Source organism: Cupriavidus sp. 22TCCZM04-2 (assembly GCF_057798895.1).
Genome location: NZ_JBYOJS010000027.1, coordinates 1 through 53877 on the forward strand (window position 1 = coordinate 1; position 53877 = coordinate 53877).

The 53877-nt window shown below is 66.4% G+C and carries 58 protein-coding genes (1 of these 58 only partly in view); 31 read left to right on the forward strand and 27 right to left on the reverse strand.

What is annotated here, in order from left to right:
• The 4 genes from AC3FKG_RS27140 to AC3FKG_RS27155 form a co-directional block, all read left to right on the forward strand.
• Positions 1–188: hypothetical protein (locus tag AC3FKG_RS27140; RefSeq protein ID WP_488744624.1), on the forward strand; the 188-nt coding region annotated here is incomplete at its 5' end.
• A gap of 49 nt (positions 189–237) precedes the next feature.
• Positions 238–498, forward strand: a complete 261-nt coding sequence (locus AC3FKG_RS27145) for a hypothetical protein (protein ID WP_483714141.1) — start codon at positions 238–240, stop codon at positions 496–498.
• A gap of 44 nt (positions 499–542) precedes the next feature.
• On the forward strand, positions 543–803 hold the full coding sequence (locus AC3FKG_RS27150; protein WP_483714139.1) for a hypothetical protein: 261 nt from the start codon (positions 543–545) through the stop codon (positions 801–803).
• 44 nt (positions 804–847) lie between these two features.
• Entirely contained in the window at positions 848–1108 is a 261-nt protein-coding gene (locus AC3FKG_RS27155; protein ID WP_488744625.1) for a hypothetical protein, read from the forward strand.
• Positions 1109–1351: 243 nt separating this feature from the next.
• On the opposite strand, the gene AC3FKG_RS27160 is transcribed toward AC3FKG_RS27155, so the two are convergent.
• Complete coding sequence (locus AC3FKG_RS27160) at positions 1352–1810, reverse strand: hypothetical protein (protein WP_483714138.1); 459 nt, start codon at positions 1808–1810, stop codon at positions 1352–1354.
• A 206-nt stretch (positions 1811–2016) separates the two neighbouring features.
• Between AC3FKG_RS27160 and AC3FKG_RS27165 the strand changes: the two genes are divergently transcribed.
• Together AC3FKG_RS27165 and AC3FKG_RS27170 are read left to right on the forward strand one after the other, a co-directional pair.
• Complete coding sequence (locus tag AC3FKG_RS27165) at positions 2017–2268, forward strand: hypothetical protein (protein ID WP_488744626.1); 252 nt, start codon at positions 2017–2019, stop codon at positions 2266–2268.
• A 503-nt stretch (positions 2269–2771) separates the two neighbouring features.
• The gene (locus AC3FKG_RS27170; protein WP_488744627.1) at positions 2772–3803 is read left to right on the forward strand and encodes a transporter; all 1032 of its coding nucleotides are present in this window, start codon (positions 2772–2774) and stop codon (positions 3801–3803) included.
• Here the strand turns inward: AC3FKG_RS27170 and AC3FKG_RS27175 are convergent.
• Genes AC3FKG_RS27175 through AC3FKG_RS27190 form a run of 4 tightly spaced genes read right to left on the reverse strand, consistent with a single transcriptional unit; the run spans position 3779 to position 7200 of the window.
• Entirely contained in the window at positions 3779–4033 is a 255-nt protein-coding gene (locus AC3FKG_RS27175; protein ID WP_483714135.1) for a hypothetical protein, read from the reverse strand. The genes AC3FKG_RS27170 and AC3FKG_RS27175 overlap by 25 nt on opposite strands.
• Positions 4030–5001 carry a Bug family tripartite tricarboxylate transporter substrate binding protein gene (locus tag AC3FKG_RS27180; protein WP_488744628.1) on the reverse strand — a complete coding sequence of 324 codons (972 nt, stop codon included), beginning with the start codon at positions 4999–5001 and terminating at the stop codon, positions 4030–4032. Before AC3FKG_RS27180 ends, AC3FKG_RS27175 begins: the two co-directional genes overlap by 4 nt.
• 58 nt (positions 5002–5059) lie before the next feature.
• Entirely contained in the window at positions 5060–6208 is a 1149-nt protein-coding gene (locus tag AC3FKG_RS27185) for a CaiB/BaiF CoA transferase family protein (protein WP_488744629.1), read from the reverse strand.
• A gap of 20 nt (positions 6209–6228) precedes the next feature.
• The gene (locus AC3FKG_RS27190) at positions 6229–7200 is read right to left on the reverse strand and encodes a hydroxymethylglutaryl-CoA lyase (RefSeq protein WP_488744630.1); all 972 of its coding nucleotides are present in this window, start codon (positions 7198–7200) and stop codon (positions 6229–6231) included.
• 134 nt (positions 7201–7334) lie between these two features.
• Here AC3FKG_RS27190 and AC3FKG_RS27195 point away from each other — a divergent pair, with 134 nt between their 5' ends.
• The 6 genes from AC3FKG_RS27195 (at position 7335) to AC3FKG_RS27220 (ending at position 14363) form a co-directional block, all read left to right on the forward strand.
• On the forward strand, positions 7335–8267 hold the full coding sequence (locus AC3FKG_RS27195) for a LysR family transcriptional regulator (RefSeq protein WP_483714494.1): 933 nt from the start codon (positions 7335–7337) through the stop codon (positions 8265–8267).
• 357 nt (positions 8268–8624) lie between these two features.
• Positions 8625–9815 carry a cellulose synthase complex periplasmic endoglucanase BcsZ gene (gene bcsZ, locus AC3FKG_RS27200; RefSeq protein ID WP_488744631.1) on the forward strand — a complete coding sequence of 397 codons (1191 nt, stop codon included), beginning with the start codon at positions 8625–8627 and terminating at the stop codon, positions 9813–9815.
• Positions 9816–10145: 330 nt separating this feature from the next.
• On the forward strand, positions 10146–12290 hold the full coding sequence (locus AC3FKG_RS27205) for a glycosyltransferase (protein WP_483714128.1): 2145 nt from the start codon (positions 10146–10148) through the stop codon (positions 12288–12290).
• A 14-nt stretch (positions 12291–12304) separates the two neighbouring features.
• Positions 12305–13021 (forward strand): cellulose biosynthesis protein BcsS, encoded by a 717-nt coding sequence (bcsS, locus tag AC3FKG_RS27210; RefSeq protein WP_488675010.1) that lies wholly within the window; start codon positions 12305–12307, stop codon positions 13019–13021.
• A 781-nt stretch (positions 13022–13802) separates the two neighbouring features.
• The gene (locus AC3FKG_RS27215; RefSeq protein WP_483714125.1) at positions 13803–14063 is read left to right on the forward strand and encodes a hypothetical protein; all 261 of its coding nucleotides are present in this window, start codon (positions 13803–13805) and stop codon (positions 14061–14063) included.
• Between the two features lie 39 nt (positions 14064–14102).
• A complete protein-coding gene (locus AC3FKG_RS27220) occupies positions 14103–14363 on the forward strand; it encodes a hypothetical protein (protein WP_483714124.1) in 261 nt (86 codons plus the stop codon).
• Between the two features lie 68 nt (positions 14364–14431).
• Here AC3FKG_RS27220 and AC3FKG_RS27225 read toward each other — a convergent pair whose 3' ends face one another.
• Positions 14432–14896: a Bug family tripartite tricarboxylate transporter substrate binding protein gene (locus tag AC3FKG_RS27225; RefSeq protein WP_483714123.1), complete on the reverse strand. Its 465-nt coding sequence runs from the start codon at positions 14894–14896 to the stop codon at positions 14432–14434.
• A gap of 308 nt (positions 14897–15204) precedes the next feature.
• On the opposite strand from AC3FKG_RS27225, the gene AC3FKG_RS27230 reads away from it, so the two are divergent.
• From AC3FKG_RS27230 to AC3FKG_RS27245, 4 genes are all read left to right on the forward strand, one after another.
• The gene (locus AC3FKG_RS27230) at positions 15205–16083 is read left to right on the forward strand and encodes a c-type cytochrome (RefSeq protein WP_488744632.1); all 879 of its coding nucleotides are present in this window, start codon (positions 15205–15207) and stop codon (positions 16081–16083) included.
• 104 nt (positions 16084–16187) lie between these two features.
• On the forward strand, positions 16188–16520 hold the full coding sequence (locus tag AC3FKG_RS27235; protein WP_483714120.1) for a DUF2322 family protein: 333 nt from the start codon (positions 16188–16190) through the stop codon (positions 16518–16520).
• A gap of 73 nt (positions 16521–16593) precedes the next feature.
• Positions 16594–17139 (forward strand): hypothetical protein, encoded by a 546-nt coding sequence (locus AC3FKG_RS27240; RefSeq protein WP_488744633.1) that lies wholly within the window; start codon positions 16594–16596, stop codon positions 17137–17139.
• 101 nt (positions 17140–17240) lie between these two features.
• Positions 17241–18221, forward strand: coding sequence for a bifunctional helix-turn-helix transcriptional regulator/GNAT family N-acetyltransferase (locus AC3FKG_RS27245; protein ID WP_488744634.1), 981 nt, complete (start codon positions 17241–17243; stop codon positions 18219–18221).
• A gap of 73 nt (positions 18222–18294) precedes the next feature.
• Here the strand turns inward: AC3FKG_RS27245 and AC3FKG_RS27250 are convergent, their stop codons facing one another.
• The gene (locus tag AC3FKG_RS27250) at positions 18295–19026 is read right to left on the reverse strand and encodes a BON domain-containing protein (protein ID WP_483714117.1); all 732 of its coding nucleotides are present in this window, start codon (positions 19024–19026) and stop codon (positions 18295–18297) included.
• A 173-nt stretch (positions 19027–19199) separates the two neighbouring features.
• The gene (locus tag AC3FKG_RS27255) at positions 19200–20864 is read right to left on the reverse strand and encodes an AMP-binding protein (protein ID WP_488744635.1); all 1665 of its coding nucleotides are present in this window, start codon (positions 20862–20864) and stop codon (positions 19200–19202) included.
• Positions 20865–21591: 727 nt separating this feature from the next.
• Between AC3FKG_RS27255 and AC3FKG_RS27260 the strand changes: the two genes are divergently transcribed.
• The 5 genes from AC3FKG_RS27260 to AC3FKG_RS27280 all read left to right on the forward strand — a co-directional run bounded on the left by AC3FKG_RS27260 (position 21592) and on the right by AC3FKG_RS27280 (position 25199).
• Positions 21592–21759, forward strand: coding sequence for a hypothetical protein (locus tag AC3FKG_RS27260; protein ID WP_483714115.1), 168 nt, complete (start codon positions 21592–21594; stop codon positions 21757–21759).
• A 180-nt stretch (positions 21760–21939) separates the two neighbouring features.
• Entirely contained in the window at positions 21940–22821 is an 882-nt protein-coding gene (locus AC3FKG_RS27265; protein WP_488744636.1) for a pirin family protein, read from the forward strand.
• 100 nt (positions 22822–22921) lie between these two features.
• A complete protein-coding gene (locus tag AC3FKG_RS27270; RefSeq protein WP_488744637.1) occupies positions 22922–23599 on the forward strand; it encodes a hydrolase in 678 nt (225 codons plus the stop codon).
• A 194-nt stretch (positions 23600–23793) separates the two neighbouring features.
• On the forward strand, positions 23794–24825 hold the full coding sequence (locus AC3FKG_RS27275) for a DNA topoisomerase IB (RefSeq protein WP_483714493.1): 1032 nt from the start codon (positions 23794–23796) through the stop codon (positions 24823–24825).
• Positions 24826–24995: 170 nt separating this feature from the next.
• Positions 24996–25199 carry a hypothetical protein gene (locus AC3FKG_RS27280; protein WP_483714111.1) on the forward strand — a complete coding sequence of 68 codons (204 nt, stop codon included), beginning with the start codon at positions 24996–24998 and terminating at the stop codon, positions 25197–25199.
• Between the two features lie 50 nt (positions 25200–25249).
• On the opposite strand, the gene AC3FKG_RS27285 is transcribed toward AC3FKG_RS27280, so the two are convergent.
• From AC3FKG_RS27285 to AC3FKG_RS27295, 3 genes are all read right to left on the reverse strand, one after another.
• Complete coding sequence (locus tag AC3FKG_RS27285; RefSeq protein WP_488744638.1) at positions 25250–25762, reverse strand: hypothetical protein; 513 nt, start codon at positions 25760–25762, stop codon at positions 25250–25252.
• Positions 25763–25940: 178 nt separating this feature from the next.
• A complete protein-coding gene (locus AC3FKG_RS27290) occupies positions 25941–26570 on the reverse strand; it encodes a ParB-like protein (protein WP_488744639.1) in 630 nt (209 codons plus the stop codon).
• 51 nt (positions 26571–26621) lie between these two features.
• A complete protein-coding gene (locus AC3FKG_RS27295; protein ID WP_488744640.1) occupies positions 26622–27629 on the reverse strand; it encodes a BON domain-containing protein in 1008 nt (335 codons plus the stop codon).
• A 277-nt stretch (positions 27630–27906) separates the two neighbouring features.
• On the opposite strand from AC3FKG_RS27295, the gene AC3FKG_RS27300 reads away from it, so the two are divergent.
• The 4 genes from AC3FKG_RS27300 (at position 27907) to AC3FKG_RS27315 (ending at position 30292) form a co-directional block, all read left to right on the forward strand.
• On the forward strand, positions 27907–28764 hold the full coding sequence (locus AC3FKG_RS27300) for an SDR family oxidoreductase (RefSeq protein WP_488744641.1): 858 nt from the start codon (positions 27907–27909) through the stop codon (positions 28762–28764).
• A gap of 64 nt (positions 28765–28828) precedes the next feature.
• On the forward strand, positions 28829–29242 hold the full coding sequence (locus AC3FKG_RS27305) for a hypothetical protein (protein WP_488744642.1): 414 nt from the start codon (positions 28829–28831) through the stop codon (positions 29240–29242).
• Positions 29235–29861, forward strand: coding sequence for a ParB-like protein (locus AC3FKG_RS27310; protein WP_488744643.1), 627 nt, complete (start codon positions 29235–29237; stop codon positions 29859–29861). The genes AC3FKG_RS27305 and AC3FKG_RS27310 overlap by 8 nt, the downstream gene beginning before the upstream one ends.
• 188 nt (positions 29862–30049) lie before the next feature.
• The gene (locus AC3FKG_RS27315) at positions 30050–30292 is read left to right on the forward strand and encodes a DUF2188 domain-containing protein (protein ID WP_488744644.1); all 243 of its coding nucleotides are present in this window, start codon (positions 30050–30052) and stop codon (positions 30290–30292) included.
• A gap of 24 nt (positions 30293–30316) precedes the next feature.
• On the opposite strand, the gene AC3FKG_RS27320 is transcribed toward AC3FKG_RS27315, so the two are convergent.
• From AC3FKG_RS27320 to AC3FKG_RS27365, 10 genes are all read right to left on the reverse strand, one after another.
• Positions 30317–31351 carry a flavodoxin family protein gene (locus AC3FKG_RS27320; RefSeq protein ID WP_488744659.1) on the reverse strand — a complete coding sequence of 345 codons (1035 nt, stop codon included), beginning with the start codon at positions 31349–31351 and terminating at the stop codon, positions 30317–30319.
• A gap of 110 nt (positions 31352–31461) precedes the next feature.
• Positions 31462–32181 carry a BON domain-containing protein gene (locus AC3FKG_RS27325; protein ID WP_488744645.1) on the reverse strand — a complete coding sequence of 240 codons (720 nt, stop codon included), beginning with the start codon at positions 32179–32181 and terminating at the stop codon, positions 31462–31464.
• A 195-nt stretch (positions 32182–32376) separates the two neighbouring features.
• Positions 32377–33324, reverse strand: coding sequence for a glycosyltransferase family 4 protein (locus tag AC3FKG_RS27330; protein WP_488744646.1), 948 nt, complete (start codon positions 33322–33324; stop codon positions 32377–32379).
• Positions 33317–34441, reverse strand: coding sequence for a glycosyltransferase family 9 protein (locus AC3FKG_RS27335; RefSeq protein ID WP_488744647.1), 1125 nt, complete (start codon positions 34439–34441; stop codon positions 33317–33319). Before AC3FKG_RS27335 ends, AC3FKG_RS27330 begins: the two co-directional genes overlap by 8 nt.
• Before the next feature lie 23 nt (positions 34442–34464).
• A complete protein-coding gene (locus AC3FKG_RS27340; protein ID WP_488744648.1) occupies positions 34465–35451 on the reverse strand; it encodes a glycosyltransferase family 2 protein in 987 nt (328 codons plus the stop codon).
• Positions 35438–37228: a carbamoyltransferase family protein gene (locus AC3FKG_RS27345; RefSeq protein WP_483714098.1), complete on the reverse strand. Its 1791-nt coding sequence runs from the start codon at positions 37226–37228 to the stop codon at positions 35438–35440. Before AC3FKG_RS27345 ends, AC3FKG_RS27340 begins: the two co-directional genes overlap by 14 nt.
• Positions 37209–38378 carry a lipopolysaccharide heptosyltransferase II gene (waaF, locus tag AC3FKG_RS27350; RefSeq protein ID WP_488744649.1) on the reverse strand — a complete coding sequence of 390 codons (1170 nt, stop codon included), beginning with the start codon at positions 38376–38378 and terminating at the stop codon, positions 37209–37211. Before waaF ends, AC3FKG_RS27345 begins: the two co-directional genes overlap by 20 nt.
• Positions 38375–38983: a D-glycero-alpha-D-manno-heptose-1,7-bisphosphate 7-phosphatase gene (locus tag AC3FKG_RS27355; protein ID WP_483714096.1), complete on the reverse strand. Its 609-nt coding sequence runs from the start codon at positions 38981–38983 to the stop codon at positions 38375–38377. The genes waaF and AC3FKG_RS27355 overlap by 4 nt, the downstream gene beginning before the upstream one ends.
• Positions 38974–39723: an SDR family oxidoreductase gene (locus tag AC3FKG_RS27360; protein WP_483714095.1), complete on the reverse strand. Its 750-nt coding sequence runs from the start codon at positions 39721–39723 to the stop codon at positions 38974–38976. Before AC3FKG_RS27360 ends, AC3FKG_RS27355 begins: the two co-directional genes overlap by 10 nt.
• Before the next feature lie 100 nt (positions 39724–39823).
• Entirely contained in the window at positions 39824–40291 is a 468-nt protein-coding gene (locus tag AC3FKG_RS27365; protein ID WP_483714094.1) for a hypothetical protein, read from the reverse strand.
• Positions 40292–40594: 303 nt separating this feature from the next.
• Here AC3FKG_RS27365 and AC3FKG_RS27370 point away from each other — a divergent pair, with 303 nt between their 5' ends.
• The 4 genes from AC3FKG_RS27370 to AC3FKG_RS27385 are packed head-to-tail and all read left to right on the forward strand — an operon-like array spanning position 40595 to position 44506.
• Positions 40595–41854, forward strand: a complete 1260-nt coding sequence (locus AC3FKG_RS27370) for a glycosyltransferase family 4 protein (RefSeq protein WP_488744650.1) — start codon at positions 40595–40597, stop codon at positions 41852–41854.
• A 12-nt stretch (positions 41855–41866) separates the two neighbouring features.
• The gene (locus AC3FKG_RS27375; RefSeq protein ID WP_483714092.1) at positions 41867–42907 is read left to right on the forward strand and encodes a UDP-glucuronic acid decarboxylase family protein; all 1041 of its coding nucleotides are present in this window, start codon (positions 41867–41869) and stop codon (positions 42905–42907) included.
• Between the two features lie 31 nt (positions 42908–42938).
• The gene (locus tag AC3FKG_RS27380; protein WP_483714091.1) at positions 42939–43646 is read left to right on the forward strand and encodes a PIG-L deacetylase family protein; all 708 of its coding nucleotides are present in this window, start codon (positions 42939–42941) and stop codon (positions 43644–43646) included.
• The gene (locus tag AC3FKG_RS27385) at positions 43643–44506 is read left to right on the forward strand and encodes a glycosyltransferase family 2 protein (protein WP_483714090.1); all 864 of its coding nucleotides are present in this window, start codon (positions 43643–43645) and stop codon (positions 44504–44506) included. Before AC3FKG_RS27380 ends, AC3FKG_RS27385 begins: the two co-directional genes overlap by 4 nt.
• Before the next feature lie 25 nt (positions 44507–44531).
• Here AC3FKG_RS27385 and AC3FKG_RS27390 read toward each other — a convergent pair whose 3' ends face one another.
• The 3 genes from AC3FKG_RS27390 to AC3FKG_RS27400 form a co-directional block, all read right to left on the reverse strand.
• A complete protein-coding gene (locus AC3FKG_RS27390) occupies positions 44532–47237 on the reverse strand; it encodes an ATP-binding cassette domain-containing protein (protein ID WP_488744651.1) in 2706 nt (901 codons plus the stop codon).
• A gap of 31 nt (positions 47238–47268) precedes the next feature.
• Positions 47269–47751 carry a CBS domain-containing protein gene (locus AC3FKG_RS27395; RefSeq protein ID WP_483714088.1) on the reverse strand — a complete coding sequence of 161 codons (483 nt, stop codon included), beginning with the start codon at positions 47749–47751 and terminating at the stop codon, positions 47269–47271.
• Positions 47752–47923: 172 nt separating this feature from the next.
• Positions 47924–48568, reverse strand: coding sequence for a UdgX family uracil-DNA binding protein (locus tag AC3FKG_RS27400; RefSeq protein ID WP_483714087.1), 645 nt, complete (start codon positions 48566–48568; stop codon positions 47924–47926).
• A 224-nt stretch (positions 48569–48792) separates the two neighbouring features.
• On the opposite strand from AC3FKG_RS27400, the gene AC3FKG_RS27405 reads away from it, so the two are divergent.
• Both AC3FKG_RS27405 and AC3FKG_RS27410 read left to right on the forward strand, forming a co-directional pair.
• The gene (locus AC3FKG_RS27405; RefSeq protein ID WP_483714086.1) at positions 48793–49185 is read left to right on the forward strand and encodes an NUDIX hydrolase; all 393 of its coding nucleotides are present in this window, start codon (positions 48793–48795) and stop codon (positions 49183–49185) included.
• Between the two features lie 540 nt (positions 49186–49725).
• Entirely contained in the window at positions 49726–50811 is a 1086-nt protein-coding gene (locus tag AC3FKG_RS27410) for a calcium:cation antiporter (protein WP_488744652.1), read from the forward strand.
• Positions 50812–50819: 8 nt separating this feature from the next.
• On the opposite strand, the gene AC3FKG_RS27415 is transcribed toward AC3FKG_RS27410, so the two are convergent.
• From AC3FKG_RS27415 to benD, 3 genes are all read right to left on the reverse strand, one after another.
• Complete coding sequence (locus AC3FKG_RS27415; RefSeq protein WP_488744653.1) at positions 50820–51944, reverse strand: muconate/chloromuconate family cycloisomerase; 1125 nt, start codon at positions 51942–51944, stop codon at positions 50820–50822.
• Positions 51945–51981: 37 nt separating this feature from the next.
• Positions 51982–53364, reverse strand: coding sequence for an MFS transporter (locus tag AC3FKG_RS27420; RefSeq protein WP_483714083.1), 1383 nt, complete (start codon positions 53362–53364; stop codon positions 51982–51984).
• Between the two features lie 82 nt (positions 53365–53446).
• Positions 53447–53877, reverse strand: the 3' portion of a protein-coding gene (gene benD / locus AC3FKG_RS27425) for a benzoate diol dehydrogenase BenD (RefSeq protein WP_483714081.1). The gene runs 346 nt beyond the window's last position; 431 of the gene's 777 nt are visible here — the last part of the coding sequence; its start codon lies off the right edge, out of view; the stop codon is at positions 53447–53449.

The window sequence follows — 53877 nt, forward strand, 5'->3', positions numbered from 1 at the left end:
GCAGCCTGTTCCTGAACAATGGCGTCAACGCGATCCTCGGCGGCGCCGGCGTGTCCTTCGCCAGCCCCAACATCATCGTGGCCCCGGTCACGCAGGTCGATGCCTCGACCCGCACCAACGTCGACCTCACCAGCATCAGCAACCTGCTCAACAACGTGGGCGGCATCGTGCAGGCCGCGCAGCACTAAATCCAGTCCCTCTCATCTCGTCGATTCCAGCCTACCCCAGGAGACCATCATGTCCTTGACCATCCAGAACCTCTCGCTCGAACAAGACCTTGACCACGCCAAGATGGGCGCCGTGCGCGGCGGCAGCATCTTCGTGAATTCCGGCGTCAATGCCATCACCGGTGGCAGCGGCGTGTCGTTCGCCAGCCCCAATACGATCTTCGCACCTGTCACGCAGGTCGATGCATCGAGCCGCACCAGCGTCGATATGAAGAGCGTGACGAACACCATCAACAACCTGGGCGGCATGGTCGCGGCCCTGCAGCACTAATCCACACCCAGTCAGCGCAATCTCAGCCTACCCAGGAGACCATCATGTCCTTGACCATCCAGAACCTCTCGCTCGAACAAGACCTCGACCACGCCAAGATGGGCGCCGTGCGCGGCGGCAGCATCTTCGTGAACTCCGGCGTGAACGCCATCACTGGTGGCAGCGGCGTGTCGTTCGCCAGCCCGAACACGATCTTCGCGCCGGTTACGCAGGTCGATGCATCGACTCGCACCAACGTCGACATGAAGAGCGTGACGAATACCATCAACAACCTGGGCGGCATGGTCGCGGCCCTGCAGCACTAATCCACACCCAATCAGCGCAATTTCAGCCTACCCAGGAGACCATCATGTCCTTGACCATCCAGAACCTCGCCCTCGAACAAGACCTTGACCACGCCAAGATGGGCGCCGTGCGCGGCGGCAGCATCTTCGTGAACTCCGGCGTCAATGCCATCACCGGTGGCAGCGGCGTGTCGTTCGCCAGCCCGAACACGATCTTCGCGCCGGTTACGCAGGTCGATGCATCGAGCCGCACCAACGTCGACATGAAGAGCGTGACGAACACCATCAACAACCTGGGCGGCATGGTCGCGGCCCTGCAGCACTGAGCGGCGACGGGCGGCAGAGCGAGCGGGGCCGCCCCGCCCGTTCTGCCGCCACTACCCGCGCTCCCGCGTGGCTTCCGGACGCCCTCCCCCTTTTCCGGCCAGTAGCAGACGTGCCCGAATCAGCGACAGAGGCGTGCCGCATGATCGCCGTGGCCGACGTCCGAGGGTGCCTCAGACCTACTGGTGGCTCTGGACAATGCGCTCGCCGGCCGATGGCTCCCATCCGGGAGATGGCTTCTGACGTTACGGCTCCCAGCCGTATTTCTGCATAGCAATCTCCCTCAGGCGCACAAAGCGATTGGAGTCCGGTAGCCGACTTCTGGCATTCGCCGCGGTGGCGCGGCGCAGCCAAAACTCGACGCTCGCGTGGATGATCGGGGCGTAAGGATCCCCGTCATACTCGTCCAGCATCTCCGTGAGGTAAAGCATCGCCAGGGCTTGCGGCGTAAATTTCCCTCCACCTCCAACAATGAGGCACATCAACCGCTGGCGAATCTCGTCGGTCATTAGGAGACCGTAGTACTTCCACAGGAGATCGGCTGCCTGCGCGCAACGTCGCGAGGTGACATACGCGCGAAGACAGTTACCCAGGCTGCCCATGACATTGCCAGCCCGTACTGTGAGCGACTGCTGGACAATTGGGTAACGCTTCCAGGTGTGCTCTCCTGAATCGGGAGGGCTATGTGTAACTACGTCCTTCATCGCAACGCTCCCTCAGCGCGATATGATGTTTTCAATAAAGCTTAACGAGAGGCGGGAGGCTTGATCCACTACAAGAAACCGATAGCTGCACGCATCGATTCTGGAGAGGCAATGCATGTTCGACAGGGCGCCTCAGCGCACGAGGACTCAAAATACCGGTTTGAAATCATTCCTATCCAGCGGCCGACTGGGCAGGAATAAACAGCATGGACTCCAGAGTTGCGCAGCCGCAAAGCCGCTCCGATCGCGGCATCAAACTGATCCTTGGTCACCTCGGGAACAAGGTTTCGTTCCAGGAATGCCTGCCCGATGCCATGCAGGCGCTGGTGCACCACCAATTCCGCAGCGATCAGCAGAGGCACCGCCACGAGAAAGCGAAGGTGAACCTCCATGTCCATCAGGAATGGCACTCCCCCGTCCTTGCCCAGGAGGCTTCCATCCACGGCACAAAGCAATAGAAGCGGAAGCCAGGCAAAGAGGGAGATGACGAGGAAGCGTTGGCGCACGTGGAGCAATGCATCGTCCGATAAGTGTGCTTGACGCAAAAGCTGATAAAGAGGCCCACCCAGAACCCCGGGCGCTGCTCATGTCGGTTCCCCAATCATTTCGACTCAGCCTCGGAGCGCTGCGAAGCACCCGCTATCCCGTCATGGGCGTGCGCCGAGCAGGTACATAGCTGTATCCCTGCCGACCCGAGCATGCCGTATGAATATATTGATATCAATGCTCCGACGGTGCCTCTTGATAAGGAGCAACTCCCCAAGCAATTGCGTTATGACATGCTGAGACTTGAAGGTACCCGAAGGGCGGAGTGTTGCAGCGGGAGCATCACTACGCACAACCGATGACCATCTTGGGCGCAACAACGTTGGAGTCAATCTGGTTGCGGCAGCGCAATAAAGCCGCTCTCAGGAGCGCGGTTGAATGGGGCTTTCTGAAGGGGAAATGAGGTCTCCAGAACATGATCGAGCACATTCGGGAAGCACGCCTTTCAGCCTCAGCCATAATCATGTGTAGGATCAATGGGAAAGAAGGCATGGTCATGCCAGCACTTTGGCGTACCTTTACCTCGTGGTTCTGGCTCGCTCCCTGGGCTCTGACGGTCGCCCACGCGCAGGAGTTGGAACCTCGCGCTTATTCCGCCTTGCCTGTTGGCGCCAACTTTCTCGCAGCCAACTATTCGTTGCTGACTGGCGATGTGCTGACCGACCCGTCCCTGCCTATCTCGGATGTGCGAGCCCGAATATCCATCTATGGGGCCGGCTACGTGCACGCGTTTGACCTCTTTGGGCGAACGGCATCGATTGGCGTTTTCATGCCGTTTGCGAACGCCGATGTCAGTGGAAACGTGTTCGACGCACCGAACTCGGTCCATCGAGCGGGAATTGGCGACGCCCGCATGCGACTGGCCGTGAATTTCTTGGGCGGCTCCGCGCTGAAGCCGGCCGATTTCCTGAAAAGGACACCCGCTACCACGCTCGGTGGAAGCGTGACAGTCATTGCACCAACCGGGAAATTCAATGCGAACCGCCTAATCAACATCGGTGCCAATCGTTGGGCCGTCAAGCCGGAGATCGGATTGTCGCAGCCCTTGCGCAACTGGTTTGCAGAGGTTTCCGCGGGCGCGTGGCTCTTCAGCGACAACCCAGATTTCCTCGGCAGCAACCGCCGTTCACAATCGCCCCTCTGGGTATTCCAGTTGCACGGCGGCTATCAGTTTCGGCCCGCGTTCTGGATTGCGAGCGATGTTGGCTTCTACACCGGCGGCAACACCTCGGTGAATGGCATCGCCAACGCCGACCGACAGCAGAACGCACGTTATGGCATCACGCTGTCGGTGCCAATGGCTGCGGGCTGGTCGGCCAAGCTTGGCGCGTCAAAGGGATTCATGACCCGGGCGGGGGGCGACTACAAGGCGCTCACGCTGACGCTCCAATACCAGTGGTTAGATCCAATACCCGCGTGTGCTCAGCCAGGCTCTGGCGGCAGGTGATACAAGTGGTTGGGCACGGACTTGTACCGTTCCGCCTCGATGCGCTCGGCCAGTCGTTTGCGCGCCGCCGCACGCTCCCAGTCATAGGCTGCATGCGCGTACAGGTGGCGCTTTGCCGCGCGTAGCGCTCCCGGTGAGGCGTTGGTTACGATGCCGTTTGCAAGCGCAACAATGGATGGCGTGAGTTCGCCGAGTTGGTAGACGGGCATGTTTTCGATGGGACGGATCATTCGACCTTCACATTGGCCTTCTTCACGAGGCCAGCGTAACGGTTTGCTTCGGCACGGAAGTACTGGGCCGCGGCCTCGGGCGACCCGGGCTTGACGACGGTTGCCTGCTTCTTCAGAGCGTCCACCACCTCGGGGCTGGAAAACGCTGTGGCAAACGCATCGTGTACGCGTTTCACGTCAGCGGGCTTCATGCCGGCGGGACCGATGACCGCGAACCAGCCTTCGACGCGGTAGCCGGGCAGCCCCTGCTCCGCGATGGTGGACACGTCTGGCGCCACCGGCGAGCGCGCTTCCCCACACAGGCCAATGGCACGCAAGGTGCCAGCCTTCAGGTAGGGCAACGCCGCATTGAGCGCGACAACCCCCATGTCCACCTGGCCGCCCAGGAGATCGGTCACCATCGGGCCGGTGCCCTTGTAGGGGATGTGATTAGCCTTGACGCCCGCTTCGCTGAGGAACATCTCGCCGGCAAGATGGATGATGGTGCCGTTACCGGACGATGCATAGTTGTAGGCATCCGGCTTTGCCTTGAGCAGCGCGACCAGTTCCTTGACGTTCTTCGCAGGGACCTTCGGATTGACCACCAGCACGAGCTGCGTGGCGCCAAGCACGCTGATGGGAGTCACGTCCTTGATCGGGTCAAAGGGCATCGACTTGTACACGCTGGGATTGATCACGTGATTGTTCGAGACCAGTCCCAGCGTCGTCCCGTCAGGCTGTGCCTTGACCACAGCGGCGGCGCCGGTAATGCCACCCGCGCCAGGCAGGTTCTCGATCACCACGGGTTGGCCCATGGCCTTGCCCAGAGCCGGGCCTGCGGTGCGAGCGATGGCATCGACGCCGGAGCCCGCGCTGATCGGCAGGATCAGCCGCACCGGCTTGCCGCTTTGGGCCAGCGCAGGTAGCGCGCTACAGAGGAGGAAGGCAGTGGCCGCAGCCACGGCCCTCCAGCGGGGGCGTGCATTCATGGTTGTCTCCGTCATGCATTGTTATAGGAACTACTGTGAGGGGACCAGACCGACGCGTTCAGGCTGGCCATGCGAGGCGTCCGAGCACTTCCTCGTTGTGCTCGCCGGGCTTGGGCAACGGATGCCTGACGCCAGGGCGCCTGCCGCCCATCAGCAGCGGCAGCAAGACCGTGGGAGCGATCGAGCCATCGTCGACCTGCATTGGCACCAGGCCGCCGCTTTCCATCAGGTGCGGATCGTCGAGCAACTGGTCCGGGCGCACGATCGGCGCATAGGGAATGCCGGCGGCTTCGAGCTGGGGCATCAACGCTCCTGCGCGATGGTGTTGAAGGATTGTTCCCAGTTCTTCCAGCAATTGCGGCCGTACGGCCACGCGCGAGGCGTTGTCGCGGTATTCGGGTCGCTCGGTCAACTGCGGGTGGCCCAGCACTTGGCAAAGCGTGACGAATTGCTTGTCGCTGACCGCGCCAATAAAGAGCTGCTCGCCGTCAGCAAGCGTGAACACGTCGTAGACGCTCCAGGCCGATATGCGCGACGGCATCGGCGGCGGCGCCTCGCCCGTCATCGCGAACTGCTGCATGTGCTGTGACGCCAGGAACACGCAGTTCTCGAACAACGCGCTCTGGATTTCCTGTCCACGGCCCGTACGGTCGCGCTCTCGCAGGGCCGCCAGGACGCCGATGGCCCCGAACATGCCGCCCATGATGTCGTTGACCGAGGAGCCCGCACGCAGCGGCCGGCCCTTCGGCCCGGTCATGTATGACAAGCCGCCCATCATCTGCACCACTTCGTCCAGCGCCAGGCGCTTTTCGTACGGGCCTGGCAGGAAGCCCTTGTGCGAGACATAGATCAGGTGCGGGTACTTCGCGGACAGCGTCGCGTAGTCGAGGCCGAGCTTTTCCATCAGCCCGGGACGGAAGTTCTCCAGCAGCACGTCGCACTGGCCGGCGAGTTCGGCGGCTGCGACGGCCCCCTCCCGGGTCGTGATGTCCAGCACCACGCTCTTCTTGTTGCGGTTGAACGCGCGGAAGAAGCCAATGCCCAGGCCGGGAAGATTGCGGGTCTTGTCGCCGCCCGGCGGCTCGACCTTTATGACCTCGGCGCCGAGGTCGGCCAGGATCATGCCGCAAGTGGGTCCCATCACCATATGGGTGAATTCGACGACGCGAATGCCGGCCAGTGGCAGCGATGTGTTCTCTTGTTGCATGGTTTGGTCCATGGTGTCGATCAGGCCGCCGCGAGGCGGGTGCTGGCAGCGAACGTTCGGGGCAATCCGGCGCGCCATAGGGTGCCGTGCAGTATTTCCCCGGCCAGCCAGCCTTGGACCTGCTGGCGCAGCGCGAGCAGCGCGCCGATATCGATGCCGGTCTCGATGCCCATGCTGGCCAGCATGTAGGCCAGGTCTTCGGTCGTGACGTTGCCGCTGGCGCCGGGAGCGTGCGGGCAGCCGCCAATGCCGGCCAGGCAGGCGTCAAAGCGCGTGACGCCCGTTTCCATCGCCGCCAGCACGTTGGCCAGACCCAGGCCGCGCGTGTCATGGAAGTGGCCGCACCAGAAGCGCTCGCCGGCCAGCACGATGGCGCGCTCGAACAGTTCGCGCACCATGCGAGGATCGGCATAACCCACCGTGTCGGCAAGGCTCACGCGATCGGCACCAGCATCGAGTAACGCCTGCATCAACCGCAGCACTTCATCAGGTTCCACGCGACCTTGAAGCGTGCAGCCGAAGGCCGTGCCCACTCCGCCTTCGATCAACGTCCTGGCGCCGGCGGCATCGCGCGCCGCACGGATGCGCGCCACCTCGGCCACCACGTCGTCGGGCGTCTTGCGCAAATTGGCCAGGCTATGCGCGTGGCTGGCGGACAGCGGCACGATCATCAGGTCGGCGCCGCTGGCAATGGCCCTCTGCGCCCCGCGCAAGTTGGGCACCAGCACCGAGACAAAGAGCCCCGGCAGCGTCCGGGCATACGCCACCAGCTCGGTGGTATCGGCCAGTTGCGGCAGCAGCTTTGCCGGCACGAACGAGCCAACCTCGATTTCGCGCTGGCCAGCGGCGTGCGCGGCACGTATCCACGCCTTCTTCTGTTCAGTGGGGATGATGGTCCGGATGCTCTGCAGCCCGTCGCGCAGCCCGACTTCACGGATTACGGCACGCGCGGGACAGATGGCCGGATGGGGAACGTCAGGGAAAGCGGTCATAGCTTGTGATAGCGGCATGGCGCCAGAAGGGTCAGGCAATACCGGAAACTCTATTTCGTTCCGAAAACGATATGAAGCGATCTTTTACCACCCTTGTCGTTCCATATCGGAATGTCTCATCTTACAATCCGAGCATGAGAGATCTCGACCTGACTACCCTTCGGCTGTTTGTCGCCGTGTGCGAAACCCAGAACATCGCACGCGCCGGCGAACAACAGCACATCGTGGCGTCGGCCATCAGCAAACGGCTGGCGCAACTGGAAGAGACCGTGGGCGCAAGCCTTCTGGACCGCCGCCGTCGCGGCGTGGTGCCCACCGCCGCCGGCGAAATTGTGCTGACTCACGCACGCGCCATGCTAGCTGCGGCGGATCGCGTCGCACGCGACATGGCCGACTTCGGCTCCGGCATTCGAGGCCAGGTGCGATTGCTCGCTACCGTGTCGTCGATGGCCGAGTCGTTGCCGGACGACATCGCGGCGTTTCTGCAGATCGCCGGTCATGAGGATGTCGGGGTGACGATCGAGGAAAGCCTGAGTATTGACGTCGTCAGGTCGCTGCGCGAAGGCTCGGCGCTAATTGCCGTTTGCTGGGATGCAGCCGACCTGGAGGGGTTTCAGACGCGCCCATATCGATCTGACCATCTGGCGGCAATCGTGCATGGTTCACATCCCCTGGCACAGTTCGACGACTGCGAGTTCGCGCAGACGCTGGACTTCAAGCATATCGGCATGCCGGCGCAGACTGCCGTGCAGACCATGCTGAACCGGCACGCCGCCATTCTCGGTCGCCGCATCGACTACCGGGCAGTTGTATCGACGTTCGACGCTGCGTTGCGCTGCGTGCGCGCGGACCTTGGGCTAGCCATCCTCCCCCGGGAGATCGCGGCGCCGGTTGCGCAGGCGCTGGGCATTCGCGCCATCCCCCTACGCGACGACTGGGCGCGACGCCGCTTCACGATCTGCTCGCGCGACTTCGATGCGCTGTCGCCGGTCGGCAAGTTACTGGTCGATTTTCTGCAAGTCCGTGCCGCGCCCCGCACAAGCGAGAAACAGCCTGCGCTTTCCTAAAGCACCTTTGGTATGGATGGCGCCATCGCTCCGACTCTAGTACAACCCCGACCAGCCGTCCGGTCCGACGGCCGATTTTTCTCAAGAAGGATTGAGAGCCGCCGAACTCCAATGCCTGCCCCTGGCCTGGAAAGGTGAGCCAACGTCGGGGTTCGGCCAGGAGACCCTCGTCGATGGTTCATCGAGACATTCACATGTCAGCTCCAGTCTGAAAGCCGACGCCTGCTGAGCCGCCCGGCAGTTGGCTTGTCATACAATCAAAACATGGCATGCTTGCCTGCTCCACTTGGCTGAGCCACGGAAGACATAAAGCACAGACCCAATACTGATGCACTACCAGTTCGCGCTCCCTTCGCAATGACAAATCAGACACGTCGTCGCTTCCTGGCTCGCGCCGGCGCGTTAGGCACCCTCGCCATAGTTGGTTCCAAGCCTTCAGCAAGCTCGGGAGGTTCGCCAACTTCGACACCGCGCGCACGGCCTTGGCCACTTTATCTGCAGTTCCTGGAGCGCTTCGTGCAAGCGGATGGCCGTGTCATCGATTTTTCTACGCCCGCCCACCAAAGCACGTCGGAGGGACAGTCGTACGGCATGGTGTTTGCCTTGATCGCCGGCGACCGCAATACGTTTGACCGACTGTGGCAATGGAGCGTGACCAACCTTGGAGATGGCAGGTTGGACGACAAGCTTCCCGCGTGGCAGTGGGGACACCGCGACGACGGCACGTGGGGAGTAATGGATCGCAATCCGGCGGCGGATGCCGACTTGTGGTTCGCTTTTGCGCTTGTTGAAGCGGCGCGTGTGTGGAATGTTCCTGCCTATGCCTGCGCAGCGCGCGCTTTGCTGCGCCAGGTGGCAGCGCAGGAAATCGTCTCCCTGCCCGGCTTCGGACCCATGCTGCTCCCTGGCCCACAAGGATTTATCACGAACGGCCCAGGTCTATGCCGTCAATGGCGGGTCAATCCGAGCTATCTGCCCGTGCCGCTTCTGCGGCGACTGGCCATATTCGACCCTGAAGGCCCGTGGGGGGCGTTGGCGGGACAGGCGGCTAAGCTGGTCCGCGCGTTGTGCCGCGCAGGCGTCGTACCGGATTGGGCCGCCTACCGCGCCGGGGACTGTGGACACGGATTCCTGCGCGATCCAGTAAAGGGAGACATCAGCAGCTACGACGCTGTGCGAGTTTATTTGTGGGCTGGCATGACACCAGATCAGGACCACACGCGTCGCACGCTGCTCCAGGCATTGCTGCCCAATGCTGCGCGCATGGAAGGCCGTCCCGCTCCGCCCGAGAGAATGCACACGGAGACCGGGAAGGTTGAAGGCGCCGGACCCGCGGGCTTCTCCGCAGCGTTGCTGCCATTCCTTAAGGCCGTGGAGTCGGCAGCTCTGACGACTCAATGGGTTCGTGCGCAGCAAATCGTGGGAGCGCCGTCAGGGGCTAGCGGCCCGTCCTACTACGACACGGTATTGGGCCTGTTCGGTCTGGGCTTTGTCGAGCGGCGTTACCGGTTCTCTGTCTCGGGGCAACTCGACTTGCTCCAGCACTGAGAGGCGCTCGACTTCCGTCACCTCGGCACTACGACTCCTTAAAGTCGCTTACGCCACATTTCCAGTTGCACGGCATCAGGCGATTCAGCTGAAGGAAGTCTAGGGTGAGGCACTCATTCGCAGGAAACCGACACTCGGGTATCCTGACATGCGCATCGCGCGGCACAATGGAGCCGATGTCGACGCCATCTTGGCGGTTTGCAGATATCATGCGGACCGCTTCCAAAGGCGTAACAGAATGTATCAGTGGAAGGCTCACGTGGGCATGGGCTCGCCTGCGTCCTTGTCCGTTTATCCCCCGACAATGCAAGCCGAAGAATGAACGTGAGTATGAAAACGGAACAGCCGAACCGCGCCATCAAGCTCCTTGTCGCCGTCTATATCTTGGTGGGACTGGTGTACATGGGGTGGCGTCTGGGCACAGTCAATCTGTCGGCCCCCCTCTTCTCGATCCCGCTTTACGCGGCCGAGGTCTACGGCTACGTCAGCGGCCTGCTCTTCATCCTGATGACGTACCGGCTCACTGTCCGGGAAGCGCCACAGCCGGAGCCAGGCCTGACTGTCGATGTCTACGTACCGACCTATAACGAGTCGGTCGAACTGATACGGCGGACGCTGCTGGCAGTCATGCGTATGGACTATCCGCATGTCACATGGCTGCTTGACGACGGCCGCCGGGAATCGATGCGCGCGTTGGCCGAGGAACTCGGCTGCCGCTATCTGGCGCGCGACGACAATGCGCATGCCAAAGCCGGGAACCTCAATAATGCGCTAAAACACAGCACTGGCGACTTCATCGCGATCTTCGACGCCGACCACGCGCCGCGCAAGGATTTCCTGATGAAGACTCTCGGGTACTTCCGCGATGAGCGCGTTGCATTCGTTCAGACGCCGCAAGATTTCTTCAACATCGATTCCTTCAACCATCGCCAGGGCAAGAAGCGCGTCTGGGATGAACAAGCACTGTTTTTCAAGGTGATCCAGCGCGGCAAGGACGCGCTCAACGCGGCGTTCTTCTGTGGCAGTTGCGCCGCGATCCGCCGGTCGGCCGTCGTGCGAATCGGCGGCTTTGCCACTGAAACCGTCACCGAAGACGTGCACACCGCTATTCGGATGCACAAGCTTGGCTATCAGTCGGTCTACCACGCGGAATCATTGGCGTTCGGACTGGCACCGCACAGCATCGATACGTACCTGAAGCAACGGATGCGCTGGGGAATGGGAGCCATGCAGGTCTTCCGCCGCGAGAACATTCTGTTTGGACGAGGACTGACGCTGGGCCAGCGCCTGAACTACCTCGCATCGGCACTGTTCTTCTTCGAAGGCTGGCAGAAGCTGGTCTTCTTTCTGATGCCCCCTGCCGTGTTCCTCACTGGTGCACTGCCGATCGTCGCCCCGTTGAACACGTTCCTCCTTCTGTTCTGCCTTTACTACTTGCTTTCAATACTGGTCCACCTGGAACTTGGACGAGGATACAACTCTCTGTTCCTGAGCGAGCAGTACGCCATGGCACGGTTCTTTGCGTTCATGTCCACCAGCATCGGATTGTTTCGCAAGAACATCCCTTTCGCTGTCACTGACAAGCAGATGTCGCAAACAGGAAAGATGTGGCTATGGCTTTCGCCGCTTCTCGTCATCTGCGGCGTGGCGGCGGCCAGTGTTCCTGTCGGCATCTACCGGATCTACAACGGTACGATCCCGCTCGGCGCAGGCTTGGTAACGATGTTCTGGACGCTGATGACGCTGGGCTCGGCCGTGGCGGTTGCCATGTACGCGCGCAAGCATTCGCTCAATCGCCGGACAGAGTATCGCTTTCCGTTGCATGTCCCGATCACGGTGACGCACAACGACAAGACCTATCTTGGCCTTACCTCGGACCTGTCTCCGAATGGCGCTTTGTATGTCGGTGAAACGTTGCCCACTCTTTCGCTAGGCGACGAAGTGGCCGTCGCAGTGCACCTGCCTAATCTCATCGTTCGTGATACGGCAACCACAAGCTTCGTCAAAACGACGCAGACTGGATCGGTCAGCGAAATATCGATCGGATTGCGCTTCAAATGGTCGATACATGGCAATACCGGCGCGCTTGAAACGTTTCTGTTCGGCAGCCGGCTCCAACTCGAGATGGGCGGCCTGCGTGAAACAGAGACGCCTCCGCTAACCCGTCTGGCCGAAATCATCAGGCGAGGCGAGAGTCAGTCTTCCGTCCCGGCCAATTGGGCTGCGGGGTTGTTAATGCAGCCGCTGCGCACAGGTATGCTGCCGGTGGCAATCGCCACCATTGAAGGCGGAGCACCGTTGCTATTCAGCAGCATCGAGTTGGACCATAGCGCGAGCGCAACGTTGCGCCAGCGCTATACCGGGCAGAAGGGACACCAGCGCGACCAGGCCATCCGTCTCACCCCCACGGGTCGTGTAACATCCCCCACCGGTGACTTCCATCTCTATAACATTGCCGTGCACGGCGCGGCCTAACACAGAGTGACTTTATGACGCAGTTCACGCGCCATGGCGCCGCACGCCGGCTGCTCGCCGCAACGCTTCTCGGAGGAGCCTCGCTGCTGGCTTCGATGCCGGCAGCAGCAGGTCCATTCGTGTTCGGGGGCGCAAGCTTTGCGGGTGGCGGCGAGCGCGGCGAGTACGTAGGTGTTAGCGACAATCTCCTGCCGGTATCATTCCTGACCCAGAAGTTCGTGGTCAGCGATTACCACTACAAGTACGATTCCAACGGGACCACCGTCTCCGTGAACGGACAGTCCGCGGAAGCTGCGATCGGCGTGAAGAACGGCTGGCAAACCGGGTGGGCAGAGGCAACGGTCGGGGCGCGGTATCGCTACAACCGGGTATCTCCCGAGGGCGCTGACAATCGTAATGACGGCGGCGAATGGGGACTGGCGCTGACCGTGCTGGGTCAGCAGGAGTTCGCGCAAAACTGGGCGGTCAATGGCATCGGGAGCTACAACTTTGGACCGAAGGCTTACTGGGCGCGAGGGCGCCTGCTCTACAAGGTTTTCGGCAAGGCCTGGGCCGGCGTGGAGTTGATCAAGCACGGCGATCCTTTTTACCATGCCACGCAGGGCGGACTTGTGCTGACGGGCATCTCCGTCGGCAAGGATCTGAATCTCGGGTTTTTTGGCGGCGCGAAGAAAACAGCAGGAATCCCGCGTGCCTTTTATGGTGGGCTTGAGCTGTCCAAGGCGTTTTAATGCGAAAAGGCGGAGTTCGCGAGCTGGCCTTTTCCGAAAGACGATCAAGGTTTGGCGGTCGGCATGAAGAGCGTGACGAACACCATCAACAACCTGGCCGGCATGGTCGCGGCCCTGCAGCATTGAGCGGCGACGGTAGGCAGAGCTAGCGAGGTCGCCCACCACTCTGCCGCCACTACCCGCACGCTCCGCGCGGCTCCAATTGCTGCAAAGATCGCCCCTTGATGGGCGATTTTCTTTGTCCATCACCGATTTCCGGAGACAACCGATGAGCCGATGGCCGCGCTGACGACTGGCCGGCAACCGGTTTAGTCAAGCTCCTGCTTGATGAAGAGACCCAGTCGAAGACCGGCACGCTCGTGTTCACGCTGATTAACGTGAAGAGGGACGCGCAGGCCGTGGCATAAGCCACCGACGCGCCGTATCCCCACCACCGCGCGGCGCTTCGGCGTCGCGCGGTTCAGTATCAGGCAGACCCCAGCAATGCTCGGCTGCGGGCAAATCGTTCCGCGAATCGGCTCGCGATTCGACGGACGCCACGCAGGTGTCGGCCTGCCGCGAACACGCTCGCACTCCAGTGTCGGTGCCGGGCAAACAGCGGGACCGGCCATGCCGTCCCCTTCGCGCACGGAGATTGGCGGTTTATCTTTTTATTTCAATGACTTGATAGCGCGATGCCGTTGCCGGCGACGCCCTGGCATACCCCATGCGTATATCCCTCCGAGCGCAACATCTGATGCTCACCACCGAAAGCCAGACCAGACCATCAAGGAGCTACATCATGTCCCTCACCATCCAGAACCTGCCCCTCGAACAAGACCTCGACCACGCCAAAATGGGCGCCGTGCGCGGCGGCAGCGTCTTCGTCAATTCCGCCATCAATGCCATCACCGGCGGCTCGGGCGTCTCGTTCGCCAGCCCGAACACGATCGTGGCGCCGGTCACGCAAGTCGATGCGTCGACCCGCACCAGCGTCGACATGAAGACCGTCAACAACATGCTCAACAACGTCGGCGGCATCGTCCAGGCGCTGCAGCACTGATCCCGCACCCATTTCGCACCACCTTCCCAGGAGACCATCATGTCCTTGACCATCCAGAACCTGCCGCTCGAACAAGACCTTGACCACGCCAAGATGGGCGCCGTACGCGGTGGCAGCGTCTTCGTGAACTCCGGCATCAATGCCATCACCAACGGCGCGGGCGTTTCGTTTGCCAGCCCCAACACGATCTTCGCACCGGTCACGCAGGCCGACGCCTCGACCCGCACCAGCGTCGACATGAAGACCGTGACCAACACGATCAACAACGTGGGGGGCATGGTAGCGGCCTTGCAGCACTGAGCCGCGCCGCAGGGACGGAGCCGCCTCGCGCCACCGTCCCTGCCCCGATATCCCCGATGCCAGGCGGATCACTCCAGCGATACGCCCAGCTTGCGGATCAGCTCGCCCCAGCGCTTGCTGCCCGCAGCCAGCCACTGCGCGCCCTGGGTGCCGTCCGTCGCCTGGGGCCGCACGCCCTGGGACAGCAGCGTCTGCTGGAAGTCGCCATCGGCAAACACTGCCTTGAGTTCCTGCTCCCAGCGCACGCGGATCGGCGACGGCGTCGCGGCCGGCACCAGCATCACGAAAGCGAATTCGGCTTCGAAGCCGGACACCCCGGTTTCCGCCACCGTGGGCGCATCGGGCCGCAGCGGATCGCGCTTGAGCCCTGACACGGCCAGCGGCGCCAGCTTGCCGCTGCGGATGTACTGCACCGCCGTGGGCGTGGCGAGGAAGCCCGCCGGCACCTGCCCCGCCAGCACGTCGCTGAGCGCCGGAGCATTGCCCTTGTAGGGGACGTGGGTGCCCTGGATCTGCGTGCGCGCCTTGAGCATCTCGAAGGCGATATGCCCTGGCGAGGTTGCCGGTCTTCTTGCCGGGATGGGTCACCAACACCTGGTCGAAGGTGCCGGCCAGCCCGACTGGCAGCAAGTCACGCGCCGGGTTGATCGACATCGTGCGGTAGCCAAACGAATTGGCCCGTTACCATGGTAACGGTGCCCCTCAACCAATTGAGCCAACGCGCGCGGCGGGTTACAGTCTGATCCGCCCCGGGGTCCCCGACCCCGGGAGATTCAGTCCGGACAGGACCGCACCAGGCCAGGGGGCCGGCGGCATGATCCCGGGCGTGGGAGACCAAGGCATGAACGCGTGGATAGCAAGGACGTTGGGCAAGATTGGCTTCGCGGCCGCCATGGCAGTCGGCATGTCAACGCTGGCGGTCGCGGCCGGCCCCGGTACGCTGACCATTACGTCAGGCACACAGCAACGAAGCTGGACCGTCGAGCAACTGTTGCATGATCGCCGCCTCGCCGATATCAGCGTCGACGACGAGAACCTGAAGCTGCGCGTGACCCTCAAGGCGATCCCGTTCGCAGCCCTGCTCGCCGGCCTGCCGGTGACGGCCGATGGCAGCGCCACCACGGCAGCCTCTGACGGCTACGTGTCGCACCTGCCGATGGCCATGCTGCTGGCCGAGGGCAAGGCGCAGCCGCGTGCGTGGCTGGCGGTCGAGAATCCCGCAGCGCCGTGGCCAAAGCTCAAGGGCCAGGGCATCGGACCGTTCCGGCTGGTCTGGACCGGTCCGGCCGGACGCGCCGGAAAGGTCACCGAGAGCTACTGGACCTACAACATCGAGCGCATCGACATTTCCGCTTCACCCGCCGCGCGCTATCCGGCCATCCGTCCGGCCGCGGGGCTGCCCGCCGATGGCCCGGTCATGCGCGGCTTTGCGGCGTTCCAGCGCGTCTGCCTGTCCTGCCATTCGCTGAACCGCGAGGGCGATTCCCACCTCGGCCCGGACCTGAACCTGCCATACAGCCCCGTCGAATATCTGGGCGACGACAAGCTCGCGGGGCTGATCCGCAATCCGCAGTCGCTGCGCTGGTGGCCCGAGGCCCGCATGCCGTCGATCGACCCGCAGACGCTGCCCGATGCCGAACTCCGGGACCTGCTCGCTTATTTCCATCACATGGCGACCCACCGCAAACCCGAAGCCACCGCTGCCGCGCCCCGGCAGTAACGCTCCTGTCCCCGTTGCGCGGTCTGCGTGCCGCGCAACAGGGCCGGGGCTCGTCCGGGATCGGATAAGATACGCCCCGTTTTACCAACCAACGGAGTGCTTCAGTGATCCAGCCCACCCCTGTATTCAAGGACAACCTCGCCCAGATGCCCGCGATCGACGCCGTCGCGCGCATCGACCTGATCGACGGCAACGGCGCGGTGGTGGCCAGCATCGAAAACCAGCCGGGCAAGCAGGGCTCGCTGGCCGTGTATCACTACCTGCAACAGGCCTTCGGCACGCTCGATGCCAAGGCTGCGGAATATGGCCTGGGGCTGTTCGCCGAACACACCCTCGACGCCCGCAATCGCCCCGGCGCCCATCCGAACGTCGACCGCCTGCTGGCGATCGTCGCAGGCGCGCAGGCGCTGCGCATCGACGTGGTAGCCAAGGCCTGAGGCCGTCCGGATATCAAGTGACCGCATCAAAGCGCCGTAAGACTCTACAGATTCCGCCCGGAGGATTGCCCGAATGAAGAAGGTTTTCCTGTTCGCCGCCGCGTTTTCGGCGTCCATCGCCTGTGCCGAAACGCCGGGCAACCTGGCCGCACCGCTCGGCCTGGAACTCGGCAAGACGCACTGCGCCCGGCTGACACCCGGCCCGAACCGCGTGACGACCGGCAAGGCGCCATGGGCCGGCGGAGACGCCATCGAACTCCGCAATCTCGACCGGTTCAACCTGCCGGGCCTGAGCCGCGCGATCGTCAACTGCGATGCCCAGGACACCGTAGCCCTGATCAGCCTGACCTTCGAGCGCTCGGCACTGCAAGAGGTGACCGGCAAGCTCGACGCGCGCTACGAGTCCAAACGCAGGACCGAAGCCAATGCCGAGAACGCCTATGCCGAATGGGCGGCGGCCAACGGCACCCTTGAGCTGCTGTCTGCGCGCGATGGCAAGCATTTCACCGTCGCGTACTGGGCCAAGGGCGCCAAAGCGAAGTACTTCGCGTACAGCGGGACCAGTGAGAAGAAGCCGGCCGCGCCGGCAGCACCCGCGACGACGCCCGCACCGTTGTAACGGCGCCCTGCCCGCTCCAGTCATCTCGGTAAGGCCGGACTTGATTGAGTTGCGATCCGCAACTATATTGATTGCGGATCGCAACTCATTGGAATCAGTCCATGGAACTCGTCGACATCCCGGCCAAATCCCGTGAAGCGACAATTCTGGAGCTTCGCGAATTCTCCCGAAGGCTCGTTCGCGAACTGGGTTTCATGCGAACCACCCTGGCCGATAGTGACCTTGCGCCGTCCGCGGTTCACGCGATCATAGAAATCGGGACGACCCCTGGCATCAGCGCAAAGGCGCTGGGCAATATCCTGCGCCTGGATAAATCAAACACGAGCCGGCAGCTCGCGAGGCTGGAGCGTAGCGGGCTGGTCATGCGCAAGACCGCAATCGATGATGGCCGGTCGTCCGAGCTCTATTTGACCGGCGCAGGACAGACGCTCCGCAAGAAAATCGACCGCTTCGCAACCGACCAGGTTTCCAGCGCGCTGCGACGGATGGTTCCCGCCGACCAGCAGGCCCTGGTTCGTTCTCTCGCGCTGTACGCCGACGCGCTCACGCAAGACAATGCGGTCAAGACTGCCGGCGGAGACGCCGACATCGCACCAGTTCTGGAGGGCTACCGCCCCGGCTGCATTGGCGATATCGCAAGCTTGCACGCACGGTTTTATTCGGCGCATTGGGGCTTCGGCGCGTTCTTCGAGCAGAAGGTGGCGACAGAGCTTGCGGAGTTTGCAGGCACGCTGCCCGCGGCTGGCAAGGCTCTGTGGCTGTACGCCGAACATGGCCGCTCTCTCGCCTCGGTTGCCATCGATGGAGACAACGAAACGGGCATCGCCCATTTGCGCTGGTTCATCGTCGACGATTCACTGCGTGGCACGGGTATCGGACGGCAGTTGATGTCGCACGCGATGAAATTTGCCGACGAGCGCTTCCGCGAGACATACCTCTGGACGTTCAAAGGGCTGGATGCGGCCCGCCATCTTTACGAGTCATTCGGTTTTCAATTGACGGATGATTTCGCGGGATCGCAATGGGGGACCCAAGTCATCGAGCAACGGTTCAGGCGCTGGCAGCCTCAACCTCTCGCATAAAACCAGAACGGACCGTGGGGCAACGCCGGTCCCGGCGCCGCCCCATGAACACCGCGATCCAGCTGACCGCCGCTCAGTTTCGCAGCGCGATATGGTTGACGACGTTCTCCACGCCATGCACATACCAGGCGTCGCGCTCGATCTGCTTGCGCGCATAGTCGGTCGCCGCATAGCCTTCGAGCGTCACGACATGGTTCTCGGTGCGAGCGGTGATGCGGCCCGCATCGACGAACGGATCGGTTTCCAGCACGAGCATCAGCGCTTCGGTGATCTCGTCATCGCGATCGGTCTCGGCCGGTGCCACCACCAGTTCATTGACGACGCAGCGGCAACCGCGCGACCACCACGCCAGCACGCCGGCCAGGCGCATATGCGACAGGCTGATGACTTGCCCGCTCAGCGTGACCACGCCGTTGCTGGCGGCCACCTCGATCCAGCCGCTGCGCTCGCCCACGGCCTCGCGCATGGGCTCGAGCTGTCCCTTCACCTTTGCGCAGATCTTGCAATTGCGGAAATCGATAGCGTTCAGCAAGCGCTCGCAGACCGCATCGCGCAGCTCGCCGTCCCCTACCGGTGTGGCGCCGTCGGCCACGCGCAGGTGGTCGATTACGCTGGTCACCCCATCCACGCGCCGCACCAGGGCGGCCGCACGCGTCTTGTCGACAATGTCCGCCACCTCGCCTTCCAGGATCAGCGCGCCGTCGGACAGCCGCAAATGGATCTCGGGATGGAGGTGGTGACCCTGATAAGGCACATGTGCCAATGCTGCGCGCGCCTGCGTCAGCACCGCTTCGCTACTCTGCATGATGTCTGCCTCGCCTGATGGTCTGGAGCTGGGAAGGAGCGCGCCCCTGCCTGCCGGCACGCCTGGCGCGGCGCCGGCCTGCTGCCGATGACCCGTAGCAGGCCGGCGCCGCCTCCCCATTATAGGAAGCAGTATGGCGGCCTTCCTGACGCTTTGGCGGGCCGTTGGCGGCGTCAGGCCACCGGGGCGCCGCCCTGCGCGTCGCGCACCTTGGCGACCTCCTGGTTGCGCAGGATAAAGCGCTGGACCTTGCCGCTAGGCGTCTTGGGCAGTTCCACCAGGAACTCGATCTCGCGCGGGTAGGCGTGGGCCGCCAGGCGATTGCGCACATGCAGGCGCAATTCCTCGGCCAGTTCCGGCGTCGGCCGGTATTGCGGATCGAGCACGACGAAGGCCTTGATCAGTTCCGTGCGCTCCGGATCGGGCTTGCCGATCACGGCGGTTTCGACCACGGCCGGATGCTCGATCAGCGCGCTCTCCACGTCGAACGGCCCGACCCGGTAGCCCGAGGTGGTGATGACGTCGTCGGCACGGCCGATGAAGCTGATGCTGCCATCGTCGTTGAGTTCGGCGGAATCGCCCGTCAGGTAGTAGTTGCCGACAAAGGCGCGCGTGGCCGTGCCGTGGTAGCCGGGGAACCAGCACATCGGCGACTGCGTGAGATCCAGCGCCAGCGTGCCCGGCTGGCCCGCGGGGAGTTCGTGGTGCTCGTCGTCAAGCACCACCACGCGATGGCCCGGGCTGGCAAAGCCGGCCGCGCCCATGCGTACCGTATGCGCCAGCGCGTGGTGATTGCACAGCACCATGCCGGTTTCGGTCTGGCCATAGTGGTCATGGATGGTCACGCCCAGCTCGTTGGCGAACCAGCGGATGACTTCCGGGTTGAGCGGCTCGCCGGCGCTGCTGACCGCGCGCAACTGGCCCCGCAGCGGTCCCGACACCGCCTTGCCTGCCGCGATCAGCAATCGGTAGGCGGTCGGCGACCCGGCCAGGTTGGTGATGCCGTATTTCCGGATCACGCGGCATGTGCTTTCGATCGTGAACGGGCCGTCGTAGAACGTGGTCGGATGGCCCAGCGCGAGCGGTCCGGTCACCGCGTAGTACAGCCCATAGGCCCAGCCGGGATCGGCCAGGTTCCAGAAGGCGTCCTGCTCGCGCAGGTCGACCGCGTCGCGCATATAGCCCGCGAACGCCACGATAGCCTTCAGCGGCACCTGCAGCGGCTTGGCCGGGCCGGTGGTGCCCGAGGTGAACATCATCAGGAACGGATCGTCGCCGCGCCGCATGACGGGCTCGAACTGCGCGGGCTGGCGCTCCACTTCGGCCCAGAAACTGAAATCGCCGCGCACCAGGCCCCGGCCCTTCTCGCCGGCCACGGTGACGATGGGAGGACAGTCGGCGACATCGTCGAGCTTGCCGCGGTTGGCACCGTCGGTCACCACCAGCTTGGCGCCCGAGGTGTTCAGCCGGTGCTCGATGGCCTTGGGCCCGAACGCGGTGAACAGTGGCTGGTAGACCGCGCCGGCACGCCACACGCCGAGGATGGTGGCGAGCAGTTCCGGCGTGCGCGGCAGCAGGCCGGCCACGCGGTCGCCCGGTTGCACGCCCTGCGCCTTCAGGAAGCCCGCCACCTGCGCGGAGAGCGCCTGCAGTTGCGTGAACGTCCAGGTCTCGGAGGCCCCGTCCCGCCCTTCCCAGAACAGGGCGATGCGGCCCGGCAGCGCATGCCGGTCGCAACACTCCACGCAGGCATTGATGGCATCGAGATTGCCGTGCAGCTGGCGGCTGACGGTGTCCGGGTATGAGAATCCGGCAAAGGCTTCGGTGTAGTTGCGCATGGTGTCTCCAACCTTGTCATAGCTGTTATGCGGCGCGGTGCAGCGAGGCACCCGCCTGTGCCGCACGAGTGTGTGCCAGCGGCCTGCACGCGGCAATAGCCGATTGCACCAGCACGGCTGACGGTTTTTGCCATGTGCGCGGCGTCCGGCACTTTCACCGGACCGCGAAGGTTGACGCACCCTGACTGCAGGGCTAGACTGCGCGCTGTTTTAAAGCCTTGGGGTTCCAATTGGACTCAGCCAGTTGTCCTGACGGACATCACCGGTAACCCTCGCCAGACCCGCATCCCTCCGCACTGCTGACGCTTGCGCCAGCACGGCATCGCAGGGCCACCGTCTGGCAGGAATTGCCTGACGGTGCGCATCGATCGCGGCATTCGCCGCGGACGTTTCTCCCGCACCACTCGAATTTGCATCGCATGTCCGGCACGCTCGCGCCGCGAGCCGCCGCGCATGCCCGCTTAGCCCGACCCGGTCTGTCGCCGGCACGCGCACGCATGCCGTCGGTGGCCACAGCCGTGCGCCTTGCGCGGGCCTTGCCGGCACGCGCGTCGGCCCATGCCGATCCACCCGAACCGGAGCTTTCCATGCCCGACGACCCTTGTAGTCCCTTACCAAAGCCGGCGCGCACCGGGCCCTGCCCGCGCGCCGTTCCCGCAAGCTCCCGCTTCCGGCCGCCGCAATACTGAGCTTGGCGTCGGATCGGGAATCCCATCGGAGACCTGCCATGAAGTTCTCGATCCTGCTGCCTGACTTCCGCCACCCTGACGTCGCCGCGCACGACGCCGACCGCCTGCGCGCCATGCGCGACCTGTCCAGCCCGGGACGCCTGCGGTGGCGTGCGCTGAAGCGTCTCGGTGCGATGCTGCGCGGCTGGCGCCTGCAACCGCGCTGACATCCCCGGGTGCCGACGTCGCGACCGCGGATCGCGGCGGAGGCATTGGCACCCCTCTTCATCGTTCCACTGGTAGAACTCTGATAACGGATTCTGGCGTCTACAACTCGCTTCGTCCCAGTTCTATGCTTTCTCCATCGACCCGGCACCGCTGGTCAGCGAAACAAAAAGGAGATGGCAATGAAGAGAATCCTCGGGGTCTACAGCGCTCCGCGTCCCCACTGGGTAGGCGATGGCTTCCCGGTCCGTTCGATGTTTTCCTACCAGAGCCACGGCAAGCAGCTCAGCCCGTTCCTGCTGCTGGACTACGCCGGCCCGGCCGACTTCACGCCGACCAGCCAGCCGCGTGGCGTGGGCGTGCATCCGCACCGCGGCTTCGAGACCGTGACCATCGTCTACAAGGGCGAAGTCGCGCACCGCGACTCGACCGGCCAGGGCGGCGTGATCGGCCCCGGCGACGTGCAGTGGATGACGGCTGGCGCGGGCATCCTGCATGAAGAGTTCCATTCGAAGGCGTTCTCCGAATCCGGCGGACCGCTCGAGATGGTGCAGTTGTGGGTGAACCTGCCGGCGCGCGACAAGATGGCGATGCCGGGTTACCAGGCCATCACCAGCGACGACATTCCCGCCGTGGCGCTCCCGGCCGGTGCGGGAACCGTGCGCGTGATCGCCGGTGGCTTCGACGGCCACGCCGGACCCGCGCACACCTTCACGCCGCTGCAGGTGTGGGACATGCGCCTGAACCAGGGCGGCATCAGCGAGCTGCCGGTGCCCGATGGCTGGAACGCCGCGCTGATCGTGCTGCGCGGCACCGTGCGCGTCAATGGCGACACCGTTGCCGGCGAAGCGCAGATGGTCCTGCTGGACCGCGCCGGCGAAGGCACCTGTGTCGAAGCCAGCACCGATGCCACGGTGATCCTGCTGGCCGGCGAGCCGATCGATGAACCGATCGTCGGCTATGGCCCGTTCGTGATGAACACCGAGCAGGAAATCCAGCAGGCGCTGGGCGACCTCAACAGCGGCCGCTTCGCCAGCATGGCTCGCCAGCCCGCCAACACCTAGTTTCCGTGGGCCTCGCTCACGCCCTATCGCCCGCCGCCGACCGGTGGCGGGCTTCAACGACAGCCTGTGCCCAGGCACCCAACGTTCAAGGAGATTCACCATGAGCAGCCCTGCCAACTTCAACGGCAAGCGCCCCGTCATTGACCCGGCCGATACCGCCATGCTGCTGATCGACCACCAGAGCGGCCTGTTCCAGACCGTGGGCGACATGCCGATGCCCGAACTGCGCCAGCGCGCCGCCGCGCTGGCCAAGATGGCGACGCTTAGCAAACTGCCCGTCATCACCACCGCCTCGGTGCCGCAAGGGCCGAACGGCCCGCTGATCCCCGAGATCCACGAAAACGCCCCGCACGCGAAATACGTGGCACGCAAGGGTGAAATCAACGCCTGGGACAACCCCGATTTTGTCGCCGCCGTCGAAGCCACCGGCAAGAAGACGCTGATCATCGCCGGCACCATCACCAGCGTATGCATGGCCTTCCCGGCCATCAGCGCGGTGGCCGACGGCTACAAGGTCTTTGCGGTGGTCGACGCCTCGGGCACGTACTCGAAGATGGCGCAGGAGATCACGCTGGCGCGCGTGGTGCAGGCCGGCGTCGTACCGATGGACACGGCAGCCGTCGCCTCGGAACTGCAGCACACCTGGCATCGTGATGACGCGCAGCAATGGGCCGAGGTCTACACGAAGATCTTCCCGGCCTACCAGTTGCTGATCGAAAGCTATATGAAGGCGCAAGCCGTGCAGAAGGACGGCGAAGTCCTCGACTCGGCAAACTGATCCGCGGGCGCGCCGCTTCGATCCGTCCCCGCGTTGTCCGCGCCCCTGTAGGACAGCACCCACTGAACATTCGCCAACCGCTCCATACAATGAAATGGTCCGGCGCACCGCCCGGTGCGCCGCTGGCCTGCACAAGGAGCGGAGCAATGCGAGCATCGGAAGGCTGCTGCGCCGAGGCCACCCTGGTGGGTGGCATGGACGAAGACGCCCGGGCCGCCTTGCGCGAAGCAGGCCTGCACTACGTCGACGACAGCATGCCGGGCATTACCCGGCGGCGCCGCGGCAGCGGCTTTGCTTATGTCGACGCGCACGGCAATCGCGTGCGCGACGCCGCCACGCTCGCCCGCATTGCCGCGCTGGCCATTCCTCCCGCCTATGAATCCGTCTGGATCTGCGCCGACGCCAACGGGCATCTGCAGGCCACGGGCCGCGATGCGCGCGGCCGCAAGCAGTACGTCTACCACGCCGACTGGGGCGCGCTGCGCGACACCGACAAATATGCGCGCCTCCCCGACTTTGGCAGGACCCTGCCGCGGCTGCGCGGGCGGGTCGAGCGCGACCTCGGCCGCAACGGCATGCCGCGCGAGAAGGTCATTGCCGCTGTCGTGCGCCTGCTCGACGCCACGCTGGTGCGCGTCGGCTCGCCGCGCTACGCGAAGCAGAACCGCACCTACGGCCTGACCACGCTGCGGCGGCGGCACGTCAGCGTGCATGGCAGCAAGCTGAGGCTGCAGTTCACCGGCAAGAGCGGCATCACGCACGACGTGTCGGTCAATGATCCACGCGTGGCCCGTGTCGTGCGCAGCTGCGCCGAGTTGCCGGGCCAGTGCCTGTTCAAGTATGTCGACAGCGAAGGCGACGTGCGCGAGATCGGCTCCGCCGACGTCAATGCCTACCTGCGCGATGTCACCGGCGGCGACTTCACGGCCAAGGATTTCCGTACCTGGGCCGGCAGCGTCCATGCCCTGGCACTCCTGCGCGAGGCAGCACGCGCACCCGCGGCAACCGAGGCCCAGCGCCGCAAGGCCGTGGCCGACGCCATCAAGACGGTGGCGCAGCGCCTGCGCAATACCGTCGCGGTCTGCCGCAAATGCTATGTCCATCCCGCGGTCATCGACGCCTTTCTCGCCGACGCTACGGAAGGCGCCGCGGGTCCCGCCCGGACACACCTTCGCGCGGACGAAGCACGGCTGCTCAGACTGCTGGAGAAGACGGGCACCGCGTGACGTTCCCATCCCAGGGGGCGAATGCCGTCGCGCCTGACTGGCACCCATAAAAGTGCGGCTCTCGATCTGATCGTGTCACTGTACGAAAGGCGCGAAATACGGACAGTTTTCGGACACCTGCGCCGGCGTTTAATTCGCCAATATGACCGGAACATGAAGGGGAGACCACTATGCCCGACTTCCGAGACGCAGTCGTACTCAATCGCTACATTGGCGAAACCAGGGCAAAGGTGAAGGCGCAGGAGAGTCGGTTGAAAAAGCTCAAGGAAGCGGGTCAGGACCATCAGGAGGCCGACAGGTTGCTACAGGTACTGCGAGGCGCCCTTGCCGCCCTGGAGACGCGCGCCGCACAAGCGATGCAGACGATGAAGTGACCGCCCCGGCGGCAAGGTAGAAGTCCACGGCCCGCGGGCTGTGTAGCACCTTAGCGTCCGCCGCCTCCCGGACCAGCGCCTGCACCAGTGCCTGCGGCGCCACCAGTGCCCGTGCCGGGCGATCCGCCGCCCATTCCCGTGCCTGCACCGGTGCCCATGCCGGCGCCGCTGCCCATGCCGGCCCCGCTGCCCATGCCGGTTCCGCCTGGCGTACCGGTTCCAGGGGTCGTACCCGTCCCGCTGCGAGTCCCGGTGCTACCCCGCGTGCCGTTGGACCCTCTCATATCGCGCGAGCCATGCGCGCCGCCGGTGCCAGTGGCGCTGCTCGTGCCGTCCGTGCTGCCCCGAGTATCCGACGAACTGGCGCCACCACGCCTGGTGCCCGGCGTGGTGGCATAGCCGGTTCCGGGTTCGGTGGCGGTGCCGCCGCTCGTGGCGGAGGAACCCGTGCTGCCGGGGCCCGCGGTACCACCGGCCCCGCCTGGCGAGCCTGGCGTGGTCTGGGCAAGAACCGACCCGCTGAACAGCAGCACGGCCGCGGACGCGCAAAACATCCTGGACATTGACATCTCCGTCTCCTCATAACTGTCTGGTGACGCGGCGGTTGCCGCCCCCGTGCCGACGCAACGGGCATGCCACGGCGTGGCGCGCCTGCGACGGGCGGGCGAAAGCGCGGACCGTGTGAAAGCTGCACGGGCTCCATCCCCCGCTTGCAAGCCGGGCAATGCTGCAGGACCGTGGTCAACGCAGCCGGCCGATATAGCCCGGCAGTGACCGGGCCTCTTCACTTTGGGCCAGGCGAAACGCGCGCACCAGCGCGGCCGCGAAGGACGGCTGCGAGTCCAGCGGGCCGTCGATGTGGCGCCGGAAGAAGTCCGCCCACCGAAAATCGGGATACGCCTCGCGGACCTTGCGGTAGCCGCCCGCCAGCTGCACGAACGCTTCAAGGCTGCGATACGGGTCGTCACGCATGTCGTGGATGGACGCCGGCAGCTCGGTCAGCGGCCGGCGTTGCCCGTGCTCGTCATAGGGATGCACCATGTGCTTGGCCACCATCCATTGCCAGAACGCGTGCGCGTCGAGCCGGCTCAGGTCCCGGCGGACGATCGCCGGTGCGTGCGTCAGGCCGAGGTCGTGCCACGCGCGCACCCAGTGGTGATGGTCGACCACGTAGGGCACCTGCTCCGGGCCGATGATCACATGCACGCGATGCCGGTCAAGGAACCCCGGCCTGCGCGCGGGCGCTATGCGGCGCGTCACGTGCACCTTCTGGGCAACGTGGTAGGCGCCTATCGTGATCTGCGTGGGATGCAAGGCGTCGAGCGGCATCAAGAGCTTGCTGTCGTCGCGAAGGACACGGGGTTGGCGCATGCTGGCACGGCGTTGAGATGGCGCGGCGGGCAAGCCGCCGTGCCGTGTGGCTCAACTCTTGTTAAGCGTGCGGTTGGGCGGCGTGTCCGCGCCTTCCAGATGGCCCGCTACGGGACCCGCGCGTTCCGTCCCCTGGTTGCGCTGCACGCGCAGCCGGTTCTCGACCTCGTTCACGCCGAACACGGCCTCCGCGATTTCCTCGATCTCGTATTTTTCGCGCCGGGCCTGTACCGTGCCTTCGAGCATGACGACGCCATCGGAGACTTCCACCGAGACGTCGGAGACGTCGACGTTCGGGTTCATCGCCAGCCGTTCGCACACATCCTCGTGCACGCGTTCATCGGGACGCCGGTAGCCCTTGGGCCCGACCAGCCGCCGCGCGGAACCTGAGGCGCCGCCGCTGCGGGCGCGGTCGCCCGCGTCGTCGCGATACAGGCGCTGGCCACCGCTGTACGACTGGCCGCCGCTGCGCGAATCACCGAAATACCCGCCGCCATAGGCGGGCTGCCCACCGCGCTGTGCGCGGTCGCGCGCCATGCCTTCGTCCCAGTGCATCGCGCGGCCACCGCGGCCGCTACTGCTGCCCGCGCCGGAATCGAAGCTGCCTTCATAGTTGCCCGAGTCGAAGCCGCCCTGTCCCCACTGCTGGCGCTGCGAGCCTTGCGAGCCTTGCGAGCGCTGCGCGCCTTGCGAGCCCTGGGAGCCCTGTGAGCGCCGCTCGTGCTGCTGGTACCCGCCGTCTCGCGCAGAGGGCTGGTAGCCGCCATAGGTGTCGCTGTAGGGATTGCCGCGGCCGCCCATGTCGGCGGCGCCGTAGCCCTGTTCACCCCAGCTGCCGCGCGGCTGGCCTGCCGGCGTGTCCTGCTGGTGCCAGGCACTGCCGCGCGAAGATTCGCCGCGCCAGTCCTCGCCCCACTCCTGGCCCCAGTCCTCGGAGCCGCTGCCCTGGCCTTCATCGTGCCCGGCACCGTGTCTTTGCTCACCCTTTCTTTGCTGCTCCTGCCGCCCGTAGTCGCCGCCTTCGCTGCCGCTGCCGCGGCCCTTGCGGAAGTTGAACATGTCTAGCCTCCTTGCAATCGTGGCCGGGCGGGCTGCCTCCCGCCGGGCCGCATCGAGTACCAGCACGCCGCAAGAACCGTGCCCCGTAGCATTCGCGGCGGCGTGGCGAGCATCACAACGGCAGTTCCTTCACACCGGCGTCGGGCTGCGGTAAGGATTTCCATGCAGGTGTAAGGCTTACGGCAGCCTGCCTCGCCAGCCGCACAGTGACGCAGTGCCGCGCCGAGGCATGGAACTTGCGCGAGGCCCGTCGAAACGCCGCTTTCAGGAGCACGCCATGTCGACGCCCAAAGACCTTCCTCCGCAACACCAGGACCGGCAGCCGGGCCTGCAAAGCCCCATGCACCCGCAGCCCGTCAGTGGTGCCGATGACTATGTCGGCAGCGGCCGGCTCGCCGGCAAGATCGCGCTCGTCACCGGCGGCGACAGCGGCATTGGCCGCGCCATTGCCGTGGCTTTCGCGCGCGAGGGCGCCGATATCGCCATCGCGTACCTGAACGAGCATGCCGACGCGCGCGAGACCGTCAGGCTGGTCGAGGAAGCCGGACGCAAATGCGTGTCGCTGGCTGGCGATCTCGCCGACGGCAGCCATGCCGACGCCGTCGCCGCGCGCGTGATCGACGCCTACGGCCGCCTCGACATCCTGGTCAACAACGCCGCCGAGCAGCATCCGAAGCCGTCGCTGGAAGACGTCGACGCCGAGCAGGTGGAAGCCACGTTCCGCACCAACGTCTTCGCGATGTTCCAGCTCACGCGGGTGCTGCTGCCGCATCTGAAGAAGGGCTCGGCCATCCTCAACACCACCTCGGTCACCGCGTACCGCGGCAGCGCGCACCTGCTCGACTACTCGGCCACCAAGGGCGCGATCGTGTCGTTCACGCGCTCGCTGGCGCTGCAGGTCGTCGGGCGCGGCATCCGGGTCAATGGCGTGGCACCCGGCCCGATCTGGACGCCGCTGATCCCGTCCACGTTCAGCGCCGAAGAGGTCGAGGAATTCGGCAAGAAAACGCCCATGGGCCGCCCGGGCCAGCCGTTCGAGGTCGCCGCGGGCTTTGTGTTCCTGGCGTCCGACGCGGCCAGCTATATCACCGGGCAGATCCTGCATATCAACGGTGGCGAGGTGGTGAACGGATAGCAGCATCCGCTCCGCCGGGGCAGCCCTGGCGGCACAGATTTTCGATTGCAGCAGGAGAGCAGCCATGTCACCGATCGTATTCGGACGATTCGAGACCGTCGCCAGCGCCGAAGATGCCGCGCGCGCCCTGTACGCGCACGGCTTTTCCGTCTGGGATGTCTCGATCCTCTCTGCCGCGCCGGAGGCCCGGCACGCGGGCGTGACGCCGCGCGTGGTGCTCGCGGCGTGCGTGCGCCGGGCCAACCCGTCCGTCGCCGCCGACGTGCTGCGCGAAGCCGGCGCCATGGACCTGGACCGCACGCAAGGCAACTGGGACGGCGGCCGCTGGACCGATTTCGACCCGGCCGTGCACGGCCAGCGCCGCGATGCCGCCCTGCCGGTGGCGCGCGAAGCGGTGGACTCCGAAAGCACCGGCAACGAAGACCCGGGCAGCGAACTGGAGCAATACGTCGACCAGCAGCGCGCCAGCCATGACTAAACGGCGCAAGGCTATCGCCGAACTGGCCCGGCTGCGTCCGACCCAGCTCACGCTGGGGTACATCCATGTGCGCGACAAGATGACCGCGACGCGCCGGCACCAGGACCCTGGCGACCTCGCCGCGCTGCGCCGGTTTCTGCGCTGCCACCGTATCAAGACCGTGATGGGTCCGGGTGGCACGCTGTTCATCGCCGATCATCACCATTGGGCCCGGGCATGGATGGAACTCGGCTATCGCCGGGCGCCCGTGTGCATCCTGCATGACTTGAGCAAGCTTTCCCCATCGGCATTCTGGAAGCGCATGGATGCGCTCGGCTACGTGCACCCCTACGACGAACTCGGGCAGCGGCTGGGCGTCAAGGCGCTGCCTGCCAGCGTCATGGGCATGCGCGACGACGCGTACCGCAGCCTGGCGGCCTTCGCGCGCCAGGCCGGCGCCTATCGCAAGCCTCCCGATGCAGCCGGCGACTTCCGCTGGGCGGGCTTCCTGCGCGAACGCGTGGCGGAAGACATGAGTTCGATCGGCGGCTTCGCGCTGGCATTGTCACAGTCCATCCGCCTGGCACGCAGCACCGCCGCGCGCCGGCTGCCCGGTTACTGCGGCGCCGTTTCGGACTGAGCGTCCCCCGCGCCCCGAATTGCCTGCCATGTCTCCGGCCGCACACCGGCCAGGCCCGCCAGTGGCATCAATGCCACAAAACGCACCGCATTCCGTTCCGATGACGCAAAAGTAGGAGCCCGGCGGACGGCAGCCGGGAGCCTTGCCATGTAGAACACAGGCATGGGTTCGCATCGGAGGTGTCTTACATGTCCAGCCAGAGTTGTTCCGTTCAGGTATTCCAGACCGAAGCCGGCCAGTGGTCAGTGCAATCGGATGCCCCCGGCGCCGACCTCGTCGACTACCCTTCGCAGGGCGATGCCATCACCGCGGGCGTGCGCATGGCCATGGCTGAAGGCGCCCTGCTCACGATCCACGCCGCCAACGACGCCAGCAGCAAGAGCAAGAGCGAGATCGACTTCGCCGGTTGCTGCGCGCCGCAGATGGCCTGACGACGGCCGGCTCGCACGTTCCGCCTACTTCGGACGTGGCGCAACCAGGTCGCCGCCCACGGCCGGCAACTTTCCTTCACGCCGCAACTTGACCGCCTCCGCCACGGCGGCGCCGACGTTCTCCGCCTCGCGCTGCACGCCCGCATCCTCGTCCAGCGCACGGTGCGAGGTCGCATACGGCGTGTAGTAGCCGATGTAGCGGTCGAGTTGCGCCAGCGGCCCGGCATCGATCAGCCCCATCCAGCCGAGCCAGTCGCCCAGCGCGCGCCGCACGCTTTCCACGCCGGCCACGTCCCCATGCACGATCAGTCCGTAGACACGGCCGGCCAGATGCTTCGGGTAATCCCACCCCTTCAGCTCCAGCGCCTTGGCCTCCGCCACGGTCTTGCCATGCGTGCTGCTCGGGTCGGGATTGCCGCCATCCGCGCACACCAGCCGGTCGATCATCAGCTTGAGCGGGCTGGCCGCCTGGTACCAGTAGGTCGGCGTCACGATCAATACGCCATGTGCCGCCATCCAGCGCGGGTAGAGTTCGTTCATCCAGTCGTTGACCTGGCCGAGCGCATGGTTCGGATAGCAGCTGCACGGCCAGTGGCACAACGGCATGGCGGTGGAAACGCAGCCCTTGCAAGGGTGGATATGGCGGTCCGGATCCGAAGCCAGCAGGCTCAGGTCCAGGGTATCGACCGTGATCCCCATGGCCTCCATGCGCGCACACGCAAGCCTGGCAAGGCGCCAGGACTTGGACACCTCGCCCGGGCAGGTGAAGTCGTTGCGCGACGCACCGATCACCAGCAGCACACGCGGGTCCGCGTTGGGATCGTCGTGGCGTCGCGCGGCGTCGCGCACGGCATCGCGGGCCTGGCGCCACTCGACGGAGAGGTCATAGTCCGGATCCGCCGCGCCAGCACCGGCTTTCTCGGTCACGGGCGCCTTGCGGCCCTGGCAATAGGCATCCCAGGCGATCGCCTCCAGCCGGTCGATCGATGCGTCTTCCTTGCGGAAGGCCGGGTCGAAATAGCGGGCACGAAAGCGCGCGCGGAATGCCTCGCGGGACATGAATTCGACGACTTGTCCCTTGCGTATGTCGTGCGCCGCATCGGCGCTGGCGTTTTCTTGCTTGGCCATGGCGGTAAGGGCGTCCGGTGTCGCACCGTGCCCCGGTGGGTTCATGTGGCGTCCTGCGAAGAGGTCGAAGCGCGCCCCACGCGAATCTGGTTGTCGACGTCCCGCACGCCAAACACCGTATCGACCACTTCCTCGATGCGGTACTTCTGCCCGCGTTCCCTGACCTTGCCGCTCAGTGTCACGATGCCGTCCGCGACGGCCACCTCGACCTCGCTCACATCGAACCAGCTTTGGGCCAGCCGTTCGCACACCTCGTCCTGGATGCGCCCGTCCGGGCGGTGATAGCCCTTGGGCCCGGAAGCCTGGCGCTGGCCGGCGGCGTGCTCGGGACGCCCGAAGTCCATGGGCTCCCATTGCGCCGCGCCGGCGAACGGCATGTAGCCGTGTTCGCCCTGCCCTGTGTCCCGGGGCGCACGGCTGGCGCCCCACTCCTCGCGCTGGGTGCGCAACAGCCGTTCCCGGTCGTCGCCGTAGCCGTTGCCGCCGCCCTGGTGCCAGTCCCGGCGCGAACGCCAGTTCGGATCGCGCGGCGCGGGCGGAGCACTGGCCTCAGGCGCTTCGGTGCGGGCGCCGCGACGCGGCGCGCCTGGCGAACGGGGCGATGTCGACCAGCCATTGGCCGGCTGCCGCGCGCCGGCCTGCCAGCGCGGATCGGCGCCGGCGCTGCGCTGCCGGCTAACCGCCTCATCGTCAAAGTTGTCTGGCGGGTCCTGGTCGAACGCGTCGTAGCGCCGGCGGTCACCATATTCGCCTCGGTTCATCGATAGCTCCGGTTATGAGTGGGATGGGCCCGGTGCCGGTCGCACCGCCCCCTGCGCCCAACGTCGCCGCAAGTTCCATACCGCCACGCCACGCGCGCCACTGCGCCGCCAGCGCGCGGGCCGCGCCGTGTGATTTACATCGCTACCGGGAAAACTTGCATCCGCCGCGCGGCCAGGCAGCAAGGCGCCGCGGCGTCATCCGGCCACGTCGCGCAACGCCGACTGCCAGTCGGCCACGAAGCGTCCAATGCCAAAGCGTTCGTGCGCCGTGCGCGCCGCCGCCTGTCCCCAGCGCGCCGCAAGCACGGGCTCCTCGATCAGTGCCCGCATGACCTCCACCAGGCTCTCCGTGCGCGTATCGACATAGCCATTGATGCCGTTGCGGATCACCGTCGACAACTCGGTAGTGGCCAGCCCGACGACGGGCATGCCGATCATCATCGCCTCCACCACGGCGAGCCCGAGGCTGGTGTAGCGGATCGGGTGGAAAAAGAACCGGTATCGCGCCATGAACCCCGCGAGCCGGTCGTTCGGGACCTCGCCCAGGCCACCGGACGCTTCGGCTTCCATGCCGACCAGGTCGAGCGCCACCATGCGCCGGGCTTCGGCGAACACATCCGCGCCGAGCCGGCGCCCGCGCCGGCCCAGGTGGTTGACGACACTGATGCCGCGCGCGAGCGCGCCCGTGTACCGCACCGACGCGTCGACCACCACGCCATGCTCGATCACGCGCGTGGGCGTGACCCCGCTGTCCCACATCAAGGCGTTGAACGGCGTCACATGCACAAGCAGCACATTGGGGTCCTGGACCGGGTGAAGCGTGTTGGTGGGGTGCTCCTGCGGGGGATCGTGCTCGAGATAGAGCGTCGGCAGGTTGCGCTGAACGGGCGTGAGCAGCGCTTCCCGGTCGTGCTCATAGTGGCTGCGATGCTGGTAGAGCACGCAGTCGAACTCCGTCGCGGCCACGCGCTCCCAGGGCACCTCATGCACATTGCGTCCCCACGGCAGCGAGCCGCCCACGCCGGCATAGCCGGGCGGATACCCCTCCCGCGTCACCAGGTAGAACTCATGCGGTACCTGCGACAGGTAATACAGGTAATTGCCGTGGACATGCCACGTGAGGATGCGCAGTCGCCTAGGCATGGTCATAGCTCTGCAACGCCAGCCCCAGCGCTGCGGCCGCGACCGCATCCGCCGTGATCGCCGTCGCGCATTCGTGGCGAATCGGGCATTTCTGCCAGCCACAGGGGCGGCACGGCGGATAGGAGGCAAGCACCTGATGCAAGGTGATGTCCAGGGGCGCCCAGCGCTGGCTGTCGCCGCCGCACGAGACCACCACGCTCGGCGTATCGAGCGCGGCGGCAAGGTGCGACGGACCGGTGTCGTTGCACAGCAGCAGCCTCGCATGCGCGATCAGCGCGGCCAGTTCGCCCAGCGGCGTGACGCCGGTCAGGTTCACCACGTCGCCGCCGACCAGCGAGCACAGCCGGTGCGTCAGCATGATTTCGTCGGGCGCGCCGGTGACCACCACCTTCCAGTGCGCGCGCAGCCGCAGCGCGACTTCGGCAAAGCGCTCGACCGGCCAGCGGCGCGACAGCATCCGCGCGCCCGGATGCACGCAGATGTACTCGCCCCCGACCAGCCCGTGCTGCTCGGCAAGCCGCTCCCAGCCGGCATGGTCCTGCGGCCGTAGCGGAAACGAAAGATGCGTGTCGACGTCCGGATATCCCAGTGCGCGCGTCAGGCCCAGCAGGCGTTCGATCTCGTTGCCGTCGGGCCAGGGGATCAGCCGCTCCGCCTCGCCGGCCAGGCCCGCTTCCGCCGCGCTGGAGCAAAAACCGGCCATGGCCCGTGCGCCGAGCTGGCGCACCACATCGTTGCTGAGCGTTCCGCTGCCGTGGAGCTGGATGGCCAGGTCGAACCGGCGGGCGCGCGCCGCGGCATGGAACGCGGCCTGCGCCGCGCAGTCGACAGGCTGCTCGGGAAAGCCCGGCGCGCCTGGGAACACCAGCACCTCGTCGATCAGCTGCGCGAAGCGGCTGGCAAACTCGCGTGCCCAGGGCAGGCCGATCAGCGTGATCTGCGCATCGGGCTCGCCTTCGCGCAACGCGCGCAGGGCCGGCACGGCGCAGAGCATGTCGCCGAGCTGCAGCGCGCGAAACACCGCGATGCGACGACCGGCGCGGCCCGACGCCGGGCTGGCTGACGGCAATGGCAGCACCGCGGCCTGTCCCAGTCCCGCGCGATCGCCTCTTTCCATGTTCCTCAACAACAGCGGCGCATTCATAGGAACCTCGTCTGGAAAGCTAACGCGCCGCGCAGGCGCCAGTAAAGTGACAATGGCGGAATCAGGACCGATGTGACGACCATCTCCGCGACATGCGAAGGCGTCCGCGCCGCCCCTTGCAGGCGGCGCCGGCAGAACATGGCGGTCAGCACCAGCCAGAGCGCAGCGGCCATGCCCGCAGCGCGCCACGCACCGGCAGCGATGGCCACCCCCATTACGGCCATGGCCAGCCCGATCACGTAGTAGTGCCACGGCGGGACGCGGCGGATCCGCGCCCGGTAAAGCGCGGGGTGTTTCTTGTAGAGCAGCGCATCGAAATACACCTTGGCCTGCGCGGCCAGGCTGCTGCCCCACGGCGCGGGACGGACCGGATGCACGACGACGGCGGCAGGTGCCCGGCCCACCGGTCCGACCTGCTCTTCGAGCCGGAACTGCAGGTCCGAATCCTCGCGCCAGGCGCGCGTAAAGCGCTCGTCGAACCCGCCCACGCGCGCCAGCGCCTGACGCCGCACGAAGCAGTTGGCCGTCACGAACTCGGCAGTGGCCAGGCCGGCGGTGTCGCGCTCATGGTCGGTGGGCCGCGGCGGCATCGGCACCACGGTGCGCCCGGACGCGGCGCTCCATGCGGGCCGGGATGCCAGCGTGCGGCGACCTTCGCGCACCCAGGCTGGCGCCGGGATCGTATCGTCGTCGGTGAAGGCAATGATGGCGCCACGCGCGAGCCGGGCGCCCGCATTGCGCGCACCGGCCGGGCCCTGCGTGTCTGGCACCGCGACGTAGCGCAGCGCAATGTGAGGATATGCGGCCGCCAGTTCCGCCACCTGCTGCGCGATGCGCGGCGCGCAGCCGTCGTCGCAGACAATGATTTCGAACGCGCCGGCTTCGATGTCCTGCCCGCACAGCGCGCGCAGGCACCGCTCCAGCAGGTCGGGCCGCCGGTAGGTGGGAATGACGACCGAGACGGCCGGATCAGGCGCCGGCATCGGCCATCTCCGCTGCCGTGGCCGGCGTCGTGGCGGCCGATGCCGCCGGCGCGGCCGGCTTTTCCAGCAGGAACGAGCCGATCACCAGCGCATCGAGCGGCGAAGTCCAGAAGCACTCGACCGCATCGCGTGGCGTACAGACGATCGGCTCGCCGCGCGTGTTGAACGAGGTGTTGACCAGGATCGGCACGCCGGTGCGGCGCGCGAACGCCGCCAGCACGTCGTAGTAGGCGGCATTCTGGTCGCGCCGGATGGTCTGGACGCGCGCGGTGCCGTCGACGTGCGTGACCGCGGGAATCCGCGCGGCCATGTCCGGCTTGACGTCATAGACGAACAACATGAACGGCGCGCTGCCGTCGCCGGGCTTGTCGGCGTGGAACCACTCGGCCATGCTTTCCTGCAGGACCACGGGCGCCACCGGCCGGAAATCCTCGCGGTCCTTGATCTGGTTCAGCCGCTGCTGCATGCCCGCGTCGATCGGCGAGGCCAGGATCGAGCGCGCGCCCAGCGCGCGCGGCCCGAACTCCATGCGGCCCTGGAACCAGCCGATGATCCGGTTCTGCGCGAGCAGCGCGGCGGTGGTCTCGGCCACGTTGTCCAGGCGCGTATACGGCAACTTGGCCCAGTCGAGGAAGGCCGCGATCTCGTCGTCGCCATAGGCGGGACCGAGGTAGGCGTGGTCCATCTGCCAGTGCCGCTGCGGCCGGCCGCGCTGCTCGAAGTCGACCCACAATGCCGCGCCGAGCGCCGTGCCCGCGTCACCGGCGGCCGGCTGCACCCATACCGCATCGAACGGGCTCTGGTCACGCACGCGCGCGTTCATCACGCAGTTCAGCGCCACGCCGCCCGCCATCGCCAGGCAACGTTCGCCGGAGGTCTGCGCAAGCCACGTCGCCATGCCGACCACGGTTTCCTCGAGCACCTGCTGCAATGACCGCGCGATATCGAAGTGGCGGCTGGACATGGCGCTGCCCCGCTCGCGCGCCGGACCGAGCACGGCGTCGAGATCGGCTTCGGCGACGCGGTAGCCGCCCGCGCCATCCGGCGTGACCATCTTGCGGAACGTTTCCAGATAAGCCGGCTTGCCATAGGAGGCAAGCGCCATGACCTTGTACTCGTCGGACGAGTGCAGGAAGCCGAGATGCCGCGTGATGCGCTCGTACAGCAAGCCAAGCGAATCGGGCAGGTCGATCTGCCGGATACGGCGATACGCGCTACCGTCGAACACGCCGTAGCTGGTGGTGGCGCGCTCGCCGCGGCCGTCCATGGTCAACACCGCGCAGCGCTGGAACGGCGCCGCCAGGAACGCGCTGGCTTCGTGCGCCATATGGTGTTCGACGAAGTGCCAGCGGAACGGGCCGTCATGCCGCACGCCGTGGAACCTGGCCTGCAGGTGATGTGGCGCGCCCGACGCGAGTTGCCGCGGCGCGTTGACGATATAGGACAGGAACAGCGGTTCCCACGGCGCCGCCGCCGCGCCGGCGCGGGACGGCTCCAGCGGCAGCGACAGGGCCTCGTCGTCGCGCCGCTCGCCAAGCAGCAGCGCGGGATCGTAGGAGTAGGCGATGTGGTCCACATCGGCCAGCGAGATGCCTGCCTGCGCCAGGCAGTAGTCGATGGCGTGGTATGGCAGTTCCCAGGTGCTGAACGGCACCGGCCGCTTGCCGTGCTTGATGTGGGTGAAGCGCTCGTCCTCGGCGGCGGCAATCACCTCGCCGTCGCGCACGAGGCAGGCGGCGGAATCGTGGTAGGCGGCGTTAATGCCAAGCGTATACATGCGTCCTCTCCTCGACGGTGGAAACCGGCTGGCTGTCCGGCACCGGGTCTTGCGGCCATGGCATCGGGCTTTCGGCGGGGCTGTCTCCGCCGAGCAGCGCCAGCGCCGCGGCCACCACCGCTTGCGGGCCGACGCCGCGCAGGCAGCGGTGATGGCCTTGCGGGCACGTGCTCTTGTAGCAGTAGCGGCACGGCACGTCCTGGAACAGCGTGCGGTGCGGCACCTGCCATGGGGTGTGCTGCGGGTTGGTCAGCGCGTACAGGTCCACCACGGGCGTGCCGAGCGCCGCCGCGATATGCACCGGGCCGCTGTTGTTCGACACCAGCAGCTCCGCCGATTCAAGCAGGGCCGCGAACTCGCCCAATGGCAGCACGCCGGCCAGCGGCACGACGCCGGATGAACCCGCGTTGCGGCAGACGTCTTCGACCACCTCGCGCTCCGCTTCCGAGCCGGTCACGAAGACCGTGGCACCCGTCTCTCGCGCCAGTTGGCCGGCCACTGCCGCGAAGTGTTCCGCCGGCCATCGGCGCGACGGCGCGGTCGCGCCGGGGTGCACCACAATCCTGGCTTTGCCGGCAGCTTGCAGGCCCCGTGCCGAGAGTGCGGCACGGTCCGCGTCGCGCACGGCAAACCGCAGTCGCCTGTCCGACGTGTGCGCACCGGCCTGCGCGACCAGGTCGAGCTGGCGCTGGGCTTCGTGTCGTGGCTGCCCACCGGGGTCGGTCTCGGGCGCCCAGTCGCTGAGCAGCGCATAGGGGTTCTCGCGGCAGTGCGCGAGCCGCAGCGGAATCCCCGCCAGCACGCACAGCATGGCGGCGGGCAACGGACTCTGGCTGTAGACCGTGAAGATCACGGCCCCGTCGAAGCGCCCTGCGGCAAGTTGCGCGGCGCACGCGCGCAGTCGCCGCGCCGATTCTTCGGGTCCGGGCGACTCGGCATGCCGCACCCACGGCGCGTCCCAGCCGATCACGTCACTGACCATCGGCAGGTGCGGCGCGAGCCGGGCCGAGGCCGATGAAGTCAGCAAGGTCAGCCGGCGTCCCGGCACCGCTTCGGCCAGTGCCTGCATGGCGGGCGTCGTCATCAGGACGTCGCCCATATTGTCCAGCCGGACACACAGGAGCCGGCGTGCGCGCTCCCAGGTCGTCATGCCGGCCTCGCCACGAACGGCGCGGCCGGCACGTGCTCGCCGGCAACGATCCGCGCCGCATGCGCCAGCGTCGGCACCACGAAATCCGGCGTGCGCCACGCCCCGCCGACCCATTCGGTTTCACCGCCGCAGTCGATCAGGATCGTGTTGCAGCCCGCGCGCCGGCCCGCCTCGACGTCGTCGAGGATGTCGCCGATCATCCACGACGCCTCCAGGTCAAAGCCCAGCACCGACGCCGCCGCGCGCAACATGCCCGGCGAAGGCTTGCGGCAACTGCACGCCACGGCATACTGCGCCACCGCGCCTTCCGGATGGTGCGGACAGTAGAAGAAGCCCGAGAGCCTGGCGCCGTGCAGCCGGAACAACGCCGCAAGTTTGCGGTGGACGGCCTGCAGTGCCTGCTCTTCAAAGCCGCCGAGCGCCACGCCCGGCTGGTTGCTGACCACCACCAGCGGCACGCCCAGGTCGCCCAGCACGCGCAGCGCGTCGCCGGCGGTGTCCGCAAGGACCATCTCGTCGGGGTCCACGTTGTACGGCACGTTCCTGAGCAGGGTGCCGTCCTTGTCGAGCAGGACGGCACCCTTGCGCGTGCGGATCAGGGCCACGACGTCTCCTTCATCGGCAAGACCATGAGTTCCGGGATCACGGTCTCTTCCGGCTGCGTCAGCACGAAGCGCACGGCGCGCGCGACATTGGCCGGGTCCTGCAGCGTCGAGGTATCGATATCGGGAAAGCGGTCGAGCAGGAACGGCGTGCGCATGCCCCCGGCGACGATCGCGCAGACCTTGATGCCGTGCGGGCGCAGTTCGGCGTGCAGCGCGTGCGAGAACCCCAGCACGCCCCACTTGGTGGCGTGGTAGGCCGACGCATTGGGCCATGCCCGCTTGGACGCGGTCGACGCAATATTGACGATGTGCCCGCTGCCCTGCGCCTTCATCAGCGGCACGGCGGCATGCGCCAGCAGATACGGCCCGTAGAGGTTGACCATCAGCACGCGGCGCCACTGCTCGGTGTCCACTTCCTCGACCGGCAGCGTGATGTCGATGGCGGCGTTGTTGATGATGCCATCGAGGCGCCCGGCCAGCTTGCCGCCGGCGCGTCCGATCTCCGCGAACAGCCGGTCGACGGCGTCGGCGTCGGACACGTCCACGCCGATGGCCTCCGCGTCCGCGCCGGATTCCCGCAGCGAAGCCGCGCACGCGCTCGCGCGCGCCAGGTCGAGCTCGGCGATGATCACGCGCGCGCCGGCTTCGCCCAGTACGCGGCAGATCTCGCCACCGAGGCCGCGGCCGCCGCCGCTCACTAGGAATCGCTTGCCTTCCAGCAGTGGGTCTTTGCCCGCCATGTCATTTCTCCGGTGCGAGGGTCGAGGGTCTATACCAGGCAGCAGGCCGCTCCAGGCGGCCGGACTGCGTGAGCCGAGCGAAATGCATGCCAGTGCGCGGCTACGGCCGGTGCGCCGCGTGCGCGTGCCCGATCGCCGCCGCACGCAGCAACGCGGCGATGCAGCGCGCGAAGGCCTCGTCATACCAGCCGTTCGCGCCGCTGACCGCGACCACGATGCCGTCGAGCACGATGCCGCCCGCCAGGGCCATGTCGCCGGCGACGAGCAGGTGCGGGGATTGCGTGGCCACCACGCCGGAGTCCGCCTGGGTACGCCACGCGACACGCGCCTTCTCGCGCGCGTAGTACGCATAGTCGGCATCCCAGCTTTCCTGCGAGGGCAGCGAGTGTTCGTAGAGGATCGCCTCCTCGAACGTGCCCGTGCCAAAGGGAATGCAGGGATCCATCACGACGATATGCATGCAGCGGCTCTCGCCGACATCGCGGTCGGCAAGGCTCGCGTTGAGCATCGGCAAGGCAAGAGCGACCGCGCGGCGCGCGGTCTCGGCATCGGCAAAGCGGGAGGTCATGGCGCGCTCCTCAAAGACTGGGCCGCTATGACGCAACCTCCATGCCCGTCCCAGCAAACAGCGCCCGGCACGTGAGAGACGCTTCTACACAAGCCTGGTAGAAAGCGCGACCGGGAACTTCAAACGCCCGGCACGGGGCTTGCCCCGCAGCGCACGGGGTGGGGGTCGGGCCGAGAACCGCTATAACGCTGGTCATTCGGTTCCCTGGCATTGCGGCCTCCAGGGCTCCCACGCGCACACAACACCTCTGGCATGCATGCTGCAGAGCCGGGCTACCGATCCCCCACCCGACCGGAGGCCGCCATGCAGCGCATCGCCATGATCAGTGAACATGCCTCGCCGCTGGCGAGCATCGGAAGCGTCGACAGCGGCGGACAGAACGTCTACGTCGCGCACCTGGCGCGGCAGCTCGGCAAGAGCGGCTATCTGGTCGATGTGTTCACGCGGCGCGACAAGGCCCTGCTGCCGGACATCGTGGCGTTCGCGCCCAATGTCCGTGTGGTCCATGTGCCGGCCGGGCCCGCGGTGTATGTGCCCAAGGAGCAATTGCTGCCGTACATGCCAGCCTTCGGCGACTTCATGGTGGGGTTCATGCGCGGCGATGCGATCGGCTACGACGTGCTGCACGCCAACTTCTTCATGTCGGGCGTGGCCGCCATGCGCGCTCGCCAGGTGCTCGATATCCCGCTGGTCATGACGTTCCACGCACTCGGCAAGGTGCGCAGGCTGCATCAGGGCAGCGCCGACGGCTTCCCGGACAACCGCTTCGATATCGAGGACGATCTCGTGCGCCATGCCGACCGCGTGGTGGCCGAATGTCCGCAGGACCTGGACGACCTGGTCACCCTGTACCACGGCGATCCCGAGCGCATCGACATCGTCCCCTGCGGGTTCGACGAAGAAGAGTTCGCCCCGATCGAGCGCGATGAAGCACGCCGCGCGCTGGCGTGGGATGCCAATGCCTTCACCGTGCTGCAGCTCGGCCGCCTGGTGCCGCGCAAGGGCATCGACAACGTCATCCGCGCGATCGGGCACCTGCGCCATGGGCAAGGCATCGAGGCCCGGCTGTTTGTCGTGGGCGGCAACGCCGACCAGCCCAGCGTGGCGGCGACGCCGGAAATCGGCCGGCTCCAGGTCGTGGCCGAAGACGCGGGCGTGGCGGACTGCGTCACCTTCGTCGGACGGCGCCGGCGCTCGCAGCTGCGCGGCTTCTACAGCGCTGCCGACGTGTTCGTCACCACGCCGTGGTACGAGCCCTTCGGCATTACGCCGGTCGAGGCCATGGCCTGTGGCGTACCGGTCATCGGCGCCGACGTCGGCGGCATCCGCACGACGGTGGTCGACGGCGAAACCGGCTTCCTGGTGCCGCCGGATGCGCCCGAGGCGCTCGCGGAGCGGCTGGCGCGGCTGGCCTGCGACCGCGCGCTGGCGCGCCGCATGGGCGTGGCGGGCCGGCAGCGCGTGCAGGCGGAGTTCACGTGGATGCACGTCGCCCGCCAGATGGAGCAAGTCTATGCCCGCGTCGCGGGCGCCGAACGTCCGGCGCGCCGCGTGGCGGCTTGAGCGGAGACGACCATGCGGGAAGCCGATCGCAAGCGCGTCCTCGTCACCGGCGGTGCCGGGTTCCTCGGTTCGCACTTGTGCGAACGCCTGGTGGAACTCGGCCACGATGTACTTTGCGTTGATAACTTCTACACGGGCAGCAAGGAGAATATCGCCCACCTGCTCCCTCTCTACAATTTCGAGCTGCTGCGGCACGATGTGACGTTCCCGCTCTATGTCGAGGTCGACCAGATTTACAACCTCGCCTGCCCCGCGTCGCCGGTCCACTACCAGAGCGATCCGGTGCAGACCACCAAGACCAGCGTGCACGGCGCGATCAACATGCTGGGGCTGGCCAAGCGCGTCAAGGCGCGCATTCTCCAGGCCTCCACCAGCGAGGTCTACGGCGACCCCGACAACCACCCCCAGCAGGAAAGCTATTGGGGGCATGTCAACCCGGTCGGGCGGCGCGCCTGCTACGACGAAGGCAAGCGCTGCGCGGAAACGCTGTTCATGGACTATCACCGCCAGCACGGCGTGGACGTGCGCATCGCGCGCATCTTCAACACCTATGGCCCGCGCATGCACCCGGCCGACGGCCGCGTGGTGTCGAACTTCATCTCGCAGGCGCTGAACGGCGAGCCGCTCACGTTGTACGGCGACGGCTCGCAGACGCGCTCGTTCTGCTACGTCGACGACCTCGTCGACGGGCTGGTCCGATTAATGGAATCCGACGCCGCGGCCACGCCCGTGAACCTTGGCAACCCGTGCGAAAGCACGATGCGCGACATCGCGAGCGAGATCCTGCAGGCCACCGGTTCCGGCTCGCCCATCGAGAACCGCCCTTTGCCCGAAGACGATCCGCGGCAACGCTGCCCGGATATCACGCTCGCGCGCACGCTGCTGCAATGGAACCCGGCGACGCCGCTTTCCCAAGGCCTGCGGCTGACCGTTGCCTATTTCGTCTCGCGGCTGGCCGGGCGCGTCCGGCGGCAGAAGCTGGCCGGGCAGTCGTCAGCGCCATTGAAACCCGCCGAGCCGGCGCGGCGCCAACCCGCCTCGGATGTGTCCTGACGCGATGGCGAGCTTCCATGCCCCGGAGCGGATGACGATCCTCTCCCCCCACCTGGACGACGCCGTCTTCAGCTGCGGATGCCTGATCGCCGCCGGCAACAATCCCAGCGTGCTGACCGTGTTCGCCGGGCTGCCGTCCGCGCAGATGCCGCTGCCGGAATGGGACCGCGCGGCCGGCTTCGCCAGTGCGCGCGAAGCCGTGCTGTCGCGCCGCCATGAAGACGCGCGCGCGCTCGGCCAGCTCGGGGGCCACCCGCTCTGGCTGGACCTGCTCGACAGCCAGTACCGGCACGCCTATACGATCGAAGCCATCGCGGCCCGCATCGTCGAGTGCCAGGTGCTGCGCGAAAGCCGTACCGTGATCGCGCCGATGGGCCTGTTCCACAGCGACCATATCCTCACGCATGGCGCCAGCCTGCTGCTGTGCCGGCCGGCCCTGGTGACCGAGGGCGGCGATGACGAAGAGCGCGCCGCCGAGCCCCGGCGATGGCTGTTCTATGAGGACGCGATCTACCGGCGACTGCCCGGCCTGGTGCAGAACCAGCTTGCCGCGTGGCAGCGCGCGGGACTCCTCGCGACACCGGTGTCTTTCGCCACGGCACCGTTCCTGCCGCGCAAGATGGAGGCCGTCAAGGCCTACGCCAGCCAGCTTCCGCTGTTCAGCGAAGCGCAGATCGCCGATATCGGCGCGCCCGAGCGCTACTGGTCGCTGACCCTCGCGGAACGGAGCCCGTCATGACCGCCCCTTGCATCAGCGTGGTCGTGCTGACCCACAACCGCCGCGATACGCTCGCGCACACGCTGCGCCAGCTCACCGCGCTGCCTGAGCGGCCGCGCGTCGCGGTGGTGGACAACGGCTCGACCGACGGGACCTGCGCCATGCTGGCGCGGCAGTTTCCGGAGGTGGCCTGCCTGTCCTGCAGCACCAACCTGGGCGCCGCGGGCCGCAATCTGGGTGCGCGGTGGGCGTCCACGCCGTACGTGGCCTTCTGCGACGACGATTGCTGGTGGCAGCCCGGCGCGCTGGCCCGCGCCTGCGCCATCTTCGGCAACCACCCCGAAATCGGCGCGCTGACCGCACGCATCCTGGTCGGCGAGACCGAGCGTGAAGACCCGGCCAGTACTGCCATGTCGCACAGCCCCCTGCCCTCTACCGGCCTGCCCGGACGCATGATCCTGGGCGTGATGGCCGGGGCCACCGCCTTCCGTACCGGCGCCTTCCTGGAGGCCGGCGGCTACGATTCGCGCCTCTTCATCGGCGGCGAGGAAACGCTGCTATCGCTGCGGCTGGCCGCGCTGGGGTGGGCGCTGGTCTACGCGCCCGAACTGGTGGTGCACCACCATCCCAGCGCCGCGCGCGACGCGCAGCGGCGCCGCGCCATGCTGGCGCGCAATGCGGTGTGGTCCGCCTGGCTGTGCCTGCCCGCGCCAATGGCCGTGGCGGAAACGCTCGGTGTCTTCCCGCAGCTGGCCACGCAGCTGGAGGCCAGCGACTGGGGCGATCTCCTGCGCGGCATGCGCTGGGTGCTGCAGGAACGCGAGGTGGTGCCGCGCCACATCGCCGCCGCGCTGCGTCTGGTGCGCGCCGCAGCGCGCTGAGCTCGGCGTCGCCGCTATTCCTCGTTTACATCCGACCCGGGCGCCTGTGCGCCTGGATCGCCGCGATCAGTTCGGCCATGCGGACCGGCTTGGGCAAGTGCACCTGGAATCCGGCCATCATTGCGCGGATGCGGTCCTGCGGCTGCGCATGCCCCGACAGCGCGATGGCGGTCAGCCGGTGCAGCAGCGGCACCTCGCGCCGGCTTTCGAGCCGCCGCACCGCGCGCAGGACGGTATAGCCGTCTTCTTCATCGAGCGCGATATCGCACAGCAGCACATTGGGCCAGTCGGCCGGCGACATGCCGGCGAGATCCTGCAGCAGGTCCCTGCCGTGCCCGTAGGCCAGCGCGCGCGCCCCAAGATCTTCGAGCGCTTCGACCAGGATGTCGCGCGTGGTCGCATCGTCGTCAAGGACCAGGATGCACAGGTCGCGCAGCGAATGCGGCCCGGGGGCCGGGAACTCGTCGGGCGCGGGCAAGGCTGGCGCGACCGCTTCGCGGACCGGCCGCATCGGCATACGGAAGCACCAGGTCTGCCGGGCCGCGTCGGCCGTGAGCCGCACGCCCGCGTCGGCAAGCCGCACCTGCAGTCGCTGCACGTCGGCCGGCGGCACGCGCCGCCCCTCGGCGGGCTGGGTCGCGGCGAGCGTCAGGCCGGCATCGCCGTCCAGCCGTTCGAGCCGGAGTTCGAGCCGTCCGCCTGGGACCATGGTATCGATCACACTTCCGCACAGCTGCCAGATGGCCTGCTGCAGCACGCCGGGGTCGCCAGTCACGCGCAGTTCCGCGTCGTTCACGATCGTAAACAGGTGGATGTTGCGTTCCGCGATAATGTCGCGCAGGCCGTCCACCACCCCGGCCACCAGCGTATCGAGCCGGATCGGCTGCATCGCGAGCCGCTCTTCCGTGCGTTCCAGTTCGCGTTGCTGCTGCTGCAGGCGCCACATCTGCGCATAGACACCGCCGCGCGCGAGCAGCGCCTCGTGCGTGCCGGCTTCCACGACGCGGCCGTGTTCCATGACCAGGATGTGGTTTGCCTCGGCAATGGTCGACAGCCGGTGCGCAATGATGAAAGCGGTGCGGCCCCGGGCCACGGCGGTCAGTTCCTGCTGGATCGCCCGCTCGGTACGCGTGTCGAGCGCGGACGTCGCTTCGTCGAAGACGATGATCGGCGGCTTCTTCAGCATGGCGCGGGCAATCGCCACGCGCTGGCGCTCGCCGCCCGAGAGCCGCACGCCGCGTTCGCCGACCATGGTGTCGTAGCCATCGGGCAGGCGGTCGACCAGGGTGTCGAGCTGCGCGGCGCGCGCGGCGTCCACCACGTCGGCGCGGGTCGCGCCTTCCCGGCCGTAGGCAATGTTGTAGGCGATGGTGTCGTTGAACAGGATGGTGTCCTGCGGCACGATGCCGACCACCTCGCGCAGGCTGCGCTGCGTGACCAGCCTCAGGTCCTGCCCGTCGATCAGGATGCGGCCCGAATCGGGCTGGTAGAGCCGGAACAGCAGCCGCGCCAGCGTCGACTTGCCCGAACCGCTGCCGCCAACCACGGCCACGGTCTGGCCGGCTCGCACATGGAAGCTGACATCCCAAAGCGTATGCCGGCTCGGGTCATAGCTGAAATTGACGTTCTCGAACACGATCGTGCCCTGGCTGACCTGCAGTGCCGACGCGCCCGGCGCATCGGTGTCCTCGCCGGCGCGGCCCTTGGCGTCGAGCAGCGCGAACAGGCGCTCGACATTGGTCATGGCGTCGTTCGATTCGCGGAAGATGAAGCCGAGCGTATTGAGCGGCAGCACGACCTGGATGATGTACGCGTTGATCAGCACCAGGTCGCCAACGGTCAGCACGCCGTGCAGGACCTTGTCGACGCCCAGCAGCATGACGCCGGCCACGCCGACCGCGATGCACGCGCTCTGCGCGATATGCAGGGTGGACAGCGCATACTGGTTCTCCACGCTGATGTCGACCCAGCGGCCCAGCAGCCGTCCCAGCCGCTCGGATTCGAACGACTCGCGCGCGAAGTACTTGACCGTGTCGTAGTTCAGCAGGCTGTCCACCACCTTGCTGTTGGTCTGCGCCTCGACACTGTTGACATGGCGCTGCACACGCATGCGGCGGCGCGCGAGCAGCACCGTGCAACCCGCGTACAGCGCGAACACCACGACGATGATCCCCGCAAAGCTCGCCCCGTAGCCGGCCACCATGATGATCAGCACCGAGCCGATCTCCAGCAGCGTAGGGACGATGGTGAATACCGACACGCCCAGCAGAAAGCCGATCGCCGCCGTGCCCTTCTCCAGGTCGCGGATCACGCCGCCGGTCTCGCGCCGCGCGTGGAACCTGGCGCCGAGCTTGTGCAGGTGCGCGAAGGTGCGGGCCATGAAGCTGGCCACCGTGCTCTGCGCGACATTGGCGAAGACCACGTCGCGCAGTTCGTTGAAGGCGTTGCCAAGCAGGCGCAGCACGGCGTAGGCCAGCACCAGGTACGCCGGCATTGTCACCACAAGCCGTACCACGGATGCGGGCTCCGCGCCCGTGCCCGCGTGCGAAAGCGTGCGCACCGGCGACAGCTCGTCGACGATCAGCTTGAGGACCAGCGGGACCGCGACCGTTGCCGCCTTCGCCAGCAGCAACAGGGCGATGGCCACGACCACGCGCGCGCGGAACTTCCAGATCGCGCGCCACAGCTCGCCCGCGATCCGGCGGCGCGAGACGCGAGGCGTGTTCGGCATTCCCGCCTGCCGGGTAGCGCGCCGGGGCGGCTCAGCGATCGGGTTCGGACGGGTTGGAGACCTCGGTCAGCGTGTCGCCGGCCTTGGCGATGTCGCCGGACTTGGTCGCGATATCGCCGAGCGATACGATGCCCACCAGCCGGTCGTCCTTGTCGATCACCGGCACCCGGCGGATCTGCCGTTCGGCCATCTTCGCGCGCGCGTCGTCGACCGTGTCGTCATCGCGGCACCATAGCGGGCCTTCCGACATCGCCTCGGCGATCCGGGTCTGCGGATCCTTGCCCACGGCGATGCAGCGGCACGTGATATCGCGGTCAGTCACCATGCCGCGCAGATGACCGTCGACGCACACGGGCAGCGTGCCGACATTGAGGTCATCCATGATCCTGGCCGCCTCCTGGAGCGTGCAGTCGGGCGTTACGTACTGCGGATCGGCGGTCATCACGTCACGCAGCCGCAGTTGCGGCTGCAGCGGGGAGGCAGGCGTGGAGGCATGCTGCGTTCGGGTGGCCATCAGTTTCTCCATGTGGTCGGTTCGCGTTCTTTTTTCGTGGCGCAGGCAAGGGGTCGCAACGACCATGCCCGTCGCGCGCCGCCCATGGGCGGCGCGGGCGGCGCAAGTCGCGAGCGGATTTGCAGTCCGACATGGAAAGATTTACCGCCGGTGCGCAGCGCGGCACCCCGGATTACCCGCGTACGCGATGCGCTTTCCCTGACCTTCCTTCGCCGGCGAGGCGCACCGCCTGGCGCAGGCTGGCCACGATGCGCGCGAACGCGGCCTGGCGTCCTTCCTCGCTGCGCTGGCGCAGGACGAACGACGGGTGGTACGTGACGACGACCAGGTGGCCGTCCTTCTCGACCGGCGCATCGAGCAGTGCCGACAAGGCCACGCGCTTCTTGCCGAGCACGGCGCCGGTGGCGGTCGCGCCCAGCGCAACGATGACGGTGGGGCCCACCGCGTGGATCTCCTGCTCCAGCCACATGCCGCACGCTTCGATCTCGAGCTGCCCCGGGGTCTTGTGCAGACGGCGCTTGCCGCGCAGCTGGAACTTGAAGTGCTTGACGGCGTTGGTCAGGTAGACGTCTTCACGCTGCAGTCCGGCCTGCGCGAGCGCTTCGCCCAGCAGGCGGCCGGCTGGCCCCACGAAGGGCTCGCCCTGCAGGTCTTCCTCATTGCCGGGCTGTTCGCCGACGAGCATGAGCCGGGCGCTGACGGGGCCTGCTCCGGGCACGCCCTGCGTGGCGTCGTGCCAAAGCGGGCAGCGCCGGCAGGCATTGAGCTGCGGGCGTTCGGGAACGGAGTCGGTGGATTTTTCAGCGCTTCGGGGCATGAGTGCATACACTGGCGGCAAGTAGTCAGGGACGACTCAAGATGCATGCCGGATCGCGGCACGCGCCGCTGGCACGACAGATGCAGGGTTCCGGGTGCTGATGCCGATTGACAGGTTCCGTTCGATCGCGGTTACTATCCTCGGCTTCACCGTTGCCCACGCCATCAGAACTTCCCAGGGGAAGATGCGGCCAGCCGCGCCGCGGTTCATTTCAGGGAGCCGATATGCAAGCACTGAAACCGCTGAAGCCGAAAGTCAGGGCCACCATCGTCTGCATCCGGCACGACAGCGTGCTGCTCGTTTCGAAGGACGGCGTGCGATGGGCACTGCCTGGCGGCCGCCCCGGCAAGCAGGAGTCGCCGGAGCAAACCGCACGGCGCGAGCTGCAGCAGGAAACGGCACTGAAGACCAAGGCGCTGGTGGGCGTTTTCCAGTTCATCGGCGCGACCACGGTGCATCACGTATTCACCGCCGACATTGAAGCATCGGCGCGGCCGAAGGCCGGTCATGAAATCAAGTCGCTGCAATGGCTGCCGCACGAGAAACTTGGCGAAGTCGAAACCAGTGCGACCACGCGGCAGATTGTGTCGCAGTTTTTCCAGACCGAAACACGGTAGCAATGGGCCGGGGTCGGTCACCCTATCGCGACGCATGCCTCACTTTGCGGCGAAACACCGTCGCAGGCGCGCGACAGTCGCTGGATTGACGCCGGTCCGGCCGGGGTTCGCGACTACACTCGTTGCTGGGGCGGGCAACGGGTACGCCCCAACCACTTCGAGCCCTCGACCACCCCGGCCGAGGGCTTTTTTATGGTTGTCCGGGGGATTGAGGGGGCGTGCCTGGGGTCTGAGGTTATGACGGGGTAGCGAAGACCCGGTCATAACCAGAGAACCCCCGGCTACATACACGGCGCGCAGCAGCAGGTTTTCGCCCTGTGAGGATTGAATCCAAGAAATCCCCGGCATTCACCCCGAATCTCGTCCAATTGATCGCAATTTTCGGGAACTGATTCGCACCTCGACTGCCTTATCACTGCCGTCACGGCGCTGGGCTGTGACGGATCGCCCTTCTGCTTCGTGCCGGGGCCGCGGCTCCGCACGTCTCTTGCCACCGCTCGGTGGCGCCCAGAACACCAAAACAAGAAAGGAAAAACAGGGATGGCACTGACTTCCAACAAGCTGCCGGCGTGGACCGTGTGCGCCCCGCTTGCCGCGGCGGCGATCCTCGCCGCCGGACTTGCCCTGCCCGTACAGGGCTGGCTGATCCTGCTCATGGCACCGGCGCTCGCGGGCGCGGTGTTCGCGGCGGTCCACCACGCGGAGGTGGTCGCGCACCGCGTCGGCGAGCCGTTCGGCACGCTTGTCCTGGCCATCGCCGTGACGGTGATCGAAGTGGCGCTGATCGTCTCGGTGATGCTGTCGTCCGGTCCCGAAAAAGCCGGACTGGCACGGGATACCGTGTTTGCCGCCGTCATGCTGATCTGCAACGGGATCGTCGGGCTATGCCTGTTCGTCGGCGGCCTGCACCATCGCGAGCAGGCGTTCCAGGCGCCGGGCGCCAATGCCGCCATGGCCGTGCTGGCGGCGCTGCTCGCGCTGACCATGGTGCTGCCCAACTACACCAGCAGTTCGCCGGGCCCGGTGCTGACGCCGGCGCAACTCGGCTTTGCCGGTGTGATGTCGCTGGTGCTGTACGGCTCGTTCGTGTTCGTGCAGACCGTGCGCCACCGCGACTATTTCCTGGCTGACGACAGTTCGGACGAGGACGTCCATGCGCCGCCGCCGCCGGGCCGCGTCGCCGCCATCAGCGGCCTGCTGCTCGTGGTCTGCCTGGTGCTTGTCGTCGGCCTGGCCAAGCTGCTGTCGCCATCGGTGGAGGCGGCCGTGCTGCACGCGGGCGCACCGGCGGCGGTGGTCGGCATCATCATCGCGGCCACGGTGCTGTTGCCCGAGGGCCTGGCCGCACTGCGCGCGGCGCGCGCCGATCGCATCCAGACCAGCCTGAACCTTGCGCTCGGCTCGGCGCTGGCCAGCATCGGCCTGACCATTCCATCGGTCGCCGCGGTCTTTATCTGGATCGGACAGCCGCTTGAACTGGGACTTGGCCCGAAGGAAACCGTGCTGCTGATGCTGACGCTGATCGTGTCGTCGCTCACGCTCGGCAGGGGCCGCACCACGATCCTGCAGGGTGTGGTGCACCTCGCCATCCTGGCCGCCTACCTGTTCCTGTCAGTGGTGCCCTGAGCGGGCCCTCAGGCGTGATCGCGCCGGTAGTGCGCGAGCTTGTCTTCATCGAGCGCAAGTCCCAGCCCCGGGCCTTCGGGCAAGTGCAGGCTGAAGTCGCGGTAAGCGGGCCGCTCGACCACGATGTCATCCTTGAGCAGCAGCGGGCCAAACAGCTCCGTGCCCCACGCCAGCTGCGGCAGCGTGCAGAAGCCATGCGCGGCGGCGATGGTGCCCACGCTGCCCTCCAGCATCGTGCCGCCATACAGCGCGATGCCTGCGGCATCGCCCACGGCAGCCGTGCGCAGCATGCCGAAGATGCCGCCCGACTTGGCGATCTTCAGCGCGAACACGTCGGCGCCGCCGATGCGCGCGAGTTCCATCGCATCCTCCGGACCGCACACGGCCTCGTCCGCCATGATCGGCACCACGAAGCGTGCCGCCAGCCGCGCCAGCGCCGTGCGCTGCTCGCGCGGCGTGGGCTGCTCGATCAGGTCGATGCCCGCGGCTTCGAGCATGGCGATGCCGCCGGCGGCATCGGCTTCGTTCCAGGCCTGGTTGATGTCCACGGTCACGCGGGCGCGGTCGCCGAGCGCGCGCTTGATCGCCGACACGTGCGCCACGTCGTCGCGCACGCTGCGCCGGCCGATCTTGAGCTTGAAGGTGTTGTGGCGGCGCTCGGCCAGCAGGCGCTCGGCTTCGTCGATGTCCTTCGCGGTATCGCCGCTGGCCAGCGTCCACAGCACCGGCAGCGTGGCGCGCACCGCGCCGCCCAGCAGCGTGGCCAGCGGCACGCCCAGGCGCTTGCCCTGCGCATCGAGCAGCGCGGTTTCCAGCGCCGACTTGGCGAAGCGGTTGCCGCGCGCGATCTTGTTCAGGCGAGCCATCGCGGCGTGGACGTTGGTGGCGTCCTCGCCAGCCAGCGCGGGCGCCAGGTAGGTGTCGATGGCCAGCTTGATGCCTTCGGGGCTCTCGTCGCCATACGACAGGCCGCCGATGGTGGTGGCCTCGCCGATGCCCTCGATGCCGTCGCTGCAGCGCAGCCGCACGATCACCAGCGTCTGCTGCTGCATGGTGGCCATGGCCAGTTGATGGGCCCGGATGGTGGGCAGGTCGACCAGGATGGCTTCGACCGAGGTAATCGTGGCTGTCATAGTTTCTCGATACAGTGGATGTATGGGTTGGACAACGTCATGAGCTGCGCTGCTGGACGTTCGCAACGATGTTCCTGTCATCCGTTGTGGCCTGGACCGCCTTGCCTTCCATGATCGACGCCGAGCGCTGGTGGTCGATCATCAGGACAGCCAGCACGGCGATGACCGCGGGCACGGCCATGGCCGCGAAATTCTGCTGCAGCGGCAGGGAAAGGCTGACCAGCACGCCGATGACAATCGGCGCGAGGATGGCGCCGCCGCGGCCGACACCGGAGGCCCAGCCAATTCCCGTGCCGCGCACGGTCGCCGGATAGAACTGCCCGGCATAGGCGTAGGTCACGATTTGCGTCCCGATGGTCGAGGCTCCGGCAAGCGCAACCACGAGGAACAAGGCCTCGGTCGGCATCCTGAAGCCAAGCAGCGTGATGGAGACCGCAGCCAGTGCGTACATGCCGACCAGGACGTATTTGATATTGAACCTGTCCGCAAGCCAGCCGCCGCCGATGGCGCCGGCCATCGCGCCAAAGTTCAACACCAGCACGAAGGTCAAGGCGGAGCCGAGGCTATAGCCCGCGCCAGCCATGAGCTTGGTGAGCCACGAGCTCAAGGCATAGACCATAAACAGGCACATGAAGAAGGCAATCCACAGCATCACGGTGCTGAAGCCGCGCCCGTCACGGAACAGCATGCTGATGGGAGCGCTGGCCCCTTTCCCGGCCTGCGGCAAGTCGAACCGGTCCGTGGCCTGTGCGCGGTAAGCGGGGGCCATCCTGACCAGCACGGCCTTCAACGTGTCCAGGCGATTCCGCTGGATCAGGAACGGCAATGACTCCGGCATCAGCTTCAGCACCGCGGGGATGATCAGTACGGGCGCGCTGGCGGCCAGGAACACAGATTGCCAGCCGTACGTCTCGATCAGCGACTTGCCCATCAGTGCGGCCAGCATCCCGCCCACGGAATACCCGCTGAACATGAGCGTGACCATGGTGCCGCGGATCTTGCGCGGCGAGAACTCGGTCATCTGGGCGACGACGTTGGGCATCACGCCGCCGATGCCGAGTCCGGCAAAGAAGCGTGTCACGCTGAACGAGACCGGGTCGTGCGTCATTCCCGCCGCGGCCGTAAAGACGCTGAACAGCGCAATGCAGATGGCAATGGCCTTTGGCCGGCCAATGCGGTCGGCGACGGTGCCCATGATTACCGCGCCGAACATCATGCCGAACAGGGCCGAACTGACCATGAAGCCTGCACGGGTCGCGTCGACGCCCATGTCCTTCATGATCGAGGGCAGCGCAATGCCCACCACGGCGAGATCGTAGCCGTCAAAGATGATGATGAGCGCGCACCAGAACAGCAGGCCTGCATGGAATCTGTTGAAGCGCGCGTCGTCCGCTAGCTTGTGGACGTCAATGTGTCGCATGTTTTGTCTCCGTTGTCGTTTTTTGGATGGCCGCGGCAGCCAGGCTGAATGCAGCCGGCCGCGCCTGCTTCTTTTATGAGCTTTAGCCGTTGTCGCCGCCAGCAACCGGCAGTACGGCGCCTGTGATGTACCCCGCCTCGTCCGACGCAAGAAAGAGAATCGGCGCGATCTGTTCGTCGAGCGTGCCGTAGCGTTTGAAGAAGGTCGACTCGGCAACCTGCGTCACCGCCTCGCGCATCCATGCCTTCTCTTGCTCGCTGTCTCCCGCTGCGTTGCGCGGCACGCGCCGCGGCGGCGCCTCGGTGCCCCCGGGCGCTGCGGCGACCACCCGGATGTTGTGCTCGCCATACTCCATGGCCAGCGACTGGGTCATCGCGTTGACGCCGCCTTTGGCCGCCGAGTACGGCACGCGTCGGATGCCGCGCGTGGCATTCGAGGAAATATTCACGATGGTTCCGCCTCCCTGCGCCAGCATGTGCGGAAGGACGGCGTGGCAGGCGTACAGCGTAGGCA

Excerpts from the sequence above, each read along its gene's own strand:
- AC3FKG_RS27145 (WP_483714141.1), top strand. The coding sequence starts at position 238 with ATGTCCTTGACCATCCAGAACCTCTCGCTCGAACAAGACCTTGACCAC.
- AC3FKG_RS27150 (WP_483714139.1), top strand. The coding sequence starts at position 543 with ATGTCCTTGACCATCCAGAACCTCTCGCTCGAACAAGACCTCGACCAC.
- AC3FKG_RS27155 (WP_488744625.1), top strand. The coding sequence starts at position 848 with ATGTCCTTGACCATCCAGAACCTCGCCCTCGAACAAGACCTTGACCAC.
- AC3FKG_RS27160 (WP_483714138.1), bottom strand. The coding sequence starts at position 1,810 with ATGAAGGACGTAGTTACACATAGCCCTCCCGATTCAGGAGAGCACACC.
- AC3FKG_RS27165 (WP_488744626.1), top strand. The coding sequence starts at position 2,017 with ATGGACTCCAGAGTTGCGCAGCCGCAAAGCCGCTCCGATCGCGGCATC.
- AC3FKG_RS27170 (WP_488744627.1), top strand. The coding sequence starts at position 2,772 with ATGATCGAGCACATTCGGGAAGCACGCCTTTCAGCCTCAGCCATAATC.
- AC3FKG_RS27175 (WP_483714135.1), bottom strand. The coding sequence starts at position 4,033 with ATGATCCGTCCCATCGAAAACATGCCCGTCTACCAACTCGGCGAACTC.
- AC3FKG_RS27180 (WP_488744628.1), bottom strand. The coding sequence starts at position 5,001 with ATGAATGCACGCCCCCGCTGGAGGGCCGTGGCTGCGGCCACTGCCTTC.
- AC3FKG_RS27185 (WP_488744629.1), bottom strand. The coding sequence starts at position 6,208 with ATGCAACAAGAGAACACATCGCTGCCACTGGCCGGCATTCGCGTCGTC.
- AC3FKG_RS27190 (WP_488744630.1), bottom strand. The coding sequence starts at position 7,200 with ATGACCGCTTTCCCTGACGTTCCCCATCCGGCCATCTGTCCCGCGCGT.
- AC3FKG_RS27195 (WP_483714494.1), top strand. The coding sequence starts at position 7,335 with ATGAGAGATCTCGACCTGACTACCCTTCGGCTGTTTGTCGCCGTGTGC.
- bcsZ (WP_488744631.1), top strand. The coding sequence starts at position 8,625 with ATGACAAATCAGACACGTCGTCGCTTCCTGGCTCGCGCCGGCGCGTTA.
- AC3FKG_RS27205 (WP_483714128.1), top strand. The coding sequence starts at position 10,146 with ATGAAAACGGAACAGCCGAACCGCGCCATCAAGCTCCTTGTCGCCGTC.
- bcsS (WP_488675010.1), top strand. The coding sequence starts at position 12,305 with ATGACGCAGTTCACGCGCCATGGCGCCGCACGCCGGCTGCTCGCCGCA.
- AC3FKG_RS27215 (WP_483714125.1), top strand. The coding sequence starts at position 13,803 with ATGTCCCTCACCATCCAGAACCTGCCCCTCGAACAAGACCTCGACCAC.
- AC3FKG_RS27220 (WP_483714124.1), top strand. The coding sequence starts at position 14,103 with ATGTCCTTGACCATCCAGAACCTGCCGCTCGAACAAGACCTTGACCAC.
- AC3FKG_RS27225 (WP_483714123.1), bottom strand. The coding sequence starts at position 14,896 with ATGCTCAAGGCGCGCACGCAGATCCAGGGCACCCACGTCCCCTACAAG.
- AC3FKG_RS27230 (WP_488744632.1), top strand. The coding sequence starts at position 15,205 with ATGAACGCGTGGATAGCAAGGACGTTGGGCAAGATTGGCTTCGCGGCC.
- AC3FKG_RS27240 (WP_488744633.1), top strand. The coding sequence starts at position 16,594 with ATGAAGAAGGTTTTCCTGTTCGCCGCCGCGTTTTCGGCGTCCATCGCC.
- AC3FKG_RS27245 (WP_488744634.1), top strand. The coding sequence starts at position 17,241 with ATGGAACTCGTCGACATCCCGGCCAAATCCCGTGAAGCGACAATTCTG.
- AC3FKG_RS27250 (WP_483714117.1), bottom strand. The coding sequence starts at position 19,026 with ATGCAGAGTAGCGAAGCGGTGCTGACGCAGGCGCGCGCAGCATTGGCA.
- AC3FKG_RS27255 (WP_488744635.1), bottom strand. The coding sequence starts at position 20,864 with ATGCGCAACTACACCGAAGCCTTTGCCGGATTCTCATACCCGGACACC.
- AC3FKG_RS27260 (WP_483714115.1), top strand. The coding sequence starts at position 21,592 with ATGAAGTTCTCGATCCTGCTGCCTGACTTCCGCCACCCTGACGTCGCC.
- AC3FKG_RS27265 (WP_488744636.1), top strand. The coding sequence starts at position 21,940 with ATGAAGAGAATCCTCGGGGTCTACAGCGCTCCGCGTCCCCACTGGGTA.
- AC3FKG_RS27270 (WP_488744637.1), top strand. The coding sequence starts at position 22,922 with ATGAGCAGCCCTGCCAACTTCAACGGCAAGCGCCCCGTCATTGACCCG.
- AC3FKG_RS27275 (WP_483714493.1), top strand. The coding sequence starts at position 23,794 with ATGGACGAAGACGCCCGGGCCGCCTTGCGCGAAGCAGGCCTGCACTAC.
- AC3FKG_RS27280 (WP_483714111.1), top strand. The coding sequence starts at position 24,996 with ATGCCCGACTTCCGAGACGCAGTCGTACTCAATCGCTACATTGGCGAA.
- AC3FKG_RS27285 (WP_488744638.1), bottom strand. The coding sequence starts at position 25,762 with ATGTCCAGGATGTTTTGCGCGTCCGCGGCCGTGCTGCTGTTCAGCGGG.
- AC3FKG_RS27290 (WP_488744639.1), bottom strand. The coding sequence starts at position 26,570 with ATGCGCCAACCCCGTGTCCTTCGCGACGACAGCAAGCTCTTGATGCCG.
- AC3FKG_RS27295 (WP_488744640.1), bottom strand. The coding sequence starts at position 27,629 with ATGTTCAACTTCCGCAAGGGCCGCGGCAGCGGCAGCGAAGGCGGCGAC.
- AC3FKG_RS27300 (WP_488744641.1), top strand. The coding sequence starts at position 27,907 with ATGTCGACGCCCAAAGACCTTCCTCCGCAACACCAGGACCGGCAGCCG.
- AC3FKG_RS27305 (WP_488744642.1), top strand. The coding sequence starts at position 28,829 with ATGTCACCGATCGTATTCGGACGATTCGAGACCGTCGCCAGCGCCGAA.
- AC3FKG_RS27310 (WP_488744643.1), top strand. The coding sequence starts at position 29,235 with ATGACTAAACGGCGCAAGGCTATCGCCGAACTGGCCCGGCTGCGTCCG.
- AC3FKG_RS27315 (WP_488744644.1), top strand. The coding sequence starts at position 30,050 with ATGTCCAGCCAGAGTTGTTCCGTTCAGGTATTCCAGACCGAAGCCGGC.
- AC3FKG_RS27320 (WP_488744659.1), bottom strand. The coding sequence starts at position 31,351 with ATGTCCCGCGAGGCATTCCGCGCGCGCTTTCGTGCCCGCTATTTCGAC.
- AC3FKG_RS27325 (WP_488744645.1), bottom strand. The coding sequence starts at position 32,181 with ATGAACCGAGGCGAATATGGTGACCGCCGGCGCTACGACGCGTTCGAC.
- AC3FKG_RS27330 (WP_488744646.1), bottom strand. The coding sequence starts at position 33,324 with ATGCCTAGGCGACTGCGCATCCTCACGTGGCATGTCCACGGCAATTAC.
- AC3FKG_RS27335 (WP_488744647.1), bottom strand. The coding sequence starts at position 34,441 with ATGGAAAGAGGCGATCGCGCGGGACTGGGACAGGCCGCGGTGCTGCCA.
- AC3FKG_RS27340 (WP_488744648.1), bottom strand. The coding sequence starts at position 35,451 with ATGCCGGCGCCTGATCCGGCCGTCTCGGTCGTCATTCCCACCTACCGG.
- AC3FKG_RS27345 (WP_483714098.1), bottom strand. The coding sequence starts at position 37,228 with ATGTATACGCTTGGCATTAACGCCGCCTACCACGATTCCGCCGCCTGC.
- waaF (WP_488744649.1), bottom strand. The coding sequence starts at position 38,378 with ATGACGACCTGGGAGCGCGCACGCCGGCTCCTGTGTGTCCGGCTGGAC.
- AC3FKG_RS27360 (WP_483714095.1), bottom strand. The coding sequence starts at position 39,723 with ATGGCGGGCAAAGACCCACTGCTGGAAGGCAAGCGATTCCTAGTGAGC.
- AC3FKG_RS27365 (WP_483714094.1), bottom strand. The coding sequence starts at position 40,291 with ATGACCTCCCGCTTTGCCGATGCCGAGACCGCGCGCCGCGCGGTCGCT.
- AC3FKG_RS27370 (WP_488744650.1), top strand. The coding sequence starts at position 40,595 with ATGCAGCGCATCGCCATGATCAGTGAACATGCCTCGCCGCTGGCGAGC.
- AC3FKG_RS27375 (WP_483714092.1), top strand. The coding sequence starts at position 41,867 with ATGCGGGAAGCCGATCGCAAGCGCGTCCTCGTCACCGGCGGTGCCGGG.
- AC3FKG_RS27380 (WP_483714091.1), top strand. The coding sequence starts at position 42,939 with ATGACGATCCTCTCCCCCCACCTGGACGACGCCGTCTTCAGCTGCGGA.
- AC3FKG_RS27385 (WP_483714090.1), top strand. The coding sequence starts at position 43,643 with ATGACCGCCCCTTGCATCAGCGTGGTCGTGCTGACCCACAACCGCCGC.
- AC3FKG_RS27390 (WP_488744651.1), bottom strand. The coding sequence starts at position 47,237 with ATGCCGAACACGCCTCGCGTCTCGCGCCGCCGGATCGCGGGCGAGCTG.
- AC3FKG_RS27395 (WP_483714088.1), bottom strand. The coding sequence starts at position 47,751 with ATGGCCACCCGAACGCAGCATGCCTCCACGCCTGCCTCCCCGCTGCAG.
- AC3FKG_RS27400 (WP_483714087.1), bottom strand. The coding sequence starts at position 48,568 with ATGCCCCGAAGCGCTGAAAAATCCACCGACTCCGTTCCCGAACGCCCG.
- AC3FKG_RS27405 (WP_483714086.1), top strand. The coding sequence starts at position 48,793 with ATGCAAGCACTGAAACCGCTGAAGCCGAAAGTCAGGGCCACCATCGTC.
- AC3FKG_RS27410 (WP_488744652.1), top strand. The coding sequence starts at position 49,726 with ATGGCACTGACTTCCAACAAGCTGCCGGCGTGGACCGTGTGCGCCCCG.
- AC3FKG_RS27415 (WP_488744653.1), bottom strand. The coding sequence starts at position 51,944 with ATGACAGCCACGATTACCTCGGTCGAAGCCATCCTGGTCGACCTGCCC.
- AC3FKG_RS27420 (WP_483714083.1), bottom strand. The coding sequence starts at position 53,364 with ATGCGACACATTGACGTCCACAAGCTAGCGGACGACGCGCGCTTCAAC.